Genomic DNA, 57,434 nt, shown 5'->3' on the forward strand with positions numbered 1-57,434 from the left:
GGATGGTCCTTACGGGCACCGCATCCGCTCTAGCCTCTAGCGGCGCGTCGTTGACGCCCGTCGGCATCCCTCACACAATCAGCCATCCGTATCCAAGGACGCAGCAGATGGCCCCTCGCACAAGCAAACCGGCACGGCGAATAGACGCAGGCGGCCGCAGCCTGTTCATTCACAGCCTGCCTCGGCATTCCCTGCACGATCTCTACCATTACTGCATGACCATCAGCTGGCCGCATTTCTATTTGTTTATCGCCGCGTCCTTCATCGCATTGAATCTGTTGTTCGCCGGACTCTATCAATTGCAGTCCGGCGGCATCGCCAACCAGTTTCCGCAAGGTTTTCTCGGCGCCTTCTTTTTCAGTGTCGAGACCCTCGCCACCGTCGGCTACGGCGACATGCATCCGCAGACGCTGTATACCCACTGGGTTTCGATGCTGGAGATCTTCATCGGCATGATGAGCATCGCGCTGATCACCGGCATGACTTTCGCCCGTTTTTCGCGGCCCAGGGCGCGCATCGTGTTTACCAATAGTCCGGTGGTGCGGCCCCTGAACGGCGAGCCTGTGCTGATGCTGCGCGCGGCAAATGCCCGCAACAATGTGATCATCGACGCCAGCGCCAGGCTGCGGTTGCTGCAGCATGAGACCACGGCGGAGGGGACGACGTTTCGCAAGCTGTATGACCTGGACCTGGTGCGCGACCAGCATCCGATGTTTGTGCTGGGATGGACGCTGGTGCACAAGATAGACGAGCGCAGCCCCTTGCACCGGCGCGATGCGGCGTCGCTGGCTGCGACCCGCGCGCAATTGATCCTGTCGGTCAATGGCATCGACGAGACCACCATCCAGCCCATGGTGGCCCGGCACACTTTTTCGCATCAGGATATTCGCTGGAATCACGCCTTCGCCGACCTGATCTACACCGACGAGGATGAAAACGACCATGTCGACTACCAGCGCCTGCAGGAGGTGAAACCATTGCCGCACCGCGAGGATGAAACGGAGAGGCGGGGGCCCGAGCGAGGCGCGGACTAGCTGGGATTTGCCGGAAAGGTGATGATGAAGGCGGCTCCCTGTCCGGGCTCGCTTTCCAGGCGGATGCGTCCTTTCAGGATGGCCTGGACGATGTTATGGACCAGCGCCAGCCCCAGTCCCATGCCGCCTTGGCCCATCCGGGTGGTGAAGAAGGGGTCGAATACCTTGCTTTGAAGCTCGTGGCCGATGCCCTTGCCGTCGTCGGCGTAGATCAGGGTGAGTTCGTCCTGATCGCGTCCGATGTCGATGCGGATGGCGCCGCCGCCTTTTTCGTCGAAGCCATGGGCCAAGGTGTTGGCCACCAGATGGGAAACCAGCTGTTCCAGCGCGCTGGGATAGTTTTCAATGACCAGGTCGGCGGGAATCCGCAGGTCTATCCGGATGTGGGGATGGTGCTCGGCCGGCAACAGCGTCTCCAGCAGATTGGCCATGACTTTGGCGGGGTGGAAACTGCGTCTGGGCTGGTCCAGCTGGTCGACCGCGATCTGCTTGAACCGGCCGATCAGGTCTCCGGCCTGCTCGCTGTTGCGTTGCAGCAGCTCGCAGGTTTCGCCGGCTTTTTGCAGAAATTCCTGCAAGCCCTTGCGAGATAGACGCTTTTCCGCGTCGTCGGCGGCGATGGCGCCGATGTCGGCGCGCATCTGAGACGAACACAGCAGCACATTGCCTATCGGCGTGTTCAGCTCGTGGGCCATGCCGGCCACCATCCGCGCCAGCGCCGCCTGCTTCTCGGCGATGCTGATCTGCTGCATCGCCGTTTGCAGCTCGGCGCCGCGCGCCGCGACTCTTTCTTCCAGATGGTTGTTCAGCAGCTGCAGCTCCGTTTCGGCCTGCTTGCGAGCGGTGATGTCGGAATAGGTGCCTATCATCCGCAAGGGGCGGCCGTGGATATCGAGGCTGACCACCATGCCGCGCGCCAATAGCCAGATCCATTCATCGCCTCTGCGGAAGCGGTGTTCCGAGACGAAAGAGCCTTCCGGCCGCTGAAGATAGCCCGCCAGCTCGGCCTGGACGGCGGGAAGCTCGTCGGGATGCATGCGGGTCCGCCACAGCTGGAAGCCGGCGATTTCGGCCGGAAAGAGGCCTAGCAGCTGCTGGCAGCGGCTGGAGAGGAAGACGCTTCCCTCGGATAGGTCCCAGTCCCATACGCCGTCGCCGGCGCCTTCCAGCGCGAAGTGCCAGCGCTCCTCGCTCTCGCGCAATGCCTGCAGCGCCTTGCGTTCGCCGGCGCGCAGCCGCTCGAACTCCTGGCGGATCCGCTCCGCCTCGTCGGCGCGCAGCGCGGCGTCTTCTTCCGCGCGCGCCTTGTCGTTGTAGATTTGCCTGAGGTCGCGCTCGACCATCGCGCGGAACTGCGCCAGCAGCTGGCGGTAGGTGGCGTTGTAGGGATTTTCCTCGCTGTCGAGCACGCAGATGGTGCCGAACACGTCCTGATTGGGCCAGACCAGGGGCAGGCCCATATAGGAGATCATGCCCAGCTTGATGTCGGGGTTGTGGTCCCAGTCGAGGTCGGACAGGGCGTTGGGGACGATGAGCTCGCCGCGGCGGGCCATCACGGTTTCGCAGTAGAGGCCGGTGCCCAGGTCGGCCAGTTCGTCTTCCTCGTAGGGATTGCCGTCGCTGCGGCTGGACAGGAAGACCTTGATCCGCGGCGGCTGCACCCGCATGATCAGCGCCGCCGGGATGCGCAGCAGCCTGGCCAGCAGGTCCAGCACTTCCTGCCATTTCTCGGCGTAGTCGTGGCCGACGGCGAGATTGGCGGTTTTCACGTCGACGGCGGCGCGCATCGGCCTCTCCACAGTGACTCCGGTTCACCGCTTAATCATAGCCGAGGACGGCAAAAAGCCCCGGCATACGGGGCTGTGGGATGAAAGGGCGCGGCGGCGTTTACAACATCAGGTTCAGCATCCGGTCTATTCGCACCCGGCTTAGCCGGGTGAGCAGCTTCTTGATCTGTTCGGGATAGGCCCGCACGTCTTCCAGCTGGCGGTAATGCGAGAGCGGCGAGGCATGGCGCAGGATGCTTTGCTGTTCGGCATCGCTCTGCCCGCGCAGCGCGCCTTGCGGATCGCGCAGCAGCAGCGCGTTTTCCAGGTCCAGGCGGAAGGCCCGCGGGTTCAGGTTGTTGCCGGTCAGCAGAATGTAGCGGTCGTCGCTCCAGATGCCTTTCAGGTGGTAGGTGTTGTCGCCGTTCTTCCACAGGTGGATGCGCAGCTGTTCCCGGCTCAGGTATTGGCGCTGGCGCTTGGCGAAACGGCGCAGGTTCATTTCGTACAGATAGGGCAGCGCGCCGATCACACGGAATGGCTGTTCCGGCGGAATGTAGAAGTCGTTGGCGGTCTTGTCGCCGACCACGATGTCGATTTCCACGCCGCGGCGCAGCGCGCGGTTGATTTCCAGCACCACGGCCCGCGGGAAATTGAAATAGGGCGTGCAGATGAACAGCCGGCGCTGGGCGCTGGCGATCACGTCCAGAATCGCGCGGTTGAGCCGATTGCCCTTGCCGATGCCGACCACGGGGCTGACCGCCAGATCGTTGGGCGCGGCGACGCGGTCCATGGCGGGGCGGTACTGGCTGTGGGCCAGCTTGTCGCGGAACTGGCGGATTTCCTTGCGTATGCTGCGGGTGGACGGCGTGGGCTTGTCCAGGCGGAACACGGCGGGGTCGTTGAAAAACTGCTCATTCATGAAGCCTGCCATCGCATCGGCCAACTCCGGGCTGCTGACCAGGTGATAGCGGTCGAAGCGGTATTTGTCCAGCTTGTGCAGGTAGACATTGTTCAGGCTGGCGCCGCTATAGAAAACGGTATCGTCGATGACGAAGCCCTTCAAGTGAAGCACGCCGAACAGTTCGCGCGTCTGCACCGGCACGCCGTAGATCGGGATGTCCAGATCGCGGCGCAGCGCCTCTTCCCGATACCAGCTGGCGTTGCAATGGGACTGATCCTCGCCGATGCGGCCGCGCTGCGCGCGGTGCCAGTCCACCATCACCCTCACGTCCAGTTGCGGGCAGCGCTGCTTGGCCTGGTACAGCGCGTCCAGGATTTCCTGGCCGGCCTCTTCGTTTTCCAGGTAGAGCGCGCACAGGTAAACCCGCCGCGTCGCCGCCGCGATGGCCTCCAGCAGACGGAGGCGGAAATCGGCCGTCTGCAGCAGCGTGGTGAAGTCCTCGGGCCGCAGGGGCAGCCAGGTCAGGCGGGACAGTGTGGGTCGGTTCAGCAGGGTTGCCATGAATGCGCAGTGGAATGACGTTCAATCGGCGAATCGTAGCATCGTTTGGGCGGTTTGGGGGAGTGCCCGCCTGGCCATGGTGATATGGGTCAAGCGGCATCGAGGCGGGGACGGAGCCGGCGCGCGTGGCAAGGCGGCCTGAAATGTGCAAAAATTCGGTAACTAACGAATTGCAGGTTTTTTTCCATGCTGGACCGGGACGGATACCGCCCAAACGTCGGAATCATCCTCACCAACGCCAAAAACGAGGTGTTCTGGGGCAAGCGCGTGCGCGAGCATTCCTGGCAGTTCCCGCAAGGCGGCATCAAGCCGGGCGAAAGCCCGGAAGCCGCGATGTACCGCGAACTGCTGGAGGAAGTGGGATTGCTGCCTCAGCACGTGAAGATACTGGGACGCACGCGCGACTGGCTGCGTTACGAGGTGCCGACGAATTGGGTACGCCGCGAATGGCGCGGCAGTTACAAGGGCCAGAAGCAGATCTGGTTCCTGCTCAGGCTGGTGGGGCGGGACAGCGACGTTTGCCTGCGCGCGACCAACCATCCGGAGTTCGATGGCTGGCGCTGGAACGACTACTGGGCGCCGGTGGACGCGGTGATCGAGTTCAAGCACGACGTTTACGAGCGCGCGCTGTCCGAACTGGCGCGCTTTCTGCGCGGAGTGGAGAGCCATCACGCCTACCTGGCGCGCACCTCAACCCAGAGCGAGCAGTGAGCGGCGGGCGACGCTTTTGCAGTACAGCGACGGCGGGCGATGCCCGCTGTCTTCATTTGTGCCACCCGTAGCGGGCGGCGTCGACGTGACGCGCCGACAGGGCAAGACCAGAACATGACTCAACAACAATACGACGAATCCTCGGTACGGGTGCTGAAGGGGCTGGAGCCGGTGAAAGAGCGGCCCGGCATGTACACCCGCACCACCGACCCCACCCATATCTGCCAGGAAGTGATAGACAATGCCGCCGACGAGGCCTTGGGTGGTTTCGCGCGCAAGATCGCGGTCACCGTCCATCAGGATGGCTCGCTCAGCGTGGAGGACGACGGCCGCGGCATTCCGGTGGGCCTGCATCCGCAGGAAGGCGTGCCGGTGGTGGAGCTGGTATTCACCCGTTTGCACGCCGGCGGCAAATTCAACAAGAAGGACGGCGGCGCTTACGCCTTTTCCGGCGGCCTGCACGGCGTCGGCGTGTCGGTGACCAACGCGCTGTCCACCCGGCTGGAAGTCGAGGTGAGGCGCGAGGGCGGCGTGCACCGCCTGGTGTTCTCGGGCGGCGACGTGATCGAGCCCCTGGCCCGCGTCGCCGATTGCGGTCCGCGCACCAGCGGCACCCGGGTGCGGGTATGGCCGGACGGCAAGTATTTCGAGAGCCCGCGCTATTCGATGCAGGAGCTGGAGCGGCTGCTGCGGGCCAAGGCGGTGCTGCTGCCCGGCGTGGCGGTGACGCTGACCGTGGAAAAGCCCAGCGGCGACGAAGTGAAGGCGTGGCAGTATCCGGAGGGCCTGAAGAGCTATCTGGCCGAACTGTGCAACGGCGACGAGCCGGTGGCGCCGCTGTTCGCCGGCGAAGCCTATATCGGCGACGACCATGAGCAGTTCGCCAAGGGCGAGGGCGCGCAATGGGCGATGGCCTGGTTCGAGGACGGCGCCAGCGGCGAAAGCTACGTCAACCTGATCCCGACGCCGGTGGGCGGCACCCACGAGGCCGGCCTGCGCGCCGGCGTCTACGATGCGGTGAAGAGCTTCATCGACCACCACAACCTGCTGCCGCGCGGCGTCAAGCTGATGGCCGAGGACGTATGGAGCCGCGTGCGCTTCGTGCTGTCCGCCCGCGTGCTGGACCCGCAGTTCCAGGGCCAGACCAAGGACAAGCTGACCAGCCGCGACGCGCTGAAGCTGATTTCCGGCTTGGCGCGCGATCCGGTCGAGCTATGGCTGAACCAGCACGTGGAAGCCGGCAAGAAGATCGCCGAGCTGGCCATCCGCCAGGCGCAGAGCCGCCTCAAATCGGTCAAGAAGGTGGAGAAGAAGAAAGGTTCCGGCGTGGCGGTGCTGCCTGGCAAGCTCACCGACTGCGAGAGCGAGGACATCGAGCGCAACGAGCTGTTCCTGGTGGAGGGAGACTCCGCCGGCGGTTCGGCCAAGCTGGCGCGCGACAAGGAATACCAGGCCATCCTGCCGCTGCGCGGCAAGGTGCTGAACAGCTGGGAGACCGACCGCGACCAATTGTTCTCCAATGCCGAAATCCATGACATCTCGGTGGCGATAGGCGTGGACCCGCACGGTCCCAACGACGCGCCCGATCTGTCGGGCCAGCGCTACGGCAAGATCGCCATCCTGTCCGACGCCGACGTCGACGGCTCCCACATCCAGGTGCTGTTGCTGACGCTGTTCTTCCGCCATTTCCCGCGCCTGGTGGAAAACGGCAACATCTACATCGCCCAGCCGCCGCTGTTCCGCGTCGACGTGCCCGGCCAGGGCAAGACCCGGCCGCCGCGTAAACTCTATGCGCTGGATGAGGGCGAGATGACCGCCATTCTGGACCGCCTGCGCAGCGAGGGCGTGCGCGAGAATGTCTGGACCATCTCCCGCTTCAAGGGCTTGGGCGAGATGAATCCGGAGCAGCTGAAAGATACTACGATGAATCCGGACACCCGCCGCCTGGTCAAGGTGCAGGTGCGCCCCGGCATGCTGCAGCAGACGCTGGACATGTTCGTGATGCTGATGGGCAAGGGCGAGGCCTCCAGCCGCCGCGGCTGGATGGAAGCCAAGGGCAACGAGGTGGAAGCCGACATCTGATCCGGCACGGCCCGGATGTTTCCGAACCCCGTCCGCCTGAGAAGACCGACGGGGTTTTTCATCGTCAGTCGTACTGGGCCAGCAGCGTCGCCATCCTGGCGCGGCCCTCGGGAGACTGGCAGGCCGCTTTCAGCCGCGCCAGCGCGGCCGCGTCCTTCGACAGCGGATGGGCGCGCGACACGTACACCGCCATCGGCTCGCGGCTGATCGCCAGCTCCGCCCATCGGTCGGCGGGCGTGGAAATCTCGCGCAGCACGCGGCCGCAGCCCGGGCGCACGCACATCATCGCGTCCAGCCGGCCGATGCGCAGCATGCCCAGGCCCTGGCGCATGTCGCTGACCAGCACCGGCTCCGCGCCGCTTTGGGCGATGAAGGCATCCAGCGTATGGGTGCCGCGCAGAATGCCGACCGGGCGTAGTTTCAGGTCAGCGGCCCGCAGCTCGCGCGCGCCGAGGCGGTAGACCACGGACAGGCGGATGTCGGCGGGGCGGCACAGCTCCAGCCCGAAGGCGTCGCGCTCGGGTGAGGCGGTGATCAGCGCCAGCGCGTCGCGGCCGGCTTTCATATCCTCCACCAGCCGCGGCAGCGGCCGGGTGTCCTGCTTCAGCCGCAGGCCGCCTTGTTCGGCCAGCCAGCGCAGGAAGCGCGGCGTCAACCCGTCGCCGCTGGCGGCGTCGCCCCAGGGCTCTATCGCCTGGCTGTACGCCGGTATCGGCTCGGCATGGAGAAGGGGCAGGCACAGCAGCAGCGCCAGCCCGCTCCACAGTTTAGGTTTCATCGCGGCATCCCGTGCGTGGCGGCTGATGCAGTATAGGCTGGCCAGGATGCGCGCTCCGCCGCCTCGATGAGGTTACCGCCGCCGGGAGGCCGCTTGTTCTTGAGGAAGAGGCATTCAGATGTCCATCACTATTGACGCGCCTGCGCCTGCCGATCATCCCGGCATGCTCCGGTTGTGGGAGCGCTCGGCGCGCGCCACCCATCATTCTCTCGGCGAGGATGATATCGCCGAAATCCGTCCCGAAGTGATGGCTGCTTTCGAGGCGGCGGCATCCATCGGACCTAGTCCTTCGCGTGGCCAGAAACGAGGAGGGCGAAGTCGCGGGTTTCGCCGGGGCCATGGACGGCAGGCTGGAAATGCTGTTCATCGTCCCCGCCTGCCGCGGCCGCGGATGGGGGCGGGCCTTGCTGGAGCATGCGGTCGACGCGCTGTCGGCATGCAAGGTGGATGTCAACGAGGATAACCCCGAGGCGCTGGCCTTCTATCGGCGCATGGGTTTCGAGGTGCGCGGCCGCTCGGCGCGGGATGGCGCCGGAGGGCCGTTTCCGCTCTTGCATTTGGAAAGGCGTCGGTGTTGAAAGGACGTAGTCTCGGCAGCTGGCCGGGATGCTGTTTCAGGCGAGCAGCGTTTGCAGTTCTTCTCGAGCCGCCTTGATGTCGAAGTCGATGATCTGATACTCGGCGACGTCGTGCTGGAGGTATGAATCCTCCTCCAGTATCGCAAGTAGCGCCGCCTTGGGCATGGACCGCGCCAGGATGACGCCGCCCAAGCCGCTTTGCTTGGGGCCTGCGAACAGGATGTTGCCCGAAGCCAGGTGGCGTTTTACCCATTCTCCGTGGCTTGGGATATGCGTTTCCACTTCGGCGGGTTTGCGGATATAGCTGATGTTGAGCAGATACATGCGTTTTCTCCTTTGCGGTTGGCGATTTACCAGACTTTGAAAATCTGGCCGGTCTCCACCCCCTCTACACTGCGTTGATAGGCGCGGGCGACCCGGGCTGCCGGCACCGGTTCGAAACCCGGGAAGTAGCTTTGCAACGGCTCCCATGATTCCTGCAACACGCTTGGGCAAACCGCGTTGATGCGCAGCCCGGCCGCCAGCTCCACAGCCGCGCCGCGGGCGAAGCCCTCTATCGCGGCGTTGACGGCGCAGGCGTTGCTGCCGTGGCGCAGCGGAATTTCATTGCCCATGCCGCTGGTCAAGGTGATGGAGCCGCCCGCATTGAGAAAGCGCTGCCCTATCAGGGCCAGGTTCACCTGGCCCATCAATTTGCTGTCCAGGCCGATGCGGAATTGCTCGGGCGTCATCTCTGTCAGCGGCCCCAGATGCAGCAGCCCGGCGGCGCTGACGATGGCGTCGACATTGCCTGTGCGTTCGAATAGCGCCCGTATGCTGTCAGGCTGGCTCATGTCGACGCGCAGCTCTCCGCTGTCGCGGCCGGCGGCCAGGACTTGATGGCGGGACAGCGCTTGTCGCACCGCGCGTCCTATGGTTCCGTTCGCGCCGACTAGCAGTATTTTCATATGCGGTTTCTCCTCAGTCATGGCGCGGCTTACCACACCGTCAGCGTCTGGCCGTTGGCGATGCCTTCCACGCTGCGAACGTAGGCCAGCGCGGCGCGCGCGGCCGGCACCGGCTCGAAGCCCGGAAAGTAGGGCGCGTAGCCGTCCCATGATTCCTGCAGCGCGTTGGGGCTGACCACGTTGATGCGGCGGTCGCGGCCCAGCTCCAGCGCGGCGGCGGCGGCGAAGCCTTCCAGCGCGCGGTTGACCGCGGTGGCGTTGGCGCCCTGGCGGATGGGCTGGGCGCTGATGACGCCGCTGGTCAGCGTGATCGAGCCGCCGTCGTTCAGATAGTGCTGGCCGGTCAGCGCCAGGTCGATCTGGCCCAGCAGCTTGTCGTTCAGGCCGATGCGGAAGTCGGCGGCGCTCATCTCGGCCAGCGGGGCGAAGTGCACGTTGCCGGCGGCGCTGACGATGGCGTCCAGCCGGCCGGCCTGTTCGAACATCCGCTGCACGCTGGCGCTGTCGGTGATGTCGACGCGCAGCTCGCCGCTGCTGCGGCCGGCGGTGATGATCTGGTGGTGGGACAAGGCCTGGTGCACGGCGCGGCCCAGCGTGCCGCTGGCGCCTACGAGCAGGATTTTCATCGGGGTTCTCCATTGCTGGTTGCGATGTCTGCAGTGTGCGCGGATTCCCTGGATTGATTAATCCGCTATGATGAACAGGATTGATAACCTGGAGTTTTTAATCGGTGGATCGCCTGCTGAGCATGGAATTATTCGTCGCGGTGGTGGACAAGGGCAGCTTTACCGCGGCGGCCGACGCCCATCGGCTGTCCCAGCCCATGGTCGGCAAGCATATTGCCGCGTTGGAAAAACGGCTGGGCGGCAAGCTGCTGGTGCGCACCACGCGTCGCCAGCAGCTGACCGAGCTGGGCCAGCACTATTATCAGCGCTGCCGCGCCATCCTGGCCGATCTGGCCGCTGCCGATGACGCTGCCGCCTTGCTCAGGGAACAGCCGCGCGGCGTGCTGCGCGTCAATGCCTCGGTGACCTTCGGCACGTTGAGGCTGGCGCCCTTGCTGGCGGAGTTCATGGCGCGCTATCCGGAGATCGGGGTGGAGCTGGAACTGAGCGATCAACTGGTGGATCTGGTGGCAGAAGGCTACGACGCGGTGTTCCGCATCGGCCATCTGGCCGATTCCGGCCTGGTGGCGCGCCGACTTAAGCCGTACCGGATGATGATCGCCGCGTCGCCGGCGTATCTGGCGCGGCGCGGCAGGCCGGAGACGCCGGAGCAACTGGCGGAGCATGATTGCCTGGGCTTCAGCCGCTGGCGGCGCGACGACGGCTGGGACGCGCTGGCCCGGCTGCACGCCGCGCAAATCCCTTCCAGCCGCTTCCAGTGCAATCAGGGCCAGGCCTTGCGCCAGATGGCGCTGGCCGGCGCCGGCATCGTCTTGCAGGCGGAAACGCTGCTGGCCGACGATGTGGCGGCGGAGCGGCTGGTGTCCTTGCTGGACGGCTATCTGCCCGATCCCAAGCCCATGCATCTGATCTACCCGGCCGACCGCCAGCCGCTGCCCAAGCTGCGGGTTTTCATCGATTTCATTGTCGAGCGGCTGGGCGAACTGTGAGGACAGGTGACCGCCCCTGTCAGAATTTCTCGTTTGTATAGTCTTTCGGCGGCGAGTAGTGTCAAGGCATGCATAGCGATCTGATTCTTCCCCGCCGGCGCGAATTGTTCGCCGGCTTCTTCTCCATCGGCGTCAGCGGTTTCGGCGGCGTGCTGCCGCAAGCGCACAGCATGCTGGTGCTGAAGCGGCGCTGGCTGTCGGAGGCCGACTTCGCCGAACAGCTGGGCCTGTGCCAGGTGCTGCCCGGTCCCAATATCGTCAATATGGCGGTGTCGATAGGCGCGCGCTTTCACGGGCCGTCCGGCGCGCTGGCGGCGGTGTGCGGCCTCTTGCTGGCGCCGATGGTCATCGTGCTGTTGCTGGCCTCCGCCTATGGCCGCTATCGCCAGCTGCCGCTGGTGGAGCACGTGATGCACGGCCTGGCTGCGGCGGCGGCTGGCCTGCTGCTGGCGATGGCGCTGCGCCTGCTGTCCAGGCTGGAGCGGCGCCTGTGGAGCGCGCTGGTGGTGGCCGCCACCTTCGCCGCCATCGCGGTGTTCCGCCTGCCACTGCTGTGGGTGCTGCTGGCTTCGGCGCCGCTGGCGTTGGCGCTGGCCTGGCTGAGCCGGGCGAGGACGGCAACATGATCCTGCTGGTGCTGCTGTGGCATTTCTGCCTGATGTCGCTGCTGGCGGTGGGCGGCGCCAATGTGCTGTTGCCGGAGCTGCAGCGGCTGGTGGTGGCCGAGGGCTGGATGAGCGCCGGCCAGTTCGCCGAGCTGTTCGCCATCGCCCAGGCCGCGCCGGGCCCCAATGTGCTGGTGGTCAGCCTGGTGGGCTGGCATGTGGCCGGCGTCGCCGGCGCGCTGGTCAGCATGCTGGGCATGTGTTTGCCGTCGTCGCTGTTGAGCTTCTACGTTTCCCGCTGGTGGACGGCCAACCAGGGAGGCGAACTGGCCGGGCTGCTGTCGCGCGCGCTGCTGCCGCTGACGGTGGGGCTGGTGGGCGCCAGCGCCTGCCTGCTGCTGCAGGCGGCCAACCGCGACTTGGGCGGCTGGATCTTGAGCGCCGCGGTGGCGCTGCTGGCGTGGAAGCGGAACTGGAACCCGGTGTGGCTGCTGTTGCTGGGCGGCGCGGCCGGAGGCTTGGGCTGGCTGTAAACCGTTGCCATAATGGCCTTAGCGCTTCCGTAAAGGCGAGACATGGCGAAATTGCTGCGGATAGGGATGCTGTGCCTGTGCTGCTTGTGCGCGCGGGCGGAAGGCGTGTCCATCACTTACGCGCTGGTGTCCGGCGACAACGATCCGCATTGGCCGTATATCCAGGCCTTGCTGCAGCTGGCCTGCAGCGAGATGGGGCAGCGCTGCGCGCTGCTGGCCGCGCGCGACATGAACCAGGGCCGGGCGATGGAGCAGATGCAGCGTCCGGACAGCCGCGTGGACCTGTTCTGGGGCATGACCAGCCGCGAGCGCGAGCGCAAGCTGCTGACGGTGCGCATTCCGCTGGACAAGGGCCTGATAGGATGGCGGGTGCCGCTGATCAACGCCGACCGGCCGCAACTGTTCAAGAGCGTCAAGACCTTGCCGCAGCTGGCGGCCTTCCGCGCCGGACAGGGGCAAGACTGGCCGGATACCCAGATCCTGCAGCATGCCGGCCTGCCGGTGCTGACCAGCCCGGACTATCCCAATTTGTTTTCCATGCTGCGCCAGCATCGCTACGACTACTTCCCGCGCAGCGTGATCGAGGTGCGGCAGGAGCTGGAATCGCCCAACAGCAAGGGGCTGATGCTCGACCCGTATCTATTGCTGCACTACCCGACCGCCTTTTATTTCTTCGTTTCGCCGCAGCGGCCGGAATTGGCCCGCATGCTGCAGCAAGGGCTGGAGAAAGGCGTGCGCGACGGCAGCTTCGATCAACTGTTCAAGGCGTTCAACGGCGACCATCTGCGCGAGCTCAAGCTGTCCGGCCGCGCCATCATCGAATTGCCCAATCCGCTGTTGCCGGAAGCCACGCCGCTGGCGCGGCGCGAGCTGTGGTTCCACCCCTGAGCGTTCTCCAGGCCGGCGTCACACCATGTCTTCAGGCCTGACCCAGGCGTCGAACTGCTCGGCGCTCAGATGGCCCAGCGCCAGCGCGGCCTCGCGCAGCGTGGTGCCGTGACGGTGGGCGTGCTTGGCGATGGCGGCCGCCTTGTCGTAGCCGATGTGCGGATTCAGCGCGGTGACCAGCATCAGCGAGCGTTCCATCAGCTCGGCGATGCGTTCGCGGTTGGCCTCCATGCCGTCCACGCAGTGCTCGCGCAGGCTGTCCATGCCGTCGGCCAGCAGCCGCGCGCTTTGCAGAAAATTGTGCGCGATCAGCGGCTTGAACACATTGAGCTCGAAGTTGCCGGACGCCGCGCCTATCGCCAGCGCCGCGTCGTTGCCCAGCACCTGGCAGCACAGCATGGTCATCGCCTCGCACTGGGTCGGGTTGACCTTGCCGGGCATGATGGAGCTTCCCGGCTCGTTTTCCGGCAGCGTCAGCTCGCCCAGGCCGCTGCGCGGGCCGGAGCCCAGCCAGCGGATGTCGTTGGCGATCTTCATCAGCGCCACGGCCAGCGTTTTCAGCGCGCCGTGGGCGAACACGAGCGGCTCGTGGCCGGCCAGCGCGGCGAACTTGTTGTCGGCGCTCTGGAACGGCAGGCCGGATTGCTCGGCCAATCGGGCCGCCACTGCGCCGCCGAAGCGCGGATCGGTGTTGAGGCCGGTGCCGACCGCGGTGCCGCCGACCGCCAGCTGGCACAGCATAGGCTGCGCCGCGTGGACCGCCTGCTCGGCCAGCGCCAGTTGCGCCGCCCAGCCGGACATCTCTTGGCCCAGCGTCAGCGGCGTGGCGTCCTGCAGATGGGTGCGGCCGATCTTGACGATGTCGGCGAAGGCCTGAGCCTTGGCCTCCAGCGCGCGTCGCAGCAGGCCCAGCGACGGCAGCAGCCGCTCGGCCAACTGGGTCGCGGCGGCGACGTGCATCGCGGTAGGGAAGATGTCGTTGGACGACTGGCCGCGGTTGACGTCGTCGTTGGGATGGACCAGCCGGTCGGGGCCGCGCTTGCCGCCCAAGAGCTCCGACGCGCGGTTGGCCAGCACCTCGTTCATATTCATATTGCTCTGGGTGCCGGAGCCGGTCTGCCACACCGACAGCGGAAATTCGCCGTCGTGGCGGCCGGCCAGCACCTCGTCGGCGGCGCCGACGATGGCGGCGGCCTTGGCGTCGTCGAGCTTGCCCAGCTCGCGGTTGGCCTCGGCGCAGGCGCGCTTGACCCGAGCCAGCGCCTGGATCAGTTCCGGCGGCATCTTCTCGCTGGAGATATGGAAATGCGCGAGCGAGCGCTGGGTTTGCGCGCCCCACAGCGCGTCGGCGGGAACGTCGATCGGACCGAAGCTGTCGGTCTCGCTGCGTACGGCTTTCGTCATGCCATCATCCTTTCCTGGTCGAACTTGCGCCGGCGGAGCCGGTCCTAATCTATCCTGATGCAAGATGTCAGACCCTGGCGGCGGATGCGTTTTGGTCCGCCCTTCGCGGCCCCGCCGGCCTGCGTGGCCGGCGCTCACCGGAGTGCACCATGTCCCTGCTTGCCCAAGATAGTCTGCGAGATTTCCAATTGGCGTCCGGCCACAGCGTCCGCTTCCATTCGTTGCCGGCGCTGGCCGAACTCGGCATCGGCGATGTCGGCCGGCTGCCGGTGTCGCTGCGCATCGTGCTGGAGTCGCTGCTGCGCAAGCTGGATGGACAGCGTATTACCGAAGCGCATGTGCGGCAACTGGCCGGCTGGCAGCCCAGGGCCGAGCGCAGCGAGGAGATTCCCTTCGTCGTCGCCCGCATCGTGCTGCAGGACTTCACCGGCGTGCCATTGTTGTGCGACCTGGCTGCGATGCGCGGCGTCGCAGCCCGCTTCGGCAAGCCGCCATCGGCGGTGGAGCCGCTGGTGCCGGTGGATCTGGTGGTGGACCACTCGGTGCAGGTCGACCATTTTCGAGAGGCGGGCGCGCTGGATCTGAACATGAAGCTGGAGTTCCAGCGCAACGCCGAGCGCTACCGCTTCATCAAATGGGGCATGCAGGCTTTCGACACCTTCAAGGTGGTGCCGCCTGGCATCGGCATCGTCCACCAGGTGAACCTGGAATACCTGGCGCGCGGCGTGCTGCGCGACGGCGACGTCTACCACCCGGACTCGCTGGTCGGCACCGACTCCCACACCACGATGATCAACGCGCTGGGCGTGGTGGGCTGGGGCGTGGGCGGCATCGAGGCCGAGGCCGGCATGCTGGGCCAGCCGGTGTATTTCCTGACGCCGGACGTGGTGGGCGTGAACCTGAAGGGCCGGCTCGCCGCCGGCGTCACAGCCACCGACCTGGTGCTGGCGGTGACCGAGCTGCTGCGCAAGGCCCATGTGGTGGGCAAGTTCGTCGAGTTCTTCGGCGCGGGCGCGGCGTCGCTGACGCTGCCGGACCGCGCGACGCTGGCCAATATGGCGCCGGAGTACGGCGCGACCATGGGCTTCTTCCCGCCGGACGAGCGCGCCGCCGACTACCTGGCCGCCACCGGCCGCAGCGCCGAGGAGGTGGACGCCTTCCGCCGCTACTTCCTGGCGCAGCGGTTGTTCGGCATGCCTGAGGAGGGCGACATCGATTACAGCGAAACGCTGACGCTGGACCTGGCGTCCATCGTGCCCAGCGTCGCCGGCCCGCGCCGGCCGCAGGACCGCATCGCTTTGACGGAGCTGAAGCCGCGCTTCGGCGAATTGCTGCAGAAGCCGGCCTCCGCCGGCGGCTACGGCAAGACGCCGGGCGGCGCTGCCGCCGAAGGCCTGAAGCACGGTTCGGTGCTGATCGCGGCGATCACCTCTTGCACCAACACCTCCAACCCCGGCGTGATGCTGGCCGCGGGCCTGCTGGCGCAGAAGGCCGCTGCGCGCGGGCTGAAGGTGGCGCCGCGCATCAAGACCTCGCTGGCGCCGGGTTCGCGGGTGGTCACCGACTATCTGTCCAAGGCCGGCCTGTTGCCGCCGCTGGAGCAGCTGGGCTTCCGCGTGGTGGCCTACGGCTGCACCACCTGTATCGGCAACTCCGGCCCGCTGGCGCCGGCGCTGGAGTCGGAGATCATGGGCAAGGACCTGATCTGCGCGTCGGTGCTGTCCGGCAACCGCAATTTCGAGGCGCGCATCCATCCGGCGATCAAGGCCAACTTTCTGATGAGCCCGCCGCTGGTGGTGGCCTTCGCCATCGCCGGCCGCGTGGACATCGACCTGGAGCGCGAGCCGCTGGGCGAGGGCGCGGATGGCCTGCCGGTGTTCCTGCGCGATGTCTGGCCCAGTCAGGACGAGGTGGGCGCGGCGCTGGCGCAGACCGCCGATCCGGAAACCTACCGCCGGCTGTACCGCGATCTGGCCGACGCCAACCCGTTGTGGGCCGGCATCGCGGCGGCCGCCGGCGAGACCTATGGCTGGGAACCGTCCAGCTATATCGCCGAGCCGCCGTTCTTCGCCGGCTTCGAGCTGAAGCCGGCCGCGACCCGGCCGGTCAAGGGCGCGCGGGCGCTGGCCATCTTCGGCGACTCGGTCACCACCGACCACATCAGCCCGGCGGGATCCATCAAGCCGTCGTCGCCGGCGGGGCTTTATCTGCAGGAACGGGGCATCAAACCGGTCGATTTCAACAGCTACGGCTCGCGCCGCGGCCATCATGAGGTGATGATGCGCGGCACCTTCGCCAATGTCCGCATCCGCAACCTGATGCTGCCGCCGGACGTGGACGGCCGGCCGGTGGAGGGCGGGCTGACGCTGCGCCAGCCGGGCGGCGAGCGCTTGTCGATCTACGACGCGGCGATGGCCTACCAAGCCGAGGGCACGCCTACCGTGATCTTCGCCGGCGAGGAATACGGCACCGGCTCCAGCCGCGACTGGGCGGCCAAGGGCACGCGGCTCCTGGGCGTGCGCGCGGTGATCGCCAGGAGTTTCGAGCGGATACACCGCTCCAACCTGGTGGGCATGGGCGTGCTGCCCTTGCAGTTCCAGGGCGACGACAGCGCCGCCGGACTCTCCGGCGACGAAACCTTCGATCTGGAGGGGCTGGACGGCGAGTTGAAGCCGCGGCAGGAGGCGACGCTGGTGATCCGCGGACCGGGCGGCATGGAGCGGCGCCTGGCGCTGACGCTGCGCATCGACACGCCGGTGGAGGTCGATTACTACCGTCACGGCGGCATCCTGCCCTATGTGCTGAGGCAGATATTGTCCTGACCGCGCTTGGAAGGATGGGAGGACGGCCTGGTTTTCCGGCCGTTTTCATTTGTCCGCGCCGGCGGCAGGGTCGGCTGGGATATAATGCCCGCTGATTTCCATAGCCGCGTGATGCCATGACCCAGCTGAAAAACGATACCTTCCTGCGGGCCCTGCTGAAGGAGCCGGTCGAATACACTCCTATCTGGATGATGCGCCAGGCCGGCCGCTACCTGCCGGAATACCGCGCCACCCGCGCCCGCGCCGGCAGTTTCATGGGCCTGTGCACCAGCCCCGACTACGCCACCGAGGTGACGCTGCAGCCGCTGGACCGTTTTCCGCTGGACGCGGCCATCCTGTTCTCCGACATCCTGACCGTGCCGGACGCGATGGGCCTGGGCCTGTATTTCGCCGAAGGCGAGGGGCCGAAGTTCCAGCGCCCGCTGCGCGACGAGGCGGCCATCCGCGCGCTGGCGCCGGCCGACATGGGCAAGCTGCGGTATGTGTTCGACGCGGTGGCCAGCATCCGCAAGGCGCTGGACGGCCGCGTGCCGCTGATCGGCTTCTCCGGCAGCCCGTTCACGCTGGCCTGCTACATGGTGGAGGGCGGCGGCTCCGACGACTTCCGCCACGTCAAGGCGATGCTGTACAGCCGCCCGGAACTGCTGCACCACATTCTGGAGGCGAACACCCAGTCGGTGATCGCCTACCTGAACGCCCAAATCGACGCCGGCGCGCAGGCGGTGCAGATTTTCGACACCTGGGGCGGCGCGCTCAGCCATGCCGCCTATCGCGAATTCTCCCTCGCTTACATGCAGCGCATCGTCGCCGGCCTCAAGCGCGAGGCCGACGGCCGCAAGGTGCCGGTGATCGTGTTCACCAAGGGCGGCGGCCAGTGGCTGGAAGACATCGCCGCCATCGGCGCCGATTGCGTGGGCCTGGACTGGACCACCGACATCGGCCAGGCGCGCGCGCGCGTCGGCGCCAAGGTGGCGCTGCAAGGCAACTTCGACCCCAACGCGCTGTTCGCCGAGCCAGCGGCCATCGAGCGCGAAGTGGCGCGCATCCTGGCCAGCTATGGCCAGGGCAGCGGCCACGTGTTCAATCTGGGCCACGGCATCTCGCAATTCGCCGATCCTGCCCACGCCGGCGCGCTGGTGGACGCGGTGCATCGGCTGTCGCGCGGCTATCACGGCGCGGCCTGACGCGCCGAAACGGGGCGGGCGGAAAACGCGCCGCCCCATGTCGGTGCGTTGTGACTGCCGCTTTGAGCGAAGCTGATTAAAAGACGCTGTTTTTTTAAGAATTTATTAATTTTCCCAGGAGAGGCCGCGTGGCCGAAGCCGGGGGTATTCAGCCGCTTGCCATCGTTCCTGTTGCATAAATTCACTCGTTGACAATATTGCTGCCTGGCTACGGGAAGATGCGGGTTGACAGCGGACGCGGCTGGTGTTCTTCGAGTTATGCACACTGCCTAGACCCTGGGTCAAACCTTGTCAAGCGCGGCGGGTAAAAAAATTAATATTCGTAAGTTGTTGAAATAAAAGAGATTTTACGTTTGATTAATTTTTGTGCAATCTAGTGGAAACACTGATTTCACGGCTTTTTGCCCGATATCACCATGGTTGTTCACAAAGTTATCCACAAGATCTGTGCACAGCGGATGCAAAGCCTTGTCGCAGCAGGGTTTGCATCTAGCGGGGGGCAATCATGAACGGGCCGGTCCGGATTCAGGTCGCGGTGGATGTGCCGCTGGCGGGAACGTTCAGCTACCTGACTGAATCGCCTGTCATGCCAGGCGCCCGAGTCAGCGTATCCTTCGGCAATCGCCGGGTGTGTGGCGTGGTGGTCACGCCGATACCGGGGGAGGGTGTGCCCGAGCTCGACGCCGCCAGATTGCGGAGCATCGACGGCGTGTTGGATGGCCTGCCGCCGCTGCCGGAAGAATTTCTCGCGCTGGCGCGCTTCGCGTCCGATTATTACCACCATCCTTTGGGCCAGACGCTGTTCACCGCGCTGCCCACCGGCTTGCGCGAGCCGCGCGACGTCACCAAGCCTGACCGCAGGCCGTTCGTCCTGACCGACGCCGGCCTGGGAGAGGCGCCGCCGGCGCGGCAGCGCGCGCGGCTGGCCTTGTGGCAGGCGCTGCAGGATGGCCCGCTGGACCTGGCCGCCGCCAAGGCTGTGACGCCTCAGGCCGGCAAGCTGCTGGCCGACTGGGTGGCCGAAGGCAAGGCCGGACGCGCGACGCAGGAGCCGCCGCCGCTGCGGCTGGGCGACGCGCCGGCGCTGAACGGCGAACAGCAGGCGGCGCTGGACGCGCTGTCGGCGAGCGAGGGCTTCCAGCCCTGGCTGCTGCATGGCGTCACCGGCAGCGGCAAGACCGAGGTCTATCTGCGCCTGATCGCCGAGCAGCTGGCGGCGCGGCGGCAGACGCTGGTGCTGGTGCCGGAAATCAACCTGACACCGCAACTGATCAATCGCTTCGCCGATCGCTTCCCCGGCAGCCGCATCGTGGTGCAGCACAGCCACCTGGCCGACGGCGAGCGCATGCACGGTTGGCTAAACGCCTGGCACGGCGACGCCGACGTGGTGATCGGCACCCGGCTGTCGGTGTTCACGCCGCTGCCGCGGCTGGGCCTGATCGTGGTCGACGAAGAGCACGACGGCTCGTTCAAGCAGCAGGACGGCCTGCGCTACCACGCCCGCGACCTGGCGGTGTGGCGCGCGCGCCGCGCCGGCATCGCCATCCTGCTGGGATCGGCCACGCCCAGCCTGGAGACGGTGGCCAATGTCGAGGCCGGCCGCTACAAGAAGCTGGCGCTGACCCGGCGCGCCCACGGCGCGGCCAGGCTGCCCGACGTGCGGCTGGTGGACACCCGCCGCAAGAAGCTGGTCGAGGGCCTGTCCGAAGCGGTGCTGGACGCGCTGAAGACCAGGCTCTCGCGCAAGGAGATGAGCCTGGTGTTCATCAACCGCCGCGGCTTCGCGCCGGTGGTCGCCTGCACCGCCTGCGGCTGGACCAGCGGCTGCCCGCATTGCTCGGCCAAATTGGTGGTGCACCTGATGGAGCGCAAGCTGCGCTGCCACCACTGCGGCTGGGAGGAACCGGTGCCGCGCGCCTGCCCGGACTGCGGCGATCCGGACATCAAGCCGCTGGGCGAGGGCACGCAGCGGCTGGAGTCGGCGCTGCAGCGCATGCTGCCGGAGGCGAGGGTGCTGCGGATAGACCGCGACACCACCAGCCGCAAGGATGCCTGGGACGAGGTCTACCGCAAGGTGCACGGCGGCGAGGTGGACATCCTGGTCGGGACCCAGATGCTGGCCAAGGGCCATGATTTCGGCACCTTGTCGCTGGTGGCGGCGCTGGGCGCGGACGGCGGTCTGTACTCGGCGGATTTCCGCGCGTCCGAGCGCCTGTTCGCCCAGCTGATGCAGGTGGCCGGCCGCGCCGGCCGCGCCGACGCGCCAGGCGAAGTGCTGGTGCAGACGCAGTGGCCGGATCATCCGCTGTACCAGGCGCTGGTGGCCCACGATTTCGACGGCTACGCGGCCACATTGCTGAACGAGCGCCGCCAGGCCGGCTTCCCGCCGTCCACCTTCCAGGCGCTGCTGCGCGCCGACAGCCCGGCGCTGGCCCAGGCCACCGCCTTCCTGCGCCAGGCGCGCGAGGCGCTGGAGCCGCTGGCGGAGGGCGTGCTGATTTCCGGGCCGGCGCCGGCGCTGATGGCCAGGCTGGCGCAGCGCGAGCGCGCTCAGCTGGTGCTGGAGTCGCCGCAGCGCGGCGCGCTGCATCGGCTGCTGCATCAATTGCCGCCGTTGCTGGATGGCCTGGCCAAAGCCCACGGCCGCGCGCTGCGTTGGTCGCTGGACGTGGATCCGCAGGAATTATGAGAGGAAACGATATGGCAATCGCGAAGTGGCCGGCCTTGTTGGCGCTGGCCTGCGCGCCGGCGCTGGCGCTGGATCTGCATGGCCTGAAACCGGACGAGATCGCGGTATGGGCGGCGCCGGTGGAGGGCGGCGAGCCGCTGGCCAGCCACCGGGCCGACGAGCCGGTCAACCCGGCCTCGACCATGAAGCTGCTGACCGGCTGGGCGGCGCTGAACCGGCTGGGGCCGGACTACCGCTGGAAGACGGCGCTGCTGTCGGCCGCGCCGGTGGAGGGCGACGCGCTGAAGGGCGACCTGTACTGGCTGGGCGGCGGCGATCCGCGCTTCGACAACGGCGATCTGCTGAGCCTGCTGTACAGCCTGAGACTGCGGGGCATCCGCCAGCTGGACGGGCAGCTGCTGCTGGACAAGCGCGCCTTCGGCAATATCGGCGGCGCCGAGGATTTCGACGGCGATGCCGGCCGCGCCTTCGTCGTCGGCCCCGACACCCATCTGACCAACCTGAAAGTGGCTTGGCTGACCTTCTTCAACGACGGGCAGGGCGCGCGCGTCGCGCTGGACCCGCCGCTGGCCGGCGTAGAGCTCAGCGCATCGCTGAAGCCGGGGCCGGATGAGGCCTGCGCCGATGTGCGCCGCTTCGTTTCCATCGAGAACGACGGCCGCCGCGTGAGCGTCGCCGGCAGCCTGCCGCCGGCCTGCGACGGGCAGCGCGCCTACGTCAACGTGCTGGGCCACGACGCGTTCGCCGGCCAGGACTTCGCCGCGCTGTGGGCGGCGCTGGGCGGCAGCGGTCCGCTGCGGGTGGCGCGCGGCAGGGCGCCGGACGGCGCGCGCGAGCTGGCTTCCTGGCAGTCGCAACCCCTGGCGGTGGCGCTGTCCGACATCAACAAGTACAGCAACAACACCATGGCGCGCACGCTGTTCCTGACGCTGGGGCGCGAGGCCGGCGGCGAAGACACCGCGGCGGCGGCCGAACGCGCGCTGCGCGAGGAGCTGAGCCATCGCGGCATCGCCGACATCGGCGCGCTGCGGCTGGAGAACGGCTCCGGCCTGTCGCGGCGCGAGCGGGTGACCGCCCGCTTGCTGGGCGAGGTGCTGCTGGACGCCGCGCGCGGCCCGTACGCCGGCGAATTCATCGCCAGCCTGCCGATCGCCGCCACCGACGGCACGCTGAAGAAGCGCTTCGCTGATCTGGGGCCGAGGCTGCGGATGAAGACCGGCACGCTGAACGACGTCAAGGCGCTGGCCGGCTACTGGCAGGCGGCCGACGGCCGGCGGCTGGCCATCGTCGCCATCGTCAACGGCCCGCGGGCGATGGAGTCCGGCAAGGCGCTGGACGCGGTGGTGGCCGATCTGGCGCGCGGCTTCAATACCGAAACGATGCGATCCAGCGCAAGGCGCTGAGCCGCGAACCCGGCTATAATCGTCGGCGATCGAATTTTCAGGCGAGAACCATGAAACCGGTAACCATGTACACCACCGCGGTCTGCCCCTACTGCGTGCGCGCCAAGCAACTCTTGGCCAGCAAGGGCGTCAGCGGCATCACCGAGATCCGCATCGACCTCGATCCGGACGCGCGCGACAAGATGATGGCGCTGACCGGCCGCCGCACCGTGCCGCAGATCTTCATCGGCGAGACCCATGTCGGCGGCTGCGACGAGCTGGTGGCGCTGAATCATTCCGGCAAGCTGGACCCGCTGCTGGCGGACTGAGCGGCGGGGCTTTGCCGCGATTGGCCGCCGCGCGGCTTTCGTGCGATGATGCCCGCCGATGTACCCATAAAATTCTGCCGTCATGAGACGGTTTTTGCGAGAAAGAACATGAGCGAACAACAAGAGCTGCAACCGGCGTTTTCCATCGAAAAAATCTACGTGAAGGACATCTCGCTGGAGGTGCCGAACGCGCCGCAGGTGTTCCTTGAACAGGCTCAGCCGGAAATCGACATGCAGCTGGCCAGCGCCGGCCAACAGCTGGACGACGGCTATTTCGAAGTGACCCTGACCGTCACTGTGACCGCCAAGCTGCCGGAAAAGAACATGTTCCTGTGCGAAGTGGCCCAGGCCGGCATCTTCCAGATCCGCAACATCCCGGGCGAAGACCTGGATCCGATCCTCGGCGTCGCCTGCCCGAACATCCTGTTCCCGTACGCCCGCGAGACCGTGTCCAGCGTGGTGAACCGCGCCGGCTTCCCGCCGGTGCTGCTGGCCCCGATCAACTTCGAAGCGCTGTACATGCAGCAGCGCGCTCAGCAAGCCGAAGCCGGCAACGCCTGAGGCCAGCCATGAAGCGTCTCCTTCTGCCGCTGTTGCTGGCGTCCGCGTTGGCGGCCCCGTCCGTCCATGCCCTGGAATTCCGTTCGGTCAAGGAAACCGGCGTCGCGCTGTACGAGGCGCCTTCGCTGAGCGCGAAAAAGCTGTTCGCGGTCAGCCGCTATTATCCGGTCGAGGTGCTGCAGAGCCAGAAGGAGTGGTCGCGCGTGCGCGACGCCACCGGCGGCATCGCCTGGATTCCGGCCGCGGCGCTGTCCAAGCAGCGCTGGTTGCTGGTGGTGTCGGCCCAGGCCGGCGTGCGCGACCGGGGCGCGGAGGACGGCAAGCTGCTGTTCACGGTGCCCAAGGACGGCGTGCTGGAGCTGCAGGAGGCCCCGCAGAACGGCTGGGCCAAAGTGCGCCACCGCGACGGCAGCGTCGGCTATGCTCGTATTACCGATCTCTGGGGCTTGTAAGGACCGCGGATGAAACTGGCGATTCTCGGCGCCGGCGCATGGGGCAGCGCGCTGGCGATAGCTTTTGCCCGTCACCACCAGGTGACCTTGTGGGCGCGCGACGCTGAACAGATCCGGCGGATGGACGCGGAGCGGGTAAACCAGCGTTACCTGCCCGACTGCCCGTTTCCGGAGCCGTTGACGCTGTCGTCGGACCTCGCGGCCGCTACGCATGACGCGGAGCTGGCGCTGATCGTCACGCCGATGGCGGGGCTGCGGCCCACGCTGAAGTCTCTGGTGGCGCTGGAGGCGCCGCCGCCGCCCATCCTGTGGGCGTGCAAGGGCTTCGAGGCCGGCTCCAGCCTGCTGCCGCACCAGGTGGCGGAGGAGGAGCTGCCGGCCGGCCACCTGTATGGCGCGTTGTCCGGCCCCAGCTTCGCTCGCGAAGTGGCGCAGGGCCTGCCGGCGGCGGCGGCCATCGCCTCCGACCACGCCGAGTTCGCCGCCAGCGTCGCGCGCGAGCTGCACAGCCCGCTGCTGCGACTGTACGCCAACGACGACCTTGTCGGCGTCGAGGTGGGCGGAGCGGTGAAGAACGTGATGGCGATCGCCACCGGCGTCGCCGACGGGCTGAATTTCGGCTTGAACGCGCGCGCGGCTCTGATTACCCGCGGGCTGGCAGAGATCACCCGGCTCGCGATGGCGCTGGGCGCCAGCTCGCAGACCATGATGGGCCTGTCCGGCATGGGCGACCTGATCCTCACCTGCACCGGCGCGCTGTCGCGCAACCGCCAGGTGGGCCTGAAACTGGCCGAAGGCAAGCCGCTGCAGCAGGTGCTGGACGAACTGGGCCACGTGGCCGAGGGCGTCGCCACCGCGCGCGAGGTGCTGACCATGGCCGAGCGGCTGCAGGTGGACATGCCGATCACCGCCGCGGTGTGCGGCCTGCTGTACCAGGGGCATGATCCTCAAACCGTGGTGGACGGCCTGCTCAGGCGCTCGCCGAAGTCCGAATCCGGCGGCTTGCTGGATTAGGCGCCAAAGACATCAAGGCCGCTCCCCCTCCGGGCAGCGGCCTTTTTCACGCCCGCCGTTCAGCGCTCGATCGCGCGCAGGAATTCGTTGCGGGCGTTGGCGTCGGTTTCGAAATCGCCGGCGTAGCACTGGGTGATCACCCGCTCGTCGCCGCGGCGGTTTTCCCCCATCAGCAGGCACAGCTGCTCGGCCTCGATCAGGCAGGCGGCGCCGCGCGCCCCGCCATGCTCGACCAGAGTGCGCGAAATCTCGTGGGTGATCCATTCCTGATAGGTGTAGCGATGGCTGATGGCGTCCACCATCCGCGCGATGCGGCCGAAGCCGTGCAGCCGGCCGCCGGGCAGATAGGCGACGTGGGCGACGCCGCGGAAGGGCAGCAAGTGGTGCGGGCACATGCCGTGGACCGCCAGGCTGCGTATCACCACCATGTCGCGGCGGTCGTCGGCGAAGCCGCTGCCCAGCGCCTCGGCGGGGACGGTGTCGTAGCCGTCCAGCAGGCGCTTCTGCCACAGCTCGCGCACGCGCTGGGCGGTCTTGCCGGTGTGGATGGGGTCGATGGCGATGCCGCTGGCGGTCAGCATGTCGGCCACCGCTTTTTCGAAGGCGGCGGCGTCGAAGGGCCGGACGCGGTCGAGCGGGCGCTGGCAGGCGGAGTGGTCGTGATCGTCGATGAAAGACATGGCGCGGCTCCATTGCGGTGGGACGGAGGGGCGGCCTGGCCCGGAGAGGGGACAGCCGCCTGTGTTTGCATGGTATCGGGAGGCGGGCCGTCTTGACGATCGGATTCCGTCCGTTTATTTCGATTTCTGCGCGCGGGGCGGCGCGCTCCGCTTATTTTTTAGCGACTGGGCATTCCTGCGGCGCGTAGGGATAGCGCGGCCGCAGCCGCAGCCCTCCGGCGTCCAGGTCGGGCAGCAGCGGGGGAACGGCTCGCGCCAGTCCCGCCGCCAGCGCTTCCAGCGGGGCCGGGCAGGCGGCGGGAAGGTCGTAGGTGGCGGCGAGCGTCCACAGGCCCTGGGCGTTGCGCTGTAACAGCGACAAGCGGGCGGCAAGCTTTTCCGCCAGCAGCACTTCCGGCTTGCCGCCGCCGCTGTAGTCGCCGACATAGGCGTCGCATTCATTCCGGCCGTCCAGCAGGCAGGACGGCAGTTCGCCGGTTCGCTTGGCGGCTTGTTTCCAGTCCTGGGCCAGGAAGCCGGCCGGCAGCGGGGCCGGGCCGCGCGGGCGGACCGCCTGGGCCGGAGGCTTGGGCTGGGGCTTGTCCTCGCTTAGCGCGTCGCCGGCCTTGCGGCGGATGGCGCCGTCGACGCCGGAATCGTCCCTCAGCCGCAGCAGGGCCGCATGGCCATAGCGCAGCCCCTGATAGCGCAGGAAATCGAAGTCGAAGCGCTCCGCGGCCACGCGGCCGGCTTGCAGCCGGGACAACTGGCTGGACACCGAGATCCGCGCCGGGTCGGCCAGCGGCGTTAGCACGGCGGCCAGCAGGGCGAGCGATAGCCAGGCGGCGCCGATGTTGGCGCAGGCCACGCCGGCGAGCCCGGCCTGCCGACGCAAGGCCGCCCAGCCGTAGCCGACGGCGTAGCAGGCGCCGAGGATGACGAGGCTGGCGGCGAACACCCGGTCCGGCGACCAGCCATACTGGCCGACGCGCAGCGCCAGCGCGTAGGCGGCCAGCGCCTGCAGCGGCGCGAGCAGCAGGCAGGCGGCGCGCAGGCTGAGCCGGATGACGCGGCTGGGCTGCTCGTTGCCGTCCTGGTAGGCGGTGTTCAGCAGAAAGATCAGCAGCCCGCTCGCGCCGAGCAACAGCGCGGAGGCGTGGCCGGTCTTCCACAGGCTGTCCAGCCCGGTGAAAGGCAGCAGCGCGAGAAAGGCGCCGATCAACAGGGCAAGCAAGGGCAGCAGCCAGGACAGCAGGGTCAGCAGCAGCGAGCGCAGCCCCTGGATGATGCCCGGGCGGACATCGCTCAGATGCAGGCCGGCCGACAGCGCCAGCGTGCTGGCCGGTATCGCGAACTCGGCTTCGCCTATCAGCCGGCGCAGGCCGCCTATGCCCACCAGGGCGAACAGCTCGGCGCCCAGATTCAGGATCAGCCAGAACACGCCGACGAACAGGCCGGAAAACATCAGCTGCAGGCCAAGCTTCCAGGCGGTGTCGAAATAGGCGGGGTAGGACGCCCGCCAGCGCCGCTCGCTTTCGCCGGCCAGGATCAGCGGCCAGGCGATGAACAGCAGCGTGGCGACGCCCAGCATCGCCAGCGCCCCCGGCATCAGGTCCGAGCGCGCGGCGTGCTCCAGCCCGACGCGCCAGCGGTCATGCGCGCCGACGACTGCGACGGCCAGGGCCAGTCCCGCCAGCCAGGCCGCCAGCCGGGAGGGGCGCAGCGCGCCGACCCCGGTCTGGCACAGCAGGGGCAGAGACGCGGCGGCGAGCAGCAGCGGCGAGAACAGCAGCGGGTGGAGGGCCAGCCAGCCGCCATGGTCCGACGCGCGGTACAGCGCGTAAAGCGCGATTCCTTGCAGCAGGCCGATGGCGGCGCGAAAGTGGAATGGGTTCATGAACATGCCGGGAGAGGAAAAATTTTCCCGATCCTAGCATGAATGGAAAAATCGATCAGGCGCGCAGCCCCAGCGCGTAGCGGATCGCCTCGCGCTTCAGCGGGCCGGCCTTGTCCGCCAGCCTGAGCCCCAGGCCGCGCAGCAGGCGCAGCGGACCGATGTCGTTGGAAAAGCCATAGCAGAACGCGTCCATGCCGGCCTGCATCGCCAGATTGGCCGGCTTGCGCGCGCGCTGGTAGCGCGCCAGCGTCTTCCCGCAGGCCCAATCCTCTCCCTTGGCGCGGGCGTCCAGAATGGTCCGGGCCAGCGCGGCGGCGTCCTGGAAGCCCAGGTTGACGCCCTGGCCGGCCAGCGGATGGATGGTGTGGGCGGCGTCGCCGGCCAGCGCCACGCCGTCCTTGACGTAGCATTGGGCATGGCGGCGGGTCAGGCCGAAGCTGCCGCGCGCGGTCAATTCCCGGATGCCGGGCAGCTTGCGCGGAAAAGCCTGGCTGACCGCGGCGATCAACTCGTCGTCGCCCAGCGCCAGCAAGCGCTTCACCTCTTCCGGCCGGTGGTACCACACCAGGGAGGCCGCATCCCCGGTCAGCGGCAGGAAGGCCTGCGGGCCGTCGGGGGTGAAGCGTTGCCAGGTGATGTCCTGCTGGCCGCCCTCCATCCGGCAGGACAGCACCAGCGCCTGCATCGGGTAATCCCAGCCGGTGACGCCGATGCCGGCGGCGTCGCGCACCTGCGAACGGGCGCCGTCGGCGGCGATCAGCAAGCGGGCCTGAATCCGGCCGCCATCGGACAGCGTCAGTTGCGAGGCCTGGGGCCGGTAGACGATTTCCGACACTATGGCCGGACAGCGGTAGTCGATGTCGCCCTTGCCCTTCAGCGCCGCGGTGGCGGCCAGCTGAACCACGCGGTTTTCCACGATGTGGCCCAGTTCCGCCACGCCGGCTTCGTCGGCGTCGAACAGTGTGCCTGCGGCCTCGTCGCCTTCCCATACCTGCATCCGGCGGTAGGGTGCGGCGCGCATCGCCAGCACTGGCTCCCAGGCGCCTATGGTCCGCAGAAAGGAGGCGGAGGCCGGGCTGATCGCCGACACCCGCAGATCGGGCGCCTGCTCCGGCGCGAACGGCGCGGGGGCCTCTCTTTCCAGCACGCAGACCGACAATCCCTGCCCGCTCAGCGCGGCGCCCAGCGCGCTGCCCACCATGCCGCCGCCGACGATGACGATGTCGCGATGTTCCATTGCATTCTCCTTGTTCATGCCTGTTCAAAGCCTGCTGCGCGTCGGCGATACGGCGTTGAAAGCATCTTCAGAATGTTCACCGTATGTGCATTCCGCTTCTGTCAGCCGTTTTCGCCTTGTCTCGCGCGAGCTAGCGAGACTTTGAACAGGCTCTTAGGCCGGCGCGGCGCCGGCGCGAATGGCGCTCATTCTGGCGATGGCGGCCGAATGCCGCTTTGGCCTGGATCAATGCCGGCTTCAAGCAGCGCGCGCATCCGCGGCACCACGTGCTGGATGAAGGCTTCGTATTTGCGCGGTAGAGGGTGGCGGTAGGGGTAGACCAGGTAGACCGGCCAGCAGTCGTGGCTCCAGCCCGGCAGCACCGGAGCCAGGCGGCCGCTTTTCAGGTGCTCGCTGGCGACGTAGGCCGGCAGCAGCGCGACGCCGCTGCCGGCGATGGCGGCGGACAGCAGTGGCGCGTACTGGTGGCTGCTGAGCACCGGCTGCACCCGAACCTGCTTCTGCTGGCCGTCCTTTTCCAGCAGCCACTCCGGCGTGTCGCGCAGTTTGGGGCGGCTGGTGTCCAGCAGGATGCGGTGCAGCGGCAGGTCGTCGGGCGTCTCGAGCGGCGGCGCCTTGGCCAGGTAGTCAGGCGAGGCGAACGCCCACTCGCGCACCAGCCCCAGCGGCTTGGCCACCAGCGCGTCGTCGTGGATGTTGCGGGTGCGGACGCAGAAATCCAGCCCCTCGGAGATCGGATCCTGCAGCCGGTTTTCCACCTGCAGCTTCAGTTGCAGGCCGGGATGCAGCACCGCCAGCTCGGCCAGGATGGGGGCCAGCAGGTATTGGGCGAAGGAGGTGATGGAGCTGATCACCAGCGGTCCGCTGACCTCGCCGTCAGCCTCATTGATGTCTATCCGGGCCCGCTCCAGCAGGCAGCGCAACTCGCGGGCGTGCACGGCCAGCCGCTGGCCGGCTTCGGTCAGCGCCACGCGGCGGGTATTGCGCAGCACCAGCACTGTGCCGAACTGTTTCTCCAGCGCTTTCACCAGTTGGCTGACCCGGCTCTTGGTGCAGTCCAGCTCTTCGGCGGCGGCGGTGAAGCTGCCGCGGCGGACCAGCGCGTCGAAGGCAAGCAGCGCTTGGGAGTCGGGTAGGTAGTTTGTTCTCATTTCATGAACAGTTTGTCACGGGATATAGGATTTTTCAAATGAATCACATCCGATAGCATCTTAGTTTGGTAAAAAAATTAAACAGTTGTGGAGGCGAAAATGCTTAGGAAAATCTTGAGAGCATACCGGGATTGGTGGTGGCAAGGGATTAGCGAACATGCCCGGCGAGTGTGCCGCGATGAGAGCGAGGCTCTTGAGCGGATTCGGGGGCTTGGTGTCCGAAGGGCGCGCGATGCTGGCGAGCCATCCCGCGGAACATGCCGGCGCGATGATATTTAGGAGAGCGATGCGCGATTGGTCTGAATGGTGTTTCAGGCAGGCGATCGACAGGCGCCATGTGCAAGAGCTTGCGCGAGGGGCATCTCCGCTGCGTTCCGGGATGGGTTTGCCGCGGCGTCGAGGAGAATGAGACGGGCATTCATGGCCATCATGTCTGCGAGCGTCTGGGAAGAGTCGGACGGCAATGTTTCCGACTTAGATGGCGGGAGCCTCTGCCAGCCATTGCCGCGGGGCTGAGCGAAACCTTGCGAGTCTTGTCGATGGATGCGAACCAGCGAAGGGCGAGCAGGGATTCGGCAGTCTTGGCCCGGACGCGGGGCCGCTGAGCGGGAGACTGGCGGAATTGGAGGCAGATCTTCATGCGCTGCTCCGCCAGCGCTGTTCGCGAAAAGACTTTGAACAGGCTCTTGGGCAATCGTGCTCGAATGATACGGAGGCATGCGCGTTTTCATGACTCTGGTTGCATTTTGATACCATGAATGTCATCATGATATCCATTTTGAATTAAATTCATATTGAGCTGTTGGTCCTGCCAACGCTCGCGCTGCAGCTTGGACTCCAGCTAAAGAAAACTGGGCGTGCCGACCCGGTAGGGTTTCATTGGTCCGCCTGTCCTATGGTTTGGAGATCATTATCATCATTGTCTGATTCATGCCGAACCATATAAAAATATGCATTGCAGCGAATTGGCCAGAGCTGCGGATTGAAATCATGCCTGTCGCAGCACTGAGTGTTCAGTTGATGATGTTTCTATTTCTGGCACCCGGATATTGGAAAACATATCCCTGCTAAGTAAAAGTCGGTTTGCTAATCAGAGGTTGAGATAGTTGCTCTACACATAGTGCCGATCGCTTTTTAATACAATTGGGGTAACAGCCTATGAAGCTGAGTCATTTCTTTCTCGCCATATTCGTAATGGCCATTTGGGGGGTCAATTTTTCAGTAATAAAAATAGGCTTGTCCTCGGTGGATCCATTTGTGCTGGCTGGTTTGAGGTTTGCGTTGTGTGCGTTGCCTGCGGTCTTTTTTATCAAGCGGCCTTCTGTGCCATTGAAGTATATGGCACTGTATGGCTTGATATTCGGGGTCGGATTGTGGGGTGTCGTTAATGTTGGCATTCAGGTGGGAATTTCCGCAGGCATTGCTTCCCTGATACTTCAATTTAGCGCCTTTTTTACCATGCTGCTTGGCGCTTGGGTTTTTAAAGAGCGTTTGTCTCCATATCAAATTTATGGGATGGGGATCGCATTGCTTGGCTTGGCGTTGATCATAGCGGTGACAGATGGCAGCGTGACTTATGCCGGGGTTGTGCTGGTGGTATTGGGGGCCGCATCATGGAGTGTGGCTAATGTTCTCGTAAAAAAAATAGCAGTGCGCCAAATTTTTGAGTTTTTGGTATGGTCCAGCTTATTTTCTCCTATCCCTTTATTTTTGATTTCATATTTTGAGCATGGCTGGGTTGGTTATGTGAGGCTTTTCAACCATTTTGATGGTAAGGCACTATTTTCTATTTTGTTTCAAGTCTACCCGACAACATTATTTGGCTACTGGGTATGGAATTCATTATTGAAAAAATATCCAGTTTCCACAGTGGCGCCGCTGTCATTGATGGTGCCTATTTTCGGCATGCTTGGTTCTATTGCTATTTTCGGTGAAACCGTAGGTGCCGTTAAATTGGCGGCAATGGTTTTTATTTTGTTGGGACTGATTGTTGGACTTTACGGGCATCGAGTCCGAACGTATTTCGATTTTAAGACTCAGTCTCGGTAGGAAAAATTTTAACTAAATCTTTGTCAGGAGAGTGGTTTTGAATAGTCGTCGAAATTTTTTGATTAATTCAGCAAGCGCGACTTTGGCAGGCGCTGCCATCGGGTTTTCGGGCGTGGCTCAGGCTGGGGCTGTGGCTCAATCTGTTGCGCGTGTCGCAGAGTTTAATCCTATGGATTGGGCATCAGTGCGACAGCAGTTTTTACTGAGTCCCGACTTGATACACTTGTCTAACTTTTTCCTGGCATCGCATCCGGCAAGTGTTCGAAATGCAATAGATAAGTATCGACGCGAGCTGGATTTGAATCCATACTCCTTCCTTGACGATAACATGTTTGCTCTCGAGCAGGATAAACTTTGGCGTAGCGTGGCTGGCGCGGCGGCTGAATATGTTGGTGGCCGTCCGAATGAAATCGCATTGACTAGCAGCACGACAGTTGGATTGGCGCTAATTTATAATGGTCTACGATTGAAGCCTGAGCAGGAGATCTTGACTACCACTCATGAATTTTATCCTCATCATGAGTCTATGCGGTTGGCAGTAAATAAATGGGGTGGGCATGTCCGAAAAGTTACCCTGTATGAGTCCAGCGCGAAAGCATCCGGGCCTGAGATGGTGTCGCGTTTGGTCAAGGAGATAAAACCGCACACCAAGATTTTGGGCGTAACCTGGGTACATTCCGGTACAGGCGTGGTATTGCCGATCAGAGAATTGGCGGCAGAAGTGGCCAAAATTAACCAGACTCGCGATGAGAGCGACAGGCTATTGCTGATCGTTGACGGCGTGCATGGTTTTGGCGTGCTTGACGAGGATATCGCTTTGCAAGGCGGCGATTTCTTTTCCGCGGGAACGCATAAATGGATTTTGGGTCCGCATGGCAACGGGATTGTTTGGGCCAAGCCAGAAAACTGGGCTTTGGTGCAGCCAACCATTCCTTCGCTGATGGATCCGGAGCTAAGCACCGCATGGCGTGAAGAGAGGGCTCCACATGGTCCTACCCAAGCGGCATGGGTGAGTCCCGGCGGTTTTTTTGCCTATGAAAATCAATGGGCTACGGTTGAGGCTTTCCAGTTTCATCGACAAATTGGTAAAAAAAGGGTCGCGGATCGTATTCTGGATTTGAATGGCCAGCTTAAAGAGGGGCTATCCAGGATGTCGCATGTGACTTTACATACGCCTTTGAATAGAGATCTGTCTGCGGGCTTCGTGTGTTTCGAAGTCAATGGGGTTAGCCCAAAAGAAGTGGTGTCGCGTTTGAGGGAAAAGGCAGTGATTGCCAGCTCGACTCCCTATGGTAAGTCTTATGCGCGCTTTTCAGCAGGCATTGTCAATACGCCTGCGGAAATGGATCGCGCTTTGAGCTTAATCCGGGCCATGGCCTGAGCGGGCGCAGGCCGCAGAAGCATGATCTTTATCCCTTGAGGAGGGCATGCTTCTGCGGTGGTTTGGCATTTTCATTTTAGCATCGGATGCTCAGGCGATTTTCTTGACGGTAGTGTCGTCTTTTTGCAGTTTTGCGCCATTTTCCGTCGCCAAGTGAATGGCACCTACGGGCTGGCGATTATGTTTGTAGATCAAACTGGAGTGATTTTCATCGCTCTTGTATAAGTTGCACTCGCCCCATTGCCGATACATGACGATTATCGGGAATAAACCTTCTCCCTTGCGAGTCAGCACGTATTCCTGATAGGCCGTTCCATCAGATGCCGGAACCGTTTGAATGATGCCATTCTCTGTTAGCATTTTTAGACGATCAGCTAGTATATTTTTGGCCATTCCTAAGTTGGATTGAAATTCTCCAAAACGGCGCAGACCATCAAATGCATCTCTGATGATCAACAATGACCACCGATCGCCGATTATGTCGACTGCGCGCGCGACCGGGCATGGCGAGTCGGATAAGGTTTTCCGTCTGCTCATAAGCGTTACCTGTTGAATTTTTAGAATTGTATGCCGGTTGAAGTTTAGGAGTACAGGACTTTGAGCCAATTGGCCATTGTCTTGCACGATATGGACTGCTTATAATCAATTTGGTTTCAAAATAAAACCACAATGAGAGGTGGATACTATGAGTCATGATGGTGTGGCGGGCCTGAGCAAGCGCGCCGCCAGCGGGCTAAGCGTTTCGATAGTTTGGTTGCTGGCGATATGCTGCGCGGCCAGTGTCGCCAATGTTTACTATGCGCAGCCGCTTCTGGATGCGATCGCGGCCGATTTTGGCATTTCGCATGCGATGGTCGGCGGGGTGATTACCGCCACCCAGCTGGGGTGTGCGCTAGCGCTGTTCTTTGTGGTGCCGCTTGGCGATCTGCTGGACAGGAAGCGGCTGGTGACGCTGCAATTGGTGGCGCTGATGCTGGCGCTGGCGCTGGTATGCAGCGCGAACTCGCTGTGGCTGCTGCTTGCGGCCATGGTGGGGGTCGGAATGCTGGGTACCGCCATGACCCAGGGACTGATCGCGTATTCGGCGGTGTTGGCGCCGCCTGAGCAGAGAGGGCGAGTGGTCGGCGCGGCGCAGAGCGGCGTGGTCATCGGCCTGCTGATGGCGCGCGTGCTGGCCGGTTTTGTCAGCGATGTGCTGGGGTGGCGGATGGTCTACCTGGTGTCGGCGCTTTTTGCGTTGCTGATGCTGTGTTTCCTGAGGCTATTGCTGCCCAATACGCCGCGCGCCGACACGGGCATCTCTTACCAGGCATTGCTGGGGTCCATGTTCACGCTGCTGTGGCGGGAAAAAGTATTGTGGATACGCGGAGTGCTGGCCATGCTGATGTTTGCCGCTTTCAGTACGTTCTGGAGCGCGCTGGTGCTGCCGCTGAGCGCCGCGCCGTATTCGATGACGCATACCGCGATCGGCGCATTCGGCTTGGTGGGCGTGATCGGCGCGCTGGCGGCTGCCAGGGCGGGGCATCTCACCGACAGAGGACTGGGACAGAAGACCACTGCCTGGGCGTTGGCCTGCCTGCTGCTGTCTTGGCCCGCCATCGCCTTGATGGACTACAGCATATGGCTGCTGATCGTGGGCATCATCTTGCTGGACTTGGGCGGACAGGCCATACATGTGGTCAACCAAAGCATGATCTTGAGCTCGCGCTCGGATGCGCATAGCCGGCTGATCGGATGCTATATGCTGTTTTATTCGGTGGGCAGCGGCCTGGGGGCGATCGGGTCGACAGCCATGTATGCGCGCTGGAGCTGGCTGGGCGTATGCGGATTGGGGTTTTCCATCAGTTTGCTGGCCTTGCTCTTCTGGCGGCTGAGCATGAACGCCATGCCAAGGCGCGCGCCGGCTTTCGCGCTGCAGGCGGATTGAGATGACGACGCCCATCTTCCGGCGCGAGGGGCATTCGACAGCCATCCTCGTCTTCTGAAACAATGTCTCCCGCATAGGGCCGCGCAGACGGCCCGCCAACCGCATCGGGAGACATCTTGCCTTATCTCGCCCTGACGCTGGCCATGTTCCTGTGGTCCAGCGCCTTCATCGTTCTGAAATACGTATTCCAGTTCTACCATCCGCTGGCGGTGCTGTTCGCGCGCATGGCCATCGCCACGCTGTGCCTGCTGCCGCTGGCGATGGGAGGGCGCATCGCCTGGCATTACCGCAAGGGCGACTGGCCGTGGCTGCTGGCGATGGGCTTGTGCGAGCCTTGCCTGTACTTTCTGTTCGAGGCCAACGCGCTGATGCATACCAGCGCGTCGCAGGCCGGCGTGATCACCGCCACGTTGCCGATGATGATGGCGGCGGGCGCCGCCCTGTTCCTGCATGAGCGCCAGCCGAGGCAAGTGTGGCTGGGCATCGCGCTGTCTTTCGCCGGCGTGATCTGGCTGAGCATGGACAGCCAGGCCGGGCCGGGCGCGCCGGATCCGCTGCTGGGCAATGCGCTGGAGTTCTGCGCGATGATCTGCGCCAGCGGCTATGTGTTGATCGCCAAGCGCTTGTCGGTCCGTTATTCGCCGCTGGCGCTGACCGGCGTGCAGACGCTGGCCGGCTGCGCCTGGTTCGGATTGGCGATGCTGACGCCGTGGGGCGTCTGGCCGGACAGGCTGCTGCTGGTTCCCAGTCTGTGGGTGCTGTACCTGGGCGCGGCGATCACGCTGGGCGCTTACGGGCTCTACACCTGGGCGGTGTCGCGGATTCCGGTGGCGCGAGCCGGCGCCTTCAACAATCTGATACCGGTGTTCACAGTCGCCATGGCCTGGCTGTTGTTGGACGAGAAATTGCAAGCCTGGCAGGGCGCGGCCGGGGCGCTGGTATTCGCCGGCGTGTGGATGAGCCAGCGGCGGCAGGCGTGAAAGGCGGCTGGCGGCTTTCCCCGCCATGGTCGATGATGCAGAATAGAAATGATTGTGAATGACGTAAGGAATCGAGCATGAGCCCACGGCTGATCGGATCTTGCATGATGTTGCCGTTGCTGCTGAGCCTGCAGGCGGCCTGGGCCGACGACGCGTCCGGCAACCAGGTGCAGCAGGTGATCAAGCTGCCGCTGAAGCTGAACAAGCCCCCGCAGGCCGCGGAGCACGGCGCCGCGCCGGCCGCGAAGCCGGCCGCCGAGGCGAAACCGGCGGAAGCCAAGCCGGAAGGTAAGCCGACGGAGGCCGCCAAGCCGGCGGCGGAAGCGGCGAAGAAGGCGGAGCCGGCCAAGGCCGCGCCGGAGAAAATGGAGCCCGGCGTGCCGATGGCCAAGCCGCCGACGCGCGATCTGAGCCAGCCCAGCCCGGAAGTGCGGGCGCCGGGCGGCAAGCCGCGGGCCGCGCACCGGGTCAAGCCGCGCCGCCCGGCCAAGCATGTCGAGAAGGCGGCCGGCGAAGCCGGACAGGTGAAGGGCGTGGTCGGCAGCATCCTCAAGGCCAACAGCGCTTATATCGCCAAGCATTCGCCGGGCTATCTGGCCAAGCTGGGAGGACGCGCCGCGCCCAGGGCGACGGTGGTCGCCTGTTCCAGTCCCGGCGGCAACGTGGGCATGCTGGGCGGGGAGGCCGACGCCGACCTGTTCGTGATCAGCAATCTGGGCAATCAGCTGGCCAGCTCCGAAGGATCGATAGAATACGGCGTGCGCGACCTGCGCACCCCGCTACTGATGTTCGTCAGCCACACCGGCTGCGGCGCGATCAAGGCGGCGGCCGGCGACTACAGCAATCTGGGGCCGGCGGTGCAGAAGGAGCTGGACAATATCGAGATTCCCAAGGGAATCGACGCCACCAACGGCGCGCTGATCAACATCAACAACCAGGTGGAGGGCGCCATCCTGAAGTTCTCCGGCGAGGTGGAGGCGGGCAGGCTGGCGGTGCTGGGCGGATATTACGACTTCAACAACGATCTGAAGCAAGGCCGCGGCAAGCTGGTGATCACCAATATCAACGGCGAGACCGATCCGGCGCGCATCCGCGAGCTGACGCGCAGCGGCCGCTACTTCCACTACGCCTTCATGGGGCGTTGAGTCCGCTCCGGTAGCATGCCCGTTACAGCGGTTTTCACCAGGACCATTCCAGGAGCGCCCAAGCGGCGCTCTTTTTGCGGGAAAAGCGGAAATTGTTTGGCCATGCGCAAAAACGAATATCCGAAAACGGATTAGGATAGTCATGAATCAAGCGAGCCAGCGGCGATGCGCGATGAACCCACTGAATTTCATCAGCGTATCGCGTTTCGGATGTAATGGCTCCGCTACAAAGGGTTGGATGGCGTCGTCATCGCGCGGCGGTGATGGATGGCGTTTTGGCTGATATTTTTTCGAATTCGAAAATTTTATAGCGAAAACGAAAATCAAACGCTCGGCAATTTCATTTGGTTCTTGGAGAGACAAAATGGCAGTCAGCAATCAGATCGAACTCGACGCCCTGGTGGCCCGCGTCAAAAAGGCGCAGGCGGCGTTCGCGCAGTTCACGCAGGAGCAGGTGGACCACATCTTCCGCAGCGCGGCGCTGGCCGCCGCCGACGCCCGCATCCCGCTGGCGCGGATGGCCGTTTCCGAAACCGGCATGGGGGTTATGGAAGACAAGGTGATCAAGAACCACTTCGCCTCCGAGTACATCTACAACAAGTACAAGGACGAGAAGACCTGCGGCGTGCTGTCCGAGGACGACACCTTCGGTACCATCACCATCGCCGAGCCCATCGGCGTGCTGTGCGGCATCGTGCCCACCACCAACCCGACCTCCACCGCCATCTTCAAGGCGCTGATCTCGCTGAAAACCCGCAACGGCATCATCTTCTCGCCGCACCCGCGCGCGCGCCGCTCCACTTGCGAAGCCGCCCGGCTGGTGTTGGAAGCCGCCGTCGCCGCCGGCGCGCCGCAGGACATCATAGGCTGGATCGACGAGCCGTCGGTCGCGCTGTCCAACCAGCTGATGCACCACCCCGACGTCAACCTGATCCTGGCCACCGGCGGCCCGGGCATGGTGAAGGCCGCTTACTCGTCCGGCAAGCCCGCCATCGGCGTCGGCGCCGGCAACACCCCGGCCGTGATCGACGAAACCGCCGACATCAAGCGCGCGGTCGCCTCGATCCTGATGTCCAAGACTTTCGACAACGGCGTGGTGTGCGCGTCGGAGCAGTCGGTGATCATCGTCGATGAAATCTACGACGCGGTGCGCGATCGCTTCTCCAAGCACGGCGGCTACATTCTGTCCAAGAGCGAAGCCGAAGCCGTGCGCAAGGTGATCTTGCAGGACGGCAGCCTGAACGCTGCCATCGTCGGCCAGAGCGCGGCCAAGATCGCCGCGATGGCCGGCATCGAAGTGCCGCCGACCACCAAGGTGCTGATCGGCGAGGTGACCGAAGTGTCGGAGAAGGAAGCCTTCGCCCACGAAAAACTGTCGCCCACGCTGGCGATGTATCGCGCCAAGAACTTCCTCGACGCCTGCGACAAGGCCGCCGCGCTGGTGGTCATGGGCGGCATCGGGCACACCTCGGCGCTGTATACCGACCAGGATCTGCAGGAAGAACGGGTGCGCTATTTCGGCGACAAGATGAAGACCGCCCGCATCCTGATCAACACCCCGTCCTCGCAAGGCGGCATCGGCGATCTGTACAACTTCAGCCTGGCGCCGTCGCTGACGCTGGGTTGCGGCTCCTGGGGCGGCAACTCCATTTCGGAGAACGTCGGCCCCAAACACCTGATCAACAAGAAAACCGTCGCCAAGAGGGCTGAGAACATGCTGTGGCACAAGCTGCCGAAGTCCATCTACTTCCGCCGCGGCTGCCTGCCGGTGGCGCTGGAAGATCTGGCCGGCAAGAAACGCTGCCTGATCGTCACCGGCCAGTACCTGTTCGAGAACGGCTTCGTCGACGAACCGATCCGCCTGCTGAAGAAGATGGGCCTGGAGGTGGAAACCTTCTTCGAGGTGCCGGCCGATCCGACGCTGGCGGTGGTGCGCAAGGGCACCGACCTGGCCCATGCCTTCAAACCGGACGTGATCATGGCGATAGGCGGCGGCTCGCCGATGGACGCCGCCAAGATCATGTGGGTGATGTACGAGCATCCGGAAGTCCATTTCGCCGATCTGGCGCTGCGCTTCATGGACATCCGCAAGCGCATCTACCAGTTCCCGAAACTGGGCCGGAAAGCGATGATGGTGGCGGTGCCCACCACCTCCGGCACCGGTTCGGAAGTGACGCCGTTCGCCGTGGTCACCGATGAGACGACCGGCGTGAAATATCCGATCGCCGACTACGAGCTGACCCCGAACATGGCCATCGTCGACGCCAATCTGGTGATGAACATGCCCAAGTCGCTGACCGCTTTCGGCGGCATCGACGCGGTGACCCACGCGCTGGAAGCCTATGTCTCGGTGATGGCCAACGAGTATTCCGACCCGCAGGCGCTGCAAGCGCTGAAGCTGCTGAAGGAATACCTGCCGTCGTCCTACCTGAACGGCGCCAAGGACCCGAAGGCGCGCGAACAGGTGCACAACGCCGCCACCATCGCCGGCGTCGCCTTCGCCAACGCCTTCCTCGGCGTCTGCCACTCGATGGCGCACAAGATCGGCGCCGAGTTCGGCCTGGCGCACGGCCTGGCCAACGCGCTGCTGATCAGCAACGTGATCCGCTACAACGCCGCCGACGTGCCGACCAAGCAGACCGCCTTCAGCCAGTATGACCGGCCGAAGAGCGTGGCGCGCTACGCCGAGATCGCCCGCCACCTGGGCCTGGAGGCCAGCCGCGACCACCAGCGCGTCGAGAAGCTGATCGAGTGGGTGGATGAGCTGAAGCAGACGCTGGGCATCCCGGCGTCGATCCAGGCCGCCGGCGTCGCCGAATCGGACTTCCTGGCCAAGCTGGACGAAGTGGCCGAAGCCGCCTTCGACGACCAGTGCACCGGCGCCAACCCGCGCTACCCGCTGATCAGCGAGCTGAGGCAGCTGCTGCTGGACAGCTACTACGGCCGCCCGTACAAGGAAGCCTGGGAGCGGGAGGAGGCCGCGGTCGAGGACAAGCCGGCCAAGGGCAAGTCCAAAGCCAAGGCCTGAAGCGGCTTGTAGCCGGATATTGATCGAAGCCCGGATGAGAGTCCGGGCTTTTTTGCGTCCGCGGCATCGGGCGCGCGTCATTCATCTTGACGCGATGGATGGATTGCTTGGCTTTTTGTGTGCTTGAAAATGTTGAATCAAGGTTTTAATGTGCTCGATTATTCATATCGATATGAATATATGTAAAATAGTTTGTCATTGACCGGCAAAAAATAAGCCGCAACAGAACGCCTGAGCGCAGGCGCGCCAACGCAGGACCAGGCGCTCTGTCCGCGGCGACAAAACGACAGCCGGGACTTCAACGCTTACACAAGGAGCATTGCATGCCAGGAGAACAACAGACCCTGCACCGCGGGCTGGAGGAGAGGCATATCAACCTGATGGCGCTGGGCGCGACGATAGGCGTCGGCCTGTTCCTCGGGTCCGCCACCGCGATCAAGATGGCCGGCCCGGCCATCATGCTGGCCTACGGCCTCGGCGGCCTCGCCATTTTCATGATCATGCGCGCGCTGGGCGAAATGGCCATCCACAACCCGGTGGCCGGCTCGTTCAGCCGCTACGCGCAAGACTACCTCGGCCCCTTGGCCGGCTATCTCACCGGCTGGAACTACTGGTTCCTGTGGCTGGTGACCTGCATGGCGGAAATCACCGCCGTCGGGGTCTACATGGGCATCTGGTTCCCGGATGTGCCGTCCTGGTATTGGGCGCTGGCGGCGATGCTGGCGATGGGCGGCGTCAATTTCATCGCGGTGAAGGCCTACGGCGAATTCGAATTCTGGTTCGCGCTGATCAAGATCGTCACCATCGTGCTGATGATCATCGGCGGCTTTGCGATGATCCTGTTCGGCTTCGGCAACCACGGCGTGGCAACCGGCATCTCCAATCTGTGGGCGCACGGCGGCTTCATGCCCAACGGTTTTTCCGGCGTGCTGATGTCGCTGCAGATGGTGATGTTCGCCTACCTGGGCGTGGAAATGCTGGGCCTGACCGCCGGCGAGGCGAAGAATCCGAAGAAGGCGCTGGCGCGCGCGGTGGATTCGGTGTTCTGGCGCATCCTGATTTTCTACGTCGGCGCGCTGTTCGTGATCCTGTCCATCTATCCATGGAACGAGCTGGGCACCCGCGGCAGCCCCTTCGTGCTGACTTTCGAGAGCATGGGCATTCCGGCAGCCGCCGGCATCATCAACTTCGTGGTGCTGACCGCCGCGCTGTCCTCGTGCAACAGCGGCATCTTCAGCACCGGCCGCATGCTGTTCAATCTGGCCGAGCAGAAGCAGGCGTTGCCCGTGTTCGCCCGCGTTTCCCGAAGCGGCGTGCCGGTGCCGGCGCTGCTGATGTCGGTGGCCGCGCTGCTGCTCGGCGTGTTGCTGAACTACCTGGCGCCGAAGGAGGTGTTCACCTGGCTGACGGCGATCTCCACTTTCGGCGCGGTGTGGACCTGGCTGATCATCCTGCTGGCGCAGCTGCGTTTCCGCCGCTCGCTGTCGGCCAAGGAACTGGCATCCATCAGCCACCGCATGCCGCTGTGGCCGTACGGTTCCTACCTGACGCTGGGCTTCCTCGCGCTGGTGATCGCTCTGATGGCTTACTTCCCGGACACCCGCGTCGCGCTGATCGTCGGTCCCGGCTGGCTGGTGTTCCTGGTGGCCGCCTATTATCTGCTGGGCTACCACAAGCAGGACGCCGCCTGGCGTCTGGCGCGGCAGTCGCGCTGAGTTCGCGCCGATCATTTCTTCCCGCCCGCCGTACGGCGGGTTTTTTACGCCTGCGGCAGGCCGGCGCGTTCGCGCAGGAAGGCGATCAGCGCCCTGAGCTTGGCCGTTTGCCGCGGCCGGTGCGGGTAGTACAGGTACAGCGCCTCGGCAGGCGGCATGTGATCGTCCAGCACCACGGCGAGCCTGCCTTCGGCTATCCAGGGCGCGATCAGCGGCTCGGCCAGGTAGGCCAGGCCGGCGCCCTCCAGCGCCGCGTGCAGCAGCGCCATATTGTCGTTGGCGATCAACGGGCCATCGACCGCCAATTGGAGCGTCTGGCCGGCGGCGGCGAACTGCCAGCGGTATTGCCCGCCGCCGCCGAAGCGATAGCCCAGGCAGTCGTGGCAGAGAAGGTCCTGGGGCGCTTTGGGCGCGCCGCGGCGGCGCAGATAGTCCGGCGAAGCGGCGACGACGAAGCGTAGCGGCCGGCTGACCGGCAGCGCCTGCATGCCGGCCTGCAATGCCTCGCCGAAGCGGACGCCGGCGTCGAAGCGCTGGGCGACGATGTCGACCAGACCGTTGTTGACATCCAGCTCCAGCCGCAGCTTGGGATGGCGGGCGGCGAAATCGGCCAGCGCCGGATAGAACAGCAGCTGGGCGGCGGTGTGGGGCAGGGTGACACGCAGTTGGCCGGCCGGCTGGCCGCGGCTCTGCCGGGTTTCCTCCAGCACCGCGGCGATTTCGTCCAGCGCCGGCGACAACCGCGCCAGCAGCGCCTCGCCGGCCTCGGTCGGCGCCACCTGGCGCGTGGTGCGTGTCAGCAGCGGCACGCCCAGCGCCTCCTCCAGTTGGCGCAGGCTCTGGCTCAGCGCGGAGGCGCTGACGCCCAGCTCCGCGCCGGCGCGTGTGAAGCTGCGGTGGCGGGCGATGGTGCGGAAAGCCTGCAGCGTGTCATGCGGAATTCGCGACATTGTGAAGCCTGGATAAATAATGTTTGTCATTTTGAGCCATTTATCGGCTTATCGCCATCTTCTATGCTGACGTCACTTTCCACATCAGGAGCGATGGCGATGCAAAAACGCACGCTGGGCCGGGGCGGCCCGCAGGTTTCGGAGCTGGGTCTGGGTTGCATGGGCATGAGCGCTTTCTATGGCCCGCACGACGACGCCGAATCGCTGGCGACGCTGGACGCGGCGCTGGATCTCGGCGTCAACTTCCTCGACACCGCCGACATGTACGGCCCGCACACCAACGAGCAGCTGCTGGCCAAGCTGCTGGCCCGCCGCCGCGGCGAGGTGGTGCTGGCCACCAAGTTCGGCATCGTGATGGACTCGGCCGATCCGGCCAAGCGCGGCGTCAACGGCCGCCCGGAATACGTGCGCGCCAGCTGCGAGGGCAGCCTGAAGCGGCTGGGTGTCGATCATATCGACCTCTACTACCAGCACCGCATCGATCCCGACGTGCCCATTGAGGAAACCGTCGGCGCGATGGCCGATCTGGTCAAGGCCGGCAAGGTGCGCTGGCTGGGCTTGTCGGAAGCGTCCGCCGCCACGCTGCGCCGCGCCGCGGCCGTCCATCCCATCCACGCGCTGCAGAGCGAATATTCGCTGTGGACGCGCGATCCGGAAGACGGCGTATTGGCCGCCTGCCGCGAGCTGGGCGTCGGTTTCGTCGCTTACAGTCCGCTGGGGCGCGGCTTTCTGACCGGCGCGATCAAGAGCCCCGACGATTTCGCCGCCGACGACTTTCGCCGCGGCAATCCGCGTTTCCAGGGCGAGAATTTCCAGCGCAATCTGCAGTTGGTGGACAAGGTGAGAGAGCTGGCCGCGGCCAAGGGCTGCAGCCCTGCCCAGCTGGCGCTGGCTTGGCTGCTGGCGCAGGGGGAAGACATCGTCGCCATCCCCGGCGCGCGCAAACAGGCGAACCTGCGCGACAACCTGGGCGCGGCGGAGGTGGCGCTGAGCGCCGGCGATCTGGCCACGCTGGACGCGGCGTTCGCCGGCGGCAAGGTCAGCGGCTTGCGTTACGCCGCCGAGGTGATGTCCATGGTCAATCGCTGAACCGGGCGATTCAGCGCCGCTGATGGGGCGGCAAGGCTGGCAGCATGTGCATCGGTATGGCTTGTTTCCGCCCGGTTTGCGGGTCTATCGTCAGGCCGGGCGTGAACGGCATGCCGTGTTGCCAGCCGTGAGACGGCTGGTAGCCCTGTTGCGGCTGCAGGTGGAGAGGGCTGGTCTGATTGAGCGTATGGCCTATCGAGAAGCTGTCCGGCTGCATCGGATTGCCGCGGGAGCCGGAGAAGGCGGGAGGACGCACCTCGATCAACGGGCTGTCGAGATCGCCGAGGCTCACCCTGGGCTGGATATTCAGCGGCTTGGGTTTCTTGTCCGTCTTGAGCGGTTTGATGCGCGGCGTCGGCGCGATGGCCGGCTTGGACGCGAAATCGTATGAGGGAAGCGTGCTGGCCGCCAGGGACGCGTGGGAAAGCGCCAATGGCAGCAGGAAGGCGTGTAGGCGCATTTTGATTCCTGCCAGAAGGGGCCGCGCGAGGCAGACCCGGTGTTGCGTGGGCTTGATGGCTGGCGCGTCGGCGAAGCCGGACGCGTGGCTGACTGGGACAGAGGCGGCGGGATTGGCCGCTCTGAAAGATAGAGTATTCTATCTAAGTTAGACGGGAAGGGCAAGGAACTAGACTGTCTGTACGTTGCGGGCGCGTCCGGGCAAGTCTAGGATGATGCGAAGGGCATGGGCGATGGCATGGCGCAAGTGAAATTCTGCTATGGTATCGCCAGCTCGCGGCAAGCGGTTCCAATTTGGGTCCGCGCGCGCCGGTTTTTCGTCGACTAGACATTTTTTTTTCATGCCCAGCCCAATCATACCAAGCATTCTGGATTTCAAGACCACCCTGCTCAGCACCACCGGCTACACCGCCATGCTGACCCTGGTGGTGCTGATGTTCTGGCTTTACAACCGGAACGAAAGAGCGTTGCTCACGCTGGGCATCGCGGGATGCATCGCCGCCTGCGGCACCCTGATAGCCTATCTTCCCCTGCCTATTCCAGCCTGGCCCAATCTGGTTCTGGATACCTTTTTGCTGCTGCTGTACCACCCGCTGGCCGTGGTCGCCACCCGCCAGTTGCTGGGCCTGCGCAACGATTGGCGCTTCCACCTGGCCATGCTGATCATCATCATGCTGTGCTTCGTATTCTGGGCCGGGCCCGGCAGTTACACGCGGCGGGTGGAAGTCACCGCGTGCGCGCATATCTTGTACTGGTCGATGATCGTCGCGCAGCTGTATCGCGGGCGGCAGTGGCGCACCATGATGGGTTACCGGCTGGGGCTTGGCCTGGCGGCGCTGACGATAGGGGTAGCGTTGTTTCGGCTGGTCATGTCCTGGCTGGAAAAAGGGAGCAATTTTTCCAGCGCGAATCAACTGCTGGTCATGTTTACCTCGCTCAGCCTGTTCTGGCTGACGTTCTGCTACAGCCTGAGCCTGCTGTTCATCAGCTACGAGCGCCTGTTGCTGCAGGTCCGCCAGCAGGCGCAGCAGGATGGCTTGACGCAGCTGTACAACCATCGGACCTTTCACGAACAGGCCGCCGCCATGTTTTCGCGATCGCGGCAGCGCGGGCAGGCGCTGGCTTTGCTGTTGATCGACCTCGACCACTTCAAGGAGGTCAACGATCGCTACGGCCACCAGGTGGGGGATGAGGTATTGCGCCAGCTGGCCGACTGTCTGCGGGCGGAGTCGCGCCAGGGCGACGTGCTGGGACGCCATGGCGGCGAGGAGTTCGTGGTGATGCTGCCGCTGGCCAGCCGGGTGGAGGCTTGCAATGTGGCGGATCGCCTGCGCCTGGCCATCGCCAATCTGCAGCCCCGCGTGGGAGAGCTGCAATTGTCGATCAGCGCCAGCATAGGCGTGGCCTGCCTGAGGCCGCCGGAGCACGAGAACCTGGCCAGCCTGTTCCTGGAGGCCGACCTGCTGCTGTACCAGGCCAAGCGCAAGGGCAGGAACCGGGTGGAGATAGAACGCGAGCCGGAGCCGGAGGCGCAGCACTAGCGCGCGCTATCGGCCGCCTTGCTCCCGGTGGGCGTCCCGAAGGTAGACCGGCAGATCGGTTGTCGGCGGAGTGGCGGGCACTTGGTACAGCATGTCGGCGACGAATCCGCGGTGGTAGTTCTTGTGGTTGACGATGTGCAGCAGCATGTCGCCGCGCCGCATGCTGCCGCGGCCGCCGTCGACGAAGGCGAAGTCCACTGCCTCCTCGTGCGCGGCCGGATCCAGGCCATCGGCGTAATCGACATACCAGCGGTCCAGTTCCGCCTGCGCCCGCGCGAGTTCCGCCAGGCTGGGCGTGTCCGCGGTGTTGCGGCCGCTGTAGCCGTGGGGCCGCGCCAGCAGATGGCCCTGCCAGATGCGGTCCACCACCAGATTGTGGTTCAGCGTGGACAAAATGTTGCGGAAGATGGTGGCGCGGGTTTTCAACAATTCCGTTTCCGGCAGCGCAGCCAGAGCGTCGAACAGACGCCGGTTGGCCCAGGCGCTGTAGCGGGTGAGCATGCGGATATCGCGTAATGACATTTCAGAATTATCCGTATTTTGACAATGTCATTTTATACGCGCGGCGCTTTGTCGACAACGTCGATTCCGCTAGCCGTTGGATTCCGCCGCGCCGCTCTTCTTGCCCGGCTTGCGCGCCGTCACGGCCGGCGCGCCCTTCTGGATGTTGTTCAGCCGGCGGCGGATGCTGTCGCTGTCCAGCCAGATGTCCTCGCCCTTCAGAATGCGGTCCAGTTCCTCGTCGGTGAGGAACGGCCGGCAAACGTGGCGCATCACCTTTTCGAACCACTTGCCGCTGGCCGCCACCTGCGCTTGCTGCTCATTGCCCTTGCCGATCAGCGCCGACGAATAGTTGTGGAACATCAGCTGGCAGGTGTCGTGCACTACCAATTCGTCGCCGGCGAGAAAGATCAGCGCGCCCATCGAATACGCCCGCGCCTCCAGGATGGTGACCACGTGGGCCTGGCTGGCGGTGATGTTGTTGATGATCTGCAGGCCGGCGTCGAAATTGCCGCCGGGGGTGTTCAGATGCAAATAGACGATGTCGGTGCTGCTGGCGGTGCGCAGCGTGTACAAGAGGTCGGTGTAGTGGATGGCGGCGCCGATCTCGTCGGACAGATAAAACGATATCTGTCGCACCGTGCCTTGGGTTTCGTACTGGCGATACAGCGGGACGGGCTTGTCGTTGTCGTCGTCGTTGGTTTCGGCGTTGCGGCGGGGCATGGCGGCTCCTCGTTGTGCTTGTCTTTCCAATCTAGTCCCGGAGAGGGGGGCTTGCCTTGGGTTGGTGCAAGTTGAGCGGTTGAGGAATCCGCTGCGCGGATGATGTTTTTCATGGCGGGGCTGCCCGGCGGACGGGTGAGGGGGCTGTGCGGCCAGCCCCCTCACGACCCCAGGCGGCCCCTCCGCCCGCGAAACCCCGACAAAAAACGCCGGACGAGGCGCCGCCGGAACTAGCCGCGCGCTCGCGTCGCGCGGTGTCGAACAGCCGGCGTCTTAAAACCTCGTCCGGTGTTTTTTGCCGGCGCGCGCAGAAGGGGATAGGGACTAATCGGATTTGATCTACATCTTGCCGACACGCGGTGCAGATAATTTCAATGAACGAGGGAGTTGAACGTATTCGATGCGCCATCGTCCCTATCAGCGCAAGCCGGCTTCGAAGGCATTCCCAAGGTTTTAAGCCGCCAATTGTTTGAGCGGGGCGACGGTAGCGCCCCGCGAGTTGGGCGGCGCCTTGGGGATGCCTTCGAAGACGGGGTTTCGCCGCGCTGTTGGGGTCGCCTAGGGGTGTCGGGGAGCTGGCGAGACAGCTCCCCGACCTGTCCGGCGGGCAGCCCCGCCATCTAAATCATTATCTGCGAAGCGGACTCATCAAAAAAGAACATAGATGTGGAAACGGCCAACTGGATGAGCTGACCGTTCATTCTAGGCACTGATGGAAATCAAGCCAGCCTACGCGCCCAACTCCTTCAACACCTCTTTCACCTTCACGATCCGCTGCGCCACTTCCGGCAGCGCCTGCTCCACCCGCAGCTTGTCCTGCCCCGCCAAGCGGTAGTTCTTCTTGCTCTGGATCAGCATGATGATCTTCACCGGATCGATAGGCGGGTTCTTGATGAAGGCGATCTGCACCGCCACCTCGCTGGCGTCCAGCTTCTGCACGCCCAGCTCCTTGGCGACCAGGCGCAGGCGGTGGCTTTCGATCAGCGTCTTCACGCTTTGCGGCGGCAGGCCGAAGCGATCGATCAGCTCTTCATGGATGTCGTCGATCTCCGCCTCGGTCTCGCAACTGGCCAGGCGCTTGTAGATCAGCAGCCGCTCGTGCACGTCCGGGCAGTAAGCGTCGGGCAGCAAGGCCGGACTATGCAGATTGATCTCGGTGGTGATGCCCAAGGGCGCGTCGAGGTCGGGCGCGCGCCCCTTTTTCAGATCGCGCACCGCCTGCTTCAGCATCTCGGTGAACAGGCTGAAACCCACTTCCTGCATTTCGCCGGATTGGCCTTCGCCCAGCACCTCGCCGGCGCCGCGGATCTCCAGGTCGTGCATCGCCAGGTAAAAGCCCGCGCCCAGCTCGCCGGACAACTGGATCGCCTCCAGCCGCTTCTGCGCGTCGCGGGTCATGCCGTCCGGCGTCAGCAGGTAGGCGTAGGCCTGGTGATGGCTGCGGCCGACGCGGCCGCGCAGCTGGTGCAGCTGCGCCAGGCCGAACTTGTCGGCGCGGTTGATCAGGATGGTGTTGGCGTTGGGGATGTCGATGCCGGTTTCGATGATGGTGGAGCACAGCAGCAGATTGAAGCGCTGCTGCAGGAAGTCGCGCATCACCTGTTCCAGCTCGCGCTCGCGCAATTGGCCGTGGGCGACGCCGATGCGCGCCTCCGGGATCAGTTCGGCCAGCTTCTCGCGCATGTTTTCGATGGTGTCGACTTCGTTGTGCAGGAAGAACACCTGACCGCCGCGCTTGAGCTCGCGCAGCACCGCTTCGCGGATCACGCCGTTGGAGAGGGGGCTGACGAAGGTTTTCACCGCCAGCCGGCGCGACGGCGCGGTGGTGATGGCGGAGAAGTCGCGCAGGCCTTCCAACGCCATCGACAGCGTGCGCGGAATCGGCGTCGCCGTCAGCGTCAGCACGTCCACATTGGCGCGCAGCCGTTTCAGCTGTTCCTTTTGCCGCACGCCGAAGCGATGCTCCTCGTCGATGATGACCAGGCCCAGATTCTTGAACTGGATATCAGGCTGCACCAGCTTGTGGGTGCCGATGACGATGTCGACGCTGCCGTCGGCGAGGCCCTGCAAGGCTTGCGTGGTTTCCTTGCCGCTACGGAAGCGCGACAGTTCGGCGATGCGCACCGGCCAGTCGGCGAAGCGGTCGGAGAAGTTCTGGAAATGCTGCTCGGCCAACAGGGTGGTGGGCACCAGCACCGCCACCTGCTTGCCGCCCATCACCGCAACGAAGGCGGCGCGTAGCGCCACCTCGGTCTTGCCGAAGCCGACGTCGCCGCAGACCAGCCGGTCCATCGGCTTGCCGGAGCACATGTCCTGGATCACCGCCTCGATGGCGGTGGCCTGGTCCGGCGTTTCCTCGAAGCCGAAGCCGGCGGCGAAGGCGCTGTAGTCTGCAGGGGACAGCTCGAAGCTGTGGCCCTCGCGCGCCGCGCGCTGCGCGTACAGGTTCAGCAGCTCGGCCGCGGTGTCGCGCGCCTTCTCGGCGGCCCGCTTCTTGGCCTTTTCCCAGGCCGGGTTGCCCAGCTTGTGCAGCTGGATGTCGTCGGTGGCGCCGCCGGCGTAGCGCGAGATCAACTGCAGCTGCGACACCGGCACGTACAGCGTGGCGCCGTCGGCGTACTCCAGCTGCATCAGCTCGGTCTCGCCCTCGCCCAGGTCCATCGTCACCAGGCCGATGTAGCGGCCGATGCCGTGCGCCTCGTGCACCACCGGGTCGCCGGCCTTGACCTCGGCCAGGTCGCGCAGCATCGCGTCGGAGCCGGCGCGGCTGGCTTTGCGGCGGGTGTGGCTGCGGGCGACGTGCTGGTACAGCTCGCTTTCGGTCACCACGGCGATGGCCGGATCGGCCAGCGCGAAGCCGGAGTAGAGCGGCGCGACGCCCAGCGCCAGCGCGGCCTTGCCGCCGGCGAAATCGGCCCAGCTGTCTATCGGCGTCGGTTTGATGCCATTTTCGGCCAGGAAGGCCAGCATGGTTTCGCGCCGGCCCAGGCTTTCCGCCGCCAGCAGGATGCGCTTGCCGCCGGCGGCGATGAAGGCTTGCAGCTTGTGCAGCGGCGCGTCGGCGCGGCGGTCCACCGCCAGCTCCGGCAACGCGGCGCCGGTTTCGCCGTCGCCGGAGAATTCGATGCGGGCGTAGGGCTTGAGCCTCGCCATCAGCTCGTCCGGGCGCAGGAAGATGTCGGCCGGCGCCAGCACCGGACGGTCGACGTCGCCGCGCGCCATCTCGTAGCGGCCCTGCGCGTCGCGCCAGAAGGTTTCCGCCGCCGCCTGCACGTCGTGGTGCTGCACCACCAGCGCGTCGTCGCCGACGTAGTCGAACAGTGTCGCGGTTTCGTCGAAGAACAGCGGCAGGAAGTACTCGATGCCGGCTGGCCACAGGCCCTGCGACACGTCCTTGTAGACGCGGCTTCGGCTTGGATCGCCTTCCATCTTTTCGCGGTAGCGCTGGCGGAAGGCGGTGACGCCGCTCTCGTCCGCCGGGTATTCGCGCGCCGGCAGCAGCCGCACCTCGGGCACCGGGTACAGCGTGCGCTGGGTATCGGGGTCGAAAGTCTTCAGGCTGTCGATCTCGGCGTCGAACAGGTCGATCCGGTACGGCAGCGGCGAGCCCATCGGGTAGAGGTCGATCAGGCTGCCGCGGACGGAGAATTCGCCCGGGGCCATCACCTGGGTGACGTGCTGGTAGCCGCCGGACACCATATCGGCGCGCAGCTTCTCCACATCGAGTTGCTGGCCGGTCTTCAGGAAAAACGTCCGGCCGAGCAGGTAGCTCACCGGCGCCAGCCGCCCCAGCGCGGTGCCGACCGGGGCGATCACCACCTGGCACTCGCGCTGGCGGATCTGCCACAGCGTGGCCAGACGCTCGCTGACCAGGTCGCCATGCGGCGAGAAATGGTCGTAGGGCAGCGTTTCCCAATCCGGGAACAGCGCGATGGAAAGGTCGGGCGCGAAGAACGGCAGCTCGGCTTTCAGCCGCTGGGCGGCCTGGGCGTCGGCGGCGAGGACGAGCAGCGGGCGGCGCTGCTTGGCCAGCGCGGCGATGGCGTGGCTGTCCAGGCCGTCCGGCAGGCGGCCGCAGCGGGTTTTCTGGCCGGCGGGCGGCAGGGTCGGGAGCGTATCCAACTTGATCTGGCTTCTGTGCGGGGTTGTGCTTGTCGCGATTATAACAGTGCGCCGGGCGGCCTTACGGCTTTGCCTGCGGCCGACTCTAGCCGGCGTCTGGATTCCCGGCTATCGTATGCGTTTGTTTCAAGCCAGTTTTAATTTTGCATGAAGAAAATTAGCTGTTAATGCTAATCAGATATCAGAAAAAATAATAGTCATGTCTCTGAAACCGCCCAGGGTTGCAGAGCCGGGATGGAGCAAGATCCGGTCAACCGGACGACAGTGGAGAAGGATGGGAGCGTGAGAACCACACCTAGGGTGGAGGAGTTGCTGGTATTCCTGGGCTTTGTCGCCAGCGTGGCCTTGTGGCCGCGCGGTCCGCATGCGGCATTGTCCCTGGCGAGTTTCGCGCCGCACGGTTTGCTGTGCTGGCAGTTGCTGGCGCGCGAGCCGCGCCGCGCGTGGTGGTGGCCGCTGGCGGCGGGCATGGCGGCGGCGGCGTGGATGCCGCCGCCATGGGCCCTGCTGATGGCGGCGTCGCTGTGCCTGATCCGGCCAGGCCTGCGCCTGGGCGGCCTGCTGGGCGGCTTGGAGCGCCCGCGCACGCCGCAGCAACTGCGCCACCTGCTGCTGGCGTTGTTTTATCCGGCGCTGGCGGGGACCCTGTTGCTGGGCGGCTATGCCTGGGCGGCCGGCGGGCTGGCCGGCCATCCGTGGTCGTGGGCCTGGCAATGCTGGGCGGCGCTGGCGTCGGCGCTGTTCCTGTGCGCGCCGCTGGCCCGTCCGCCGCTGCGTCCGCTGCCGGTGCCGTTGCGGCTGGAGCTGGCGTTGATCCTGCTGCTGTCGGCCGGCGGCGTGGGCCTGTTGCTGGCCGCCGGCGAGCCGCCGGGCGTGCCCAGCCAGTTGCTGTTCTTCCCGCTGATCTTGTGGGCGGCCTGCCGCACCGGCCCCGGCGGCGCGGCGCTGACGTCCGGCATGGCGTCGCTGCTGCTGTCGCTGGCGGCGCTGCCGCCGGCCGGCCTGGTGCGCGTGGGCATGGGCGACGCTGCCACCGATCTCTTGCTGGCGCTGGCCTTGAACGTGTCCGGCTTGCTGGTGGGCATCCTGATGGATGGCCACCGCGCCGATGGCGAGACGCTGCGCGCGTTCCGCGCCCGCATCGAATCGCTGGTCAACCACAGTCCGACGATGATGTCGCTGAAGGACATGGACGGACGCTACCTGCTGGTGAACGCCGCTTACGCGCGCCGGGTGGGCATGTCGGCGGATTCGCTGCTGGGGAAGCGGCCGGAGGATGTGTTCGATCTTGAGGACGCGCGGCAGATACGCGAGCAGGACCAGCAGGTGCTGAACCTGCTGTCGCCGCGGCAGTTCGACGAGCATTTCGCGCTCAACGGCGTGGAAACCTATCTGTTGGCGTCCAAGTTTCCCCTGTTCGACGCTGACGGCCGGCCGGCCGGCGTCGGCAGCGTGGACACCGACATCACCCAGTCCCGGCGCGAGCAAAAGGCCAAGCGCGAGGCCGAGGACCGGTATCTGGCGCTGGTCGAGCAGTCGCTGGTCGGCATTTACATCATGCAGGACGAGAAGCTGGCCTACGTGAATCCCAAGCTGGCCGAGATCATGGGTTATCAGCCGGAAGAGATGGCCGGCATGACCATGGGCCAGATTCTGGTGCCCGGCGAGGCAGAGCGGCTGCGGCAACAGCTGCTGCGCCGCTTCCGCGACAATATCGCGGTGATGCATTACTCCACCCGCGGGCTGCGCAAGGACGGCGTGCTGGTGGACATGGAGGTGCACAGCCGCTTGTTCGAGCTGAACGGGCGCAAGGCGGTGATCGGCGTGGTGATGGACATCTCCGAGCGCCTGCTGGCCGACACCAATCTCAGGCTGGCCGCCAAGGTATTCGAGAACTCGGCCGAGGGCATCCTGATCCTGGACGCCGGCGCGCGCATCATCGCCGTCAACGACGCGTTCTCCCGCATCACCGGCTACGCCGAGGAAGAGGCGCTGGGCAAGGCCTCGCGCATTTTCAGCATCGAGCAGCAGGCGCGCGCGGCGATGCAGCAGGCGCTGGCCGATTGCGGCCACTGGCAGGGCGAGATGCTGGACCGGCGCAGGGGCGGCCAGTGGTATCCGGCCGAGCTGTCGATCTCGGCGCTGCGCGACGAGGACGGCGTGCTGTGCAACTACGTCGCGGTGTTCTCCGACATCACCCAGCGCAAGGAGGCCGAGGAGCGGCTGCAGTTCCTGGCCAACCACGATCCGCTGACCCGGCTGCCCAACCGCAGCAGCCTCACCGCCAGCCTGGACGAGGCGCTGACGCGGATGGACGGCGAGGACGGCCGGCTGGCGGTGATGTTCATCGACCTGGACCGCTTCAAGCTGATCAACGACTCTTTCGGGCACCAGGTGGGCGACCAGCTACTGTGCGAGATCGCGATCCGCCTGTCGCGCGTGGTGGGCGAGCGCGGCCTGCTGGCGCGGCTGGGCGGCGACGAGTTCACGCTGCTGATGAGCGGTTTCGACAGCCACCACCAGCTGGCGGACATGGCGTCTGCCATCCTGGCGGCGCTGGGCAAGCCGCTGTGCCTGGAGGCGCACGAGGTGTTCATCACCGGCAGCATAGGCATCAGCGTGTTCCCCCACGACGGCCGCGACGCGCGCACGCTGCTGAAGAACGCCGACGTGGCGATGTACCGCGCCAAGGAGGCGGGCAAGAACACCTACCAGTTCTTCGACGTCGGCATGAATACTCAGACTTTCGAGCGCCTGTTGCTGGAGAACGGCCTGCGGATGGCGCTGGAGCGCCACGAGTTCGAACTACACTACCAGCCGCAGCTGAGCGCGGGCAGCCGGGAGCTGGCCGGGGCCGAGGCGCTGCTGCGCTGGCGCCATCCGCAGCTAGGCCTGGTGCCGCCGGCGCGCTTCATCGCGCTGGCCGAGGAAACCGGGCTGATCAAGCCGATAGGCGACTGGGTGCTGCGCGAAGCCTGCCGCCAACTGGCGGCCTGGGACGCGCTGGGGCTGCGGGTGCCCCGGCTGGCGGTGAACCTGTCGCCGCGCCAGTTTGGCCAGCCGTCGCTGCCGGCCAAGGTGGCGGGCGCGCTGCAGGCCGCCGGCCTCGCCGCCGGGCGGCTAGAGCTGGAAATCACCGAGAGCATGATCATGCAGAGCCCGACCGAGGCGGTGAGCTTGCTGTCCGAGCTGAAGTCGCTGGGCGTGTGGCTGTCCATCGACGACTTCGGCACCGGCTATTCGTCGCTGTCGCACCTGAAGCGCTTCCCGCTGGATACGCTGAAGATAGACCAGTCCTTCGTCGAGGGGCTGCCGGACGACGACGACAACGCCGCCATCGCCGAGGCCATCCTGGCGATGGCCAAGAAGCTGAAGTTCCAGGTGGTGGCCGAAGGGGTGGAGAACGAAGCGCAGGCGGTGTTCCTGGAAGGCAAGGGCTGCCATGTGCTGCAGGGCTACCATTTCGCCCGCCCGCTGCCGGCGGGCGAGTTCGCGAAGCTCGCCGCCGGCTGGCGGCGCGAGGCCGAGCCGGCCTAGCCGACGCGCGCCAAGGCTGGGCCGGTGGGCGGCTTGCGGCTACAATGGCGGGAATTGAGAATTCGAGACCTCCCCGTCATGAGCAACAAACGCCTGATCCACGGCTTCCACGCCATCAACGCCCGCCTGTGGCAGAACCCGAAAAGCCTGCTGGAAATCTGGCTGGCCGGCGGCCGCCACGACGCCCGCGCCAAGGCGGTGCTGGACAAGGCCGGCGCGGAGAACGTCAAGCTGCACATCGTCGACAAGGAACGCCTGGACAGCATGAGCGGCAACGCGCGCCACCAGGGCGTGGTGGCGATGATAGACGCCAGCATGAATTACGTGGATCTGGACGACGTGCTGGAAAACCTGTCCGAGCCGCCGCTGCTGCTGATCCTGGACGGCGTCACCGATCCGCACAACCTGGGCGCCTGCCTGCGCGTCGCCGACGCGATGGGCGCGCACGCCGTCATCGCTCCCAAGGACCGCTCCGCCACGCTGAACGCCACCGTGTCCAAGGTGGCCTGCGGCGCGGCCGAGGTCGTTCCGTATATCACAGTGACCAATCTGGCGCGCACGCTGCGCGACCTGAAGGATGCCGGGGTGTGGATCGCCGGCACCACGATGGAAGCCGACACCGACCTCTACCACTTCGACGCCTCCGGCCCGCTGGCCTGGGTGATGGGCGCCGAGGGCGAGGGCATGCGCCGCCTGACGCGCGAGCACTGCGACGTGCTGGTGTCCATCCCGATGTTCGGCAGCGTGGAGAGCCTGAACGTGTCGGTGTCGTCCGGCATGGTGCTGTCGGAAAGCCGCCGCCAGCGGGTGTTGAAGACGCAGGGCTGATCGCCCCCGCAAAAAGGTCGCGCTAGCGGCCTTTTTCAATCCTGCCCGCCCAGCGTCTCCCGCGTCAGCGCCAGCCAGGCGCGGGCGGCGTGGGACAGATAGCCGCCGCGCTGCCAGATCAGCGCCAGGTGCCAGTACAGCTTGTTGTCGTACAGCGGCACCACGTCGAACAGCTGGCGGTCCAGCCGCTCGACGATGCTGCGCGGCAGCAGGGTGACGCCCAGGTTGGCCGCCACCAGCTCGACGATGAAGTCCCAGTGCGCGCTGCGGCCGACGATGTTGGGCGTCTTGCCCAGCTCGCGGAAGGCGTCGCCGACGCGGCGGCTGAGGGTGAAATCGTCCGGATACAGCACCAGCGGCTGGTCTGCGATGTCAGCCAGACGCACCAGCGACTTGTCGCGCCAGCGCGAGCCGGCGGGCGCCACCAGGCACAGCGGGTCGCGCACCACCGAGTAGTGGTCGAACAGCTGGCTGTCCACCGGCAGCACCGCCACGCCTATCTCCAGCTCGCCGCTCTTGATGCGGTTTTCGATCGCCAGCGCGCCGTCTTCCACCATCTTCAGCTCGATCTGCGGATAGCGGCGGCGGTAACGGCTGACCACCGGCGCGAAGAAGGCGACCCCCACCATGGGCGGCAGGCCGACCACCAGCTCGCCGTGGCTGAGCGAGGCCAGGTCGGCCAGCTCGTGCTTGAGCTTGTTCATCGCCGACAGCACGTCCAGGCCGCGCTCGTAGGTGACGCGGCCGGCGTCGGTCAGGCGGAAGCTGCGCCCCTCGCGCAGGATAAGCGGCATGTCCAGCTCTTCCTCCAGCTGCTTCACCATCTTGCTGATCGTCGGCTGGGTGACGAACAGCGCGTCGGCGGCGCGGGTGAAGCTCTGACATTTCACCAGCTCCACGAAATAGCGTAGCGCGCGTATGTCCATTTGCATTCCTGAGTGGAATCGTCTTGATAATTTTAATTCATTTTTAGAATGAATGCCGGCTGGCTATACTTTGCCCAACTCCTAAGTTGATGGAAGCCGAGCATGGCCCGCCTGTTTCACCGCCTGTCGCAACCGCTGCAAACCTTTTCCCAGGTTCTGCTGCTGAGCCTGGTGTGGATGGCGGCCAACCAGCTGAGCCATCGTTTTCTGCCGGCGATGCCGGCCGGCGTGCTGGGCATGCTGCTGGTGCTGGCCGGGCTGTGGTCCGGTTTGCTGCCGGTGGACTGGCTTCGCCAGGGCGCGCGTTGGCTGTTGGCCGAGATGCTGCTGTTCTTCATCCCGGCCGTGGTGGCGGTGGTGCAGTACCCGGACGTGATTCTGTCCGCCGGCGTCCGCCTGCTGCTGGTGATCGTCGCCTCCACCGCGCTGGTGATGGCGGTGACCGCGCTGGTCGTAGACCGCTGCTACCGGTTGGAAATCCGGCTGCGCCGCCGCGACAGCAACCGCAAGGCGCAGATAAGGGCTGAAGTCCATGGAGCATGAGATTGCGTTGATCTCCTTCGTACTCACCGTGGTGTTGTACTGGGTGGTCAAGAAGTATTACCTGAAGACGCGCAGCTGGTGGAGCACGCCTATTTTGGCGGTGCCGTTGCTGATCATCGGCCTGGTGGTGTTGGCGCGGGTGCCGTACCAGACCTACTTCGCCGATACGCGTTGGCTGACCTGGCTGTTGGGGCCGGCGACGGTGGC

At 65.2% G+C, this 57,434-nt stretch carries 48 protein-coding genes (1 of these 48 running past the window's edge); 29 read left to right on the top strand and 19 right to left on the bottom strand.

What is annotated here, in order from left to right; genetic code table 11:
- The first annotated feature begins 107 nt into the window (after positions 1-107).
- A complete protein-coding gene (locus VL52_RS13630; RefSeq protein WP_046157525.1) occupies positions 108-1,034 on the top strand; it encodes an ion channel in 927 nt (308 codons plus the stop codon).
- On the opposite strand, the gene VL52_RS13635 is transcribed toward VL52_RS13630, so the two are convergent.
- Together VL52_RS13635 and pssA are read right to left on the bottom strand one after the other, a co-directional pair.
- Positions 1,031-2,821 (bottom strand): sensor histidine kinase, encoded by a 1,791-nt coding sequence (locus tag VL52_RS13635; protein ID WP_046157526.1) that lies wholly within the window; start codon positions 2,819-2,821, stop codon positions 1,031-1,033. The two genes, VL52_RS13630 and VL52_RS13635, sit on opposite strands and share 4 nt — an antisense overlap.
- A 100-nt stretch (positions 2,822-2,921) precedes the next feature.
- Entirely contained in the window at positions 2,922-4,265 is a 1,344-nt protein-coding gene (gene pssA / locus VL52_RS13640) for a CDP-diacylglycerol--serine O-phosphatidyltransferase (RefSeq protein ID WP_046157527.1), read from the bottom strand.
- A gap of 186 nt (positions 4,266-4,451) precedes the next feature.
- Between pssA and VL52_RS13645 the strand changes: the two genes are divergently transcribed.
- Both VL52_RS13645 and parE read left to right on the top strand, forming a co-directional pair.
- A complete protein-coding gene (locus VL52_RS13645) occupies positions 4,452-4,976 on the top strand; it encodes an RNA pyrophosphohydrolase (protein WP_031296470.1) in 525 nt (174 codons plus the stop codon).
- 114 nt (positions 4,977-5,090) lie between these two features.
- A complete protein-coding gene (gene parE / locus VL52_RS13650; protein ID WP_046157528.1) occupies positions 5,091-7,058 on the top strand; it encodes a DNA topoisomerase IV subunit B in 1,968 nt (655 codons plus the stop codon).
- Positions 7,059-7,122: 64 nt separating this feature from the next.
- Here the strand turns inward: parE and VL52_RS13655 are convergent, their stop codons facing one another.
- Entirely contained in the window at positions 7,123-7,836 is a 714-nt protein-coding gene (locus VL52_RS13655; protein ID WP_046157529.1) for a transporter substrate-binding domain-containing protein, read from the bottom strand.
- A 293-nt stretch (positions 7,837-8,129) separates the two neighbouring features.
- On the opposite strand from VL52_RS13655, the gene VL52_RS25390 reads away from it, so the two are divergent.
- Positions 8,130-8,414: a GNAT family N-acetyltransferase gene (locus VL52_RS25390; protein WP_235429295.1), complete on the top strand. Its 285-nt coding sequence runs from the start codon at positions 8,130-8,132 to the stop codon at positions 8,412-8,414.
- A 36-nt stretch (positions 8,415-8,450) separates the two neighbouring features.
- On the opposite strand, the gene VL52_RS13665 is transcribed toward VL52_RS25390, so the two are convergent.
- From VL52_RS13665 to VL52_RS13675, 3 genes are read right to left on the bottom strand one after another with little or no spacing between them, the layout of a single operon-like run.
- On the bottom strand, positions 8,451-8,738 hold the full coding sequence (locus tag VL52_RS13665; protein ID WP_046157530.1) for a YciI family protein: 288 nt from the start codon (positions 8,736-8,738) through the stop codon (positions 8,451-8,453).
- A gap of 26 nt (positions 8,739-8,764) precedes the next feature.
- A complete protein-coding gene (locus VL52_RS13670) occupies positions 8,765-9,361 on the bottom strand; it encodes a short chain dehydrogenase (protein WP_046157531.1) in 597 nt (198 codons plus the stop codon).
- A 29-nt stretch (positions 9,362-9,390) separates the two neighbouring features.
- Positions 9,391-9,987, bottom strand: coding sequence for a short chain dehydrogenase (locus tag VL52_RS13675; protein WP_046157532.1), 597 nt, complete (start codon positions 9,985-9,987; stop codon positions 9,391-9,393).
- 122 nt (positions 9,988-10,109) lie between these two features.
- On the opposite strand from VL52_RS13675, the gene VL52_RS13680 reads away from it, so the two are divergent.
- The 4 genes from VL52_RS13680 to VL52_RS13695 all read left to right on the top strand — a co-directional run bounded on the left by VL52_RS13680 (position 10,110) and on the right by VL52_RS13695 (position 13,002).
- Positions 10,110-10,976 (top strand): LysR family transcriptional regulator, encoded by an 867-nt coding sequence (locus VL52_RS13680; protein WP_235429296.1) that lies wholly within the window; start codon positions 10,110-10,112, stop codon positions 10,974-10,976.
- 68 nt (positions 10,977-11,044) lie between these two features.
- Positions 11,045-11,602, top strand: a complete 558-nt coding sequence (locus tag VL52_RS13685) for a chromate transporter (RefSeq protein WP_046157534.1) — start codon at positions 11,045-11,047, stop codon at positions 11,600-11,602.
- Positions 11,599-12,114: a chromate transporter gene (locus VL52_RS13690; protein ID WP_046157535.1), complete on the top strand. Its 516-nt coding sequence runs from the start codon at positions 11,599-11,601 to the stop codon at positions 12,112-12,114. Before VL52_RS13685 ends, VL52_RS13690 begins: the two co-directional genes overlap by 4 nt.
- Positions 12,115-12,156: 42 nt before the next feature.
- Entirely contained in the window at positions 12,157-13,002 is an 846-nt protein-coding gene (locus VL52_RS13695) for a transporter substrate-binding domain-containing protein (RefSeq protein WP_046157536.1), read from the top strand.
- An 18-nt stretch (positions 13,003-13,020) separates the two neighbouring features.
- Here the strand turns inward: VL52_RS13695 and fumC are convergent, their stop codons facing one another.
- Positions 13,021-14,406 (bottom strand): class II fumarate hydratase, encoded by a 1,386-nt coding sequence (gene fumC, locus VL52_RS13700; protein ID WP_046157537.1) that lies wholly within the window; start codon positions 14,404-14,406, stop codon positions 13,021-13,023.
- Positions 14,407-14,555: 149 nt separating this feature from the next.
- Here fumC and acnA point away from each other — a divergent pair, with 149 nt between their 5' ends.
- From acnA to VL52_RS13740, 8 genes are all read left to right on the top strand, one after another.
- Entirely contained in the window at positions 14,556-17,228 is a 2,673-nt protein-coding gene (gene acnA, locus VL52_RS13705) for an aconitate hydratase AcnA (protein ID WP_046157538.1), read from the top strand.
- A 116-nt stretch (positions 17,229-17,344) separates the two neighbouring features.
- Complete coding sequence (gene hemE, locus VL52_RS13710; protein ID WP_046157539.1) at positions 17,345-18,412, top strand: uroporphyrinogen decarboxylase; 1,068 nt, start codon at positions 17,345-17,347, stop codon at positions 18,410-18,412.
- Between the two features lie 505 nt (positions 18,413-18,917).
- Positions 18,918-21,101, top strand: a complete 2,184-nt coding sequence (locus tag VL52_RS13715) for a primosomal protein N' (protein ID WP_046157540.1) — start codon at positions 18,918-18,920, stop codon at positions 21,099-21,101.
- An 11-nt stretch (positions 21,102-21,112) separates the two neighbouring features.
- Entirely contained in the window at positions 21,113-22,504 is a 1,392-nt protein-coding gene (dacB, locus tag VL52_RS13720; protein ID WP_046157541.1) for a D-alanyl-D-alanine carboxypeptidase/D-alanyl-D-alanine endopeptidase, read from the top strand.
- Positions 22,505-22,554: 50 nt separating this feature from the next.
- Positions 22,555-22,812, top strand: coding sequence for a glutaredoxin 3 (grxC, locus tag VL52_RS13725; protein WP_031296824.1), 258 nt, complete (start codon positions 22,555-22,557; stop codon positions 22,810-22,812).
- Between the two features lie 108 nt (positions 22,813-22,920).
- Positions 22,921-23,373 (top strand): protein-export chaperone SecB, encoded by a 453-nt coding sequence (secB, locus tag VL52_RS13730; protein WP_021478518.1) that lies wholly within the window; start codon positions 22,921-22,923, stop codon positions 23,371-23,373.
- Between the two features lie 8 nt (positions 23,374-23,381).
- Positions 23,382-23,825 carry an SH3 domain-containing protein gene (locus tag VL52_RS13735; protein WP_046157542.1) on the top strand — a complete coding sequence of 148 codons (444 nt, stop codon included), beginning with the start codon at positions 23,382-23,384 and terminating at the stop codon, positions 23,823-23,825.
- Positions 23,826-23,834: 9 nt separating this feature from the next.
- A complete protein-coding gene (locus VL52_RS13740) occupies positions 23,835-24,839 on the top strand; it encodes an NAD(P)H-dependent glycerol-3-phosphate dehydrogenase (protein WP_046157543.1) in 1,005 nt (334 codons plus the stop codon).
- Between the two features lie 59 nt (positions 24,840-24,898).
- Here VL52_RS13740 and folE read toward each other — a convergent pair whose 3' ends face one another.
- The 4 genes from folE to VL52_RS13760 all read right to left on the bottom strand — a co-directional run bounded on the left by folE (position 24,899) and on the right by VL52_RS13760 (position 29,783).
- Positions 24,899-25,519: a GTP cyclohydrolase I FolE gene (gene folE / locus VL52_RS13745; RefSeq protein ID WP_046157544.1), complete on the bottom strand. Its 621-nt coding sequence runs from the start codon at positions 25,517-25,519 to the stop codon at positions 24,899-24,901.
- Positions 25,520-25,670: 151 nt separating this feature from the next.
- Complete coding sequence (locus tag VL52_RS13750) at positions 25,671-27,395, bottom strand: DUF4153 domain-containing protein (RefSeq protein WP_144410248.1); 1,725 nt, start codon at positions 27,393-27,395, stop codon at positions 25,671-25,673.
- Between the two features lie 55 nt (positions 27,396-27,450).
- Complete coding sequence (locus tag VL52_RS13755) at positions 27,451-28,632, bottom strand: FAD-dependent monooxygenase (protein WP_082113744.1); 1,182 nt, start codon at positions 28,630-28,632, stop codon at positions 27,451-27,453.
- A gap of 185 nt (positions 28,633-28,817) precedes the next feature.
- On the bottom strand, positions 28,818-29,783 hold the full coding sequence (locus tag VL52_RS13760) for a LysR family transcriptional regulator (RefSeq protein ID WP_046157547.1): 966 nt from the start codon (positions 29,781-29,783) through the stop codon (positions 28,818-28,820).
- Between the two features lie 1,158 nt (positions 29,784-30,941).
- Between VL52_RS13760 and VL52_RS13765 the strand changes: the two genes are divergently transcribed.
- Both VL52_RS13765 and VL52_RS13770 read left to right on the top strand, forming a co-directional pair.
- Positions 30,942-31,832 (top strand): EamA family transporter, encoded by an 891-nt coding sequence (locus VL52_RS13765; RefSeq protein ID WP_046157548.1) that lies wholly within the window; start codon positions 30,942-30,944, stop codon positions 31,830-31,832.
- Positions 31,833-31,869: 37 nt separating this feature from the next.
- Positions 31,870-33,213, top strand: coding sequence for an aminotransferase class V-fold PLP-dependent enzyme (locus VL52_RS13770; RefSeq protein WP_200896019.1), 1,344 nt, complete (start codon positions 31,870-31,872; stop codon positions 33,211-33,213).
- Positions 33,214-33,303: 90 nt separating this feature from the next.
- On the opposite strand, the gene VL52_RS13775 is transcribed toward VL52_RS13770, so the two are convergent.
- Positions 33,304-33,750 carry a winged helix-turn-helix transcriptional regulator gene (locus VL52_RS13775; protein WP_031296826.1) on the bottom strand — a complete coding sequence of 149 codons (447 nt, stop codon included), beginning with the start codon at positions 33,748-33,750 and terminating at the stop codon, positions 33,304-33,306.
- 148 nt (positions 33,751-33,898) lie between these two features.
- Between VL52_RS13775 and VL52_RS13780 the strand changes: the two genes are divergently transcribed.
- The 3 genes from VL52_RS13780 (at position 33,899) to VL52_RS23345 (ending at position 37,265) form a co-directional block, all read left to right on the top strand.
- Entirely contained in the window at positions 33,899-35,140 is a 1,242-nt protein-coding gene (locus tag VL52_RS13780; protein ID WP_046157549.1) for an MFS transporter, read from the top strand.
- Between the two features lie 116 nt (positions 35,141-35,256).
- Entirely contained in the window at positions 35,257-36,120 is an 864-nt protein-coding gene (locus VL52_RS13785; protein ID WP_235429297.1) for a DMT family transporter, read from the top strand.
- A 77-nt stretch (positions 36,121-36,197) separates the two neighbouring features.
- Positions 36,198-37,265: a carbonic anhydrase gene (locus VL52_RS23345; protein ID WP_144410249.1), complete on the top strand. Its 1,068-nt coding sequence runs from the start codon at positions 36,198-36,200 to the stop codon at positions 37,263-37,265.
- A 147-nt stretch (positions 37,266-37,412) separates the two neighbouring features.
- Here the strand turns inward: VL52_RS23345 and VL52_RS24565 are convergent, their stop codons facing one another.
- Positions 37,413-37,643 carry a hypothetical protein gene (locus VL52_RS24565; RefSeq protein WP_144410250.1) on the bottom strand — a complete coding sequence of 77 codons (231 nt, stop codon included), beginning with the start codon at positions 37,641-37,643 and terminating at the stop codon, positions 37,413-37,415.
- On the opposite strand from VL52_RS24565, the gene adhE reads away from it, so the two are divergent.
- Positions 37,630-40,293, top strand: a complete 2,664-nt coding sequence (gene adhE / locus VL52_RS13795) for a bifunctional acetaldehyde-CoA/alcohol dehydrogenase (protein WP_046157551.1) — start codon at positions 37,630-37,632, stop codon at positions 40,291-40,293. The genes VL52_RS24565 and adhE overlap by 14 nt on opposite strands.
- Before the next feature lie 323 nt (positions 40,294-40,616).
- Positions 40,617-42,008 carry an amino acid permease gene (locus VL52_RS13800; RefSeq protein WP_046157552.1) on the top strand — a complete coding sequence of 464 codons (1,392 nt, stop codon included), beginning with the start codon at positions 40,617-40,619 and terminating at the stop codon, positions 42,006-42,008.
- Between the two features lie 44 nt (positions 42,009-42,052).
- On the opposite strand, the gene VL52_RS13805 is transcribed toward VL52_RS13800, so the two are convergent.
- On the bottom strand, positions 42,053-42,958 hold the full coding sequence (locus VL52_RS13805) for a LysR family transcriptional regulator (protein WP_046157553.1): 906 nt from the start codon (positions 42,956-42,958) through the stop codon (positions 42,053-42,055).
- Between the two features lie 99 nt (positions 42,959-43,057).
- On the opposite strand from VL52_RS13805, the gene VL52_RS13810 reads away from it, so the two are divergent.
- On the top strand, positions 43,058-44,047 hold the full coding sequence (locus VL52_RS13810) for an aldo/keto reductase (protein WP_046157554.1): 990 nt from the start codon (positions 43,058-43,060) through the stop codon (positions 44,045-44,047).
- A 10-nt stretch (positions 44,048-44,057) separates the two neighbouring features.
- Here the strand turns inward: VL52_RS13810 and VL52_RS13815 are convergent, their stop codons facing one another.
- Positions 44,058-44,507 (bottom strand): hypothetical protein, encoded by a 450-nt coding sequence (locus VL52_RS13815; RefSeq protein ID WP_046157555.1) that lies wholly within the window; start codon positions 44,505-44,507, stop codon positions 44,058-44,060.
- 340 nt (positions 44,508-44,847) lie between these two features.
- On the opposite strand from VL52_RS13815, the gene VL52_RS23350 reads away from it, so the two are divergent.
- Positions 44,848-46,047: a GGDEF domain-containing protein gene (locus VL52_RS23350; protein WP_052729294.1), complete on the top strand. Its 1,200-nt coding sequence runs from the start codon at positions 44,848-44,850 to the stop codon at positions 46,045-46,047.
- A gap of 6 nt (positions 46,048-46,053) precedes the next feature.
- On the opposite strand, the gene VL52_RS13825 is transcribed toward VL52_RS23350, so the two are convergent.
- The 3 genes from VL52_RS13825 to mfd all read right to left on the bottom strand — a co-directional run bounded on the left by VL52_RS13825 (position 46,054) and on the right by mfd (position 51,393).
- The gene (locus VL52_RS13825; RefSeq protein WP_046157556.1) at positions 46,054-46,569 is read right to left on the bottom strand and encodes a DinB family protein; all 516 of its coding nucleotides are present in this window, start codon (positions 46,567-46,569) and stop codon (positions 46,054-46,056) included.
- Between the two features lie 69 nt (positions 46,570-46,638).
- Positions 46,639-47,271, bottom strand: a complete 633-nt coding sequence (locus VL52_RS13830) for a Clp protease ClpP (protein WP_046157557.1) — start codon at positions 47,269-47,271, stop codon at positions 46,639-46,641.
- Between the two features lie 729 nt (positions 47,272-48,000).
- Positions 48,001-51,393: a transcription-repair coupling factor gene (gene mfd, locus VL52_RS13835; protein ID WP_046157558.1), complete on the bottom strand. Its 3,393-nt coding sequence runs from the start codon at positions 51,391-51,393 to the stop codon at positions 48,001-48,003.
- Between the two features lie 282 nt (positions 51,394-51,675).
- Here mfd and VL52_RS13840 point away from each other — a divergent pair, with 282 nt between their 5' ends.
- Together VL52_RS13840 and rlmB are read left to right on the top strand one after the other, a co-directional pair.
- Positions 51,676-54,930, top strand: coding sequence for a sensor domain-containing protein (locus tag VL52_RS13840; protein WP_046157577.1), 3,255 nt, complete (start codon positions 51,676-51,678; stop codon positions 54,928-54,930).
- 78 nt (positions 54,931-55,008) lie between these two features.
- Positions 55,009-55,758: a 23S rRNA (guanosine(2251)-2'-O)-methyltransferase RlmB gene (gene rlmB / locus VL52_RS13845; protein WP_046157559.1), complete on the top strand. Its 750-nt coding sequence runs from the start codon at positions 55,009-55,011 to the stop codon at positions 55,756-55,758.
- A gap of 35 nt (positions 55,759-55,793) precedes the next feature.
- Here the strand turns inward: rlmB and VL52_RS13850 are convergent, their stop codons facing one another.
- Positions 55,794-56,684, bottom strand: coding sequence for a LysR family transcriptional regulator (locus tag VL52_RS13850; RefSeq protein WP_046157560.1), 891 nt, complete (start codon positions 56,682-56,684; stop codon positions 55,794-55,796).
- A gap of 102 nt (positions 56,685-56,786) precedes the next feature.
- Between VL52_RS13850 and VL52_RS13855 the strand changes: the two genes are divergently transcribed.
- Together VL52_RS13855 and VL52_RS13860 are read left to right on the top strand one after the other, a co-directional pair.
- Positions 56,787-57,227, top strand: coding sequence for a CidA/LrgA family protein (locus VL52_RS13855; RefSeq protein ID WP_046157561.1), 441 nt, complete (start codon positions 56,787-56,789; stop codon positions 57,225-57,227).
- Positions 57,217-57,434, top strand: the 5' portion of a protein-coding gene (locus tag VL52_RS13860; RefSeq protein WP_046157562.1) for an LrgB family protein. The gene runs 466 nt beyond the window's last position; the window shows 218 of its 684 coding nt (coding positions 1-218); it begins with the start codon at positions 57,217-57,219; its stop codon lies beyond the right edge, outside the window. The genes VL52_RS13855 and VL52_RS13860 overlap by 11 nt, the downstream gene beginning before the upstream one ends.

It is taken from the genome of Chromobacterium vaccinii (assembly GCF_000971335.1).
Taxonomy (GTDB): Bacteria; Pseudomonadota; Gammaproteobacteria; order Burkholderiales; family Chromobacteriaceae; genus Chromobacterium; species Chromobacterium vaccinii.

Bases quoted from the DNA above. Each gene is read 5' to 3' on its own strand.
- VL52_RS13765 (WP_046157548.1), top strand. From the start codon at position 30,942: ATGAAGCTGAGTCATTTCTTTCTCGCCATATTCGTAATGGCCATTTGG.
- folE (WP_046157544.1), bottom strand. From the start codon at position 25,519: ATGTCTTTCATCGACGATCACGACCACTCCGCCTGCCAGCGCCCGCTC.
- fumC (WP_046157537.1), bottom strand. From the start codon at position 14,406: ATGACGAAAGCCGTACGCAGCGAGACCGACAGCTTCGGTCCGATCGAC.
- VL52_RS13635 (WP_046157526.1), bottom strand. From the start codon at position 2,821: ATGCGCGCCGCCGTCGACGTGAAAACCGCCAATCTCGCCGTCGGCCAC.
- VL52_RS13815 (WP_046157555.1), bottom strand. From the start codon at position 44,507: ATGCGCCTACACGCCTTCCTGCTGCCATTGGCGCTTTCCCACGCGTCC.
- VL52_RS23345 (WP_144410249.1), top strand. From the start codon at position 36,198: ATGAGCCCACGGCTGATCGGATCTTGCATGATGTTGCCGTTGCTGCTG.
- secB (WP_021478518.1), top strand. From the start codon at position 22,921: ATGAGCGAACAACAAGAGCTGCAACCGGCGTTTTCCATCGAAAAAATC.
- VL52_RS13740 (WP_046157543.1), top strand. From the start codon at position 23,835: ATGAAACTGGCGATTCTCGGCGCCGGCGCATGGGGCAGCGCGCTGGCG.
- VL52_RS13655 (WP_046157529.1), bottom strand. From the start codon at position 7,836: ATGAAACCTAAACTGTGGAGCGGGCTGGCGCTGCTGCTGTGCCTGCCC.
- VL52_RS13735 (WP_046157542.1), top strand. From the start codon at position 23,382: ATGAAGCGTCTCCTTCTGCCGCTGTTGCTGGCGTCCGCGTTGGCGGCC.
- VL52_RS13800 (WP_046157552.1), top strand. From the start codon at position 40,617: ATGCCAGGAGAACAACAGACCCTGCACCGCGGGCTGGAGGAGAGGCAT.
- adhE (WP_046157551.1), top strand. From the start codon at position 37,630: ATGGCAGTCAGCAATCAGATCGAACTCGACGCCCTGGTGGCCCGCGTC.
- pssA (WP_046157527.1), bottom strand. From the start codon at position 4,265: ATGGCAACCCTGCTGAACCGACCCACACTGTCCCGCCTGACCTGGCTG.
- VL52_RS13680 (WP_235429296.1), top strand. From the start codon at position 10,110: ATGGAATTATTCGTCGCGGTGGTGGACAAGGGCAGCTTTACCGCGGCG.
- dacB (WP_046157541.1), top strand. From the start codon at position 21,113: ATGGCAATCGCGAAGTGGCCGGCCTTGTTGGCGCTGGCCTGCGCGCCG.
- VL52_RS13645 (WP_031296470.1), top strand. From the start codon at position 4,452: ATGCTGGACCGGGACGGATACCGCCCAAACGTCGGAATCATCCTCACC.
- VL52_RS13775 (WP_031296826.1), bottom strand. From the start codon at position 33,750: ATGAGCAGACGGAAAACCTTATCCGACTCGCCATGCCCGGTCGCGCGC.
- VL52_RS13810 (WP_046157554.1), top strand. From the start codon at position 43,058: ATGCAAAAACGCACGCTGGGCCGGGGCGGCCCGCAGGTTTCGGAGCTG.
- VL52_RS13830 (WP_046157557.1), bottom strand. From the start codon at position 47,271: ATGCCCCGCCGCAACGCCGAAACCAACGACGACGACAACGACAAGCCC.
- VL52_RS13685 (WP_046157534.1), top strand. From the start codon at position 11,045: ATGCATAGCGATCTGATTCTTCCCCGCCGGCGCGAATTGTTCGCCGGC.
- VL52_RS13670 (WP_046157531.1), bottom strand. From the start codon at position 9,361: ATGAAAATACTGCTAGTCGGCGCGAACGGAACCATAGGACGCGCGGTG.
- VL52_RS23350 (WP_052729294.1), top strand. From the start codon at position 44,848: ATGCCCAGCCCAATCATACCAAGCATTCTGGATTTCAAGACCACCCTG.
- hemE (WP_046157539.1), top strand. From the start codon at position 17,345: ATGACCCAGCTGAAAAACGATACCTTCCTGCGGGCCCTGCTGAAGGAG.
- VL52_RS13750 (WP_144410248.1), bottom strand. From the start codon at position 27,395: ATGAACCCATTCCACTTTCGCGCCGCCATCGGCCTGCTGCAAGGAATC.
- VL52_RS13755 (WP_082113744.1), bottom strand. From the start codon at position 28,632: ATGGAACATCGCGACATCGTCATCGTCGGCGGCGGCATGGTGGGCAGC.
- VL52_RS13850 (WP_046157560.1), bottom strand. From the start codon at position 56,684: ATGGACATACGCGCGCTACGCTATTTCGTGGAGCTGGTGAAATGTCAG.
- VL52_RS13805 (WP_046157553.1), bottom strand. From the start codon at position 42,958: ATGTCGCGAATTCCGCATGACACGCTGCAGGCTTTCCGCACCATCGCC.
- VL52_RS13825 (WP_046157556.1), bottom strand. From the start codon at position 46,569: ATGTCATTACGCGATATCCGCATGCTCACCCGCTACAGCGCCTGGGCC.
- parE (WP_046157528.1), top strand. From the start codon at position 5,091: ATGACTCAACAACAATACGACGAATCCTCGGTACGGGTGCTGAAGGGG.
- VL52_RS13780 (WP_046157549.1), top strand. From the start codon at position 33,899: ATGAGTCATGATGGTGTGGCGGGCCTGAGCAAGCGCGCCGCCAGCGGG.
- grxC (WP_031296824.1), top strand. From the start codon at position 22,555: ATGAAACCGGTAACCATGTACACCACCGCGGTCTGCCCCTACTGCGTG.
- VL52_RS13630 (WP_046157525.1), top strand. From the start codon at position 108: ATGGCCCCTCGCACAAGCAAACCGGCACGGCGAATAGACGCAGGCGGC.
- VL52_RS13695 (WP_046157536.1), top strand. From the start codon at position 12,157: ATGGCGAAATTGCTGCGGATAGGGATGCTGTGCCTGTGCTGCTTGTGC.
- VL52_RS13855 (WP_046157561.1), top strand. From the start codon at position 56,787: ATGGCCCGCCTGTTTCACCGCCTGTCGCAACCGCTGCAAACCTTTTCC.
- VL52_RS13675 (WP_046157532.1), bottom strand. From the start codon at position 9,987: ATGAAAATCCTGCTCGTAGGCGCCAGCGGCACGCTGGGCCGCGCCGTG.
- VL52_RS13715 (WP_046157540.1), top strand. From the start codon at position 18,918: ATGAACGGGCCGGTCCGGATTCAGGTCGCGGTGGATGTGCCGCTGGCG.
- VL52_RS13690 (WP_046157535.1), top strand. From the start codon at position 11,599: ATGATCCTGCTGGTGCTGCTGTGGCATTTCTGCCTGATGTCGCTGCTG.
- VL52_RS13665 (WP_046157530.1), bottom strand. From the start codon at position 8,738: ATGTATCTGCTCAACATCAGCTATATCCGCAAACCCGCCGAAGTGGAA.
- rlmB (WP_046157559.1), top strand. From the start codon at position 55,009: ATGAGCAACAAACGCCTGATCCACGGCTTCCACGCCATCAACGCCCGC.
- VL52_RS13760 (WP_046157547.1), bottom strand. From the start codon at position 29,783: ATGAGAACAAACTACCTACCCGACTCCCAAGCGCTGCTTGCCTTCGAC.
- acnA (WP_046157538.1), top strand. From the start codon at position 14,556: ATGTCCCTGCTTGCCCAAGATAGTCTGCGAGATTTCCAATTGGCGTCC.